Here is a 57,671-nt window from a genome sequence, read left to right on the forward strand (position 1 = left end):
ACCCGCCCGCCGTCGAGGACGACGACGCGGTCGAAGCCCGTCAGCAGGTCCAGGTCGTGGGTGGCGAGCAGGACCTGCTGGCGCAGCCCGGCGAGCCGGTCGGCGAAGGCGCGCTTGTTGCGCAGGTCGAGCAGGGTGGTCGGCTCGTCGCAGACCAGCACGTCCGGATCCAGCACGAGCACGGCGGCCAGCGCGAGCAGCTGCTTCTGCCCGCCCGAGAGCTGGTGCGCGGGGTGCTCGACGTGGTCGCCCAGCCCGAACCCGGCCAGGGTCTCCGCGGCGAGCCGGGCGCGCTCGGCCCGGTCGCGCACGGTCCGGCGCAGCGAGAACGCGACGTCCTCACCCGCGGTCGGCATGACGATCTGGGAGTCCGGGTCGCTGAAGACGAACCCGACCCGGCGGCGGACGGCGGCACCGTCGCGGGCGGGGTCGCGGCCGTCGACGGTCACGGTGCCCTCGGTCGGTGCGACGAGCCCGTTCACGGTCCGGGCCAGCGTGGACTTGCCGGAGCCGTTCGCGCCGACCAGCGCGACCCGGGGCTCGGCGAGGGTGAGGGTGACGCCGTCGAGGACGGTGCGCTCGCCGTAGCGGTGCCCGACCGCCTCGAACTCGATCACCGGACCACCCGCCAGCTCGTCGCGACGCCGAGGCCGCCGCCGGAGGACAGCGCCGCGATCCCGGTCTCGCCGCGGCCCTGTACGACGAGCCGGTGGAACAGCCGCACGACCAGCACCGCGCCGGAGGCGCCCCAGGGGTGGCCGAGCGCGATCGCGCCGCCGTCCGGGCTCACCCGGTGCCCGTCGATCCCGGCCGCGTCGAGGCAGGCCAGCGCCTGTCCGGCGAACGCCTCGGTGAACTCGACGGCGTCCGGGGACCGCGGCCGGTCGCGGAGCGCGGCGAGGGCGGGGACGGCGCCGAGCCCGAGGTCGGCCGGGGGGCAGCCCCGGGTGGCGGCCGAGACCAGCGCGAGGCCGGGCACGCCCAGCTCCCGGCGGCGCCACTCCGGCACCAGCGCGACGGCGGCGGCCCCGTCGTTCACCCCGCAGGAGTTCGCGGCGGTGTGCACGCCGCCGGGGGTGAACGCGGGCCGGAACCGGGCGAGCCGCTCGGGGGTGAAGCGGTCGCGGGGACGCTCGTCGGTGAGCACGGCACCGACCGGGACCAGCTCGTCGTCGAAGCGGCCGGAGCGCTGCGCGTCGACGGCGCGGGCGTGGCTGCGGGCGGCGAACGCGTCGAGCCGCCGGCGGGAGAGGCCCGCCCGGGCGGCGACGTCGTCGGCGGCGGGCCCCATGTCCGGGTCCGGGTCGCCGGTCGGGGCGAACGGCGCGCGGGTGTAGACGGTGCCGTCGGCCCAGGTCCGCGTAGGTGCGGTCGACGGCGACTCGGCGCCCCCGGCGAGGTAGCCGGCGCCGTCCCCGGCGCGGATGCCCGCGGCGGCGGTGAGGATCGCGGCCAGCCCGCTCGCGCACTGCCGGTCCACGGTCATGCCGGGCACGTCGTCGCCGAGCCCGGCGGCGAGCGCCGCGACCCGGGCCGGGTTGCCACCGGGGCCGAAGACGTTGCCGAGCAGCACGTCGTCGACCGGGCCGCCGAGGGTGCCGGCCAGCGCGGCGAGGACGGGCGCGGCGAGCGCGTCGACGGTCACCGCGCGCAGCGCGCCGCCCGCGGTGCCGATCGGGGTGCGCCGCGCGGCGACGACGACCGGGGTGTCGGCCGTGGTGCCGCTGCCGGGGCCGGTCACTCGGGCCCCCCGAGCGGGACGGCGTCGAGGGTCCCGTCGCGCAGTGCGGCGTCGACGGCGGCGCGGGCGGGCTTGCCCGAGCCCAGCCGCGGCAACGCGCGGGTGACCAGCCAGCGGCGCGGGCGCTTCGCCGGAGACAGTCCGGCCCGCGCCGCGGCGCGCAGCGCCCGCCGGTCCGGGACACGGTCGCGGGCCTCGACGACCGCCGTGACCACCATCCCCAGCGACGCGTGCGGGGTCCCGGCGACGACGACGTCCCCGACGCCCGCGACGCCGCGCAGCACCTGCTCGACCTCCTCGGCGGCGACCAGCGTGCCGCCGGAGGAGATGGTGGTGGCGGCGCGGCCGAGGACGGTCAGACCGCCGTCGCCGGTGAGCTCGGCGCGGTCCCCGACGGTCGTCGGACCGGGGCCGGCGGGGACGAATGCGCCACGGGTGAACCGGCCGTGCACCGACTGCGGGCTGTCCACCCACAGCACGTCGTCGCGCACGGTGAGGTGCACGTCCTCGACCGGGCGCAGCGGGCCGTCGTCGCGGCGGGTGGCGATCAGCGAGTGCTCGGCCGAGCCGTAGTACTCGAGCAGCGTGGTGCCGGGCAGCAGCCGCGCGACCCGCTCCCGCATCCCCGGCGCGACGTGCGCGCCACCGCACACCACGACCCGTGGTGCGGGGCCGCCCGGGCGGCGCTCCCGCTCGTCGAGCAGGGCGCTGAGCTGGGCGGGGACGAGGTGGACCGAGCCGCCGTCGGGCAGGTCGGTCGGGTCGAGCCGGCCGCGGGTGACCAGGCCCAGACCGTGGTGCAGCGCGTGCAGCGCCCCGAACAGGTACAGCGTCGAGGACGGCGGCCCCGGCACGAGGACCGGTCCGGGAAGTGCGCCGAGGATGTCGAACCCGATCCGCCAGGAGCGCCGGTCGCGGGCCAGCACGGTGGGGACACCGGTGCTGCCCGAGGTCGTCGGGAGCAGGAACAGCCCGGGCGTCCGCGCTCCGCCGTCGGCGGTCGCGGCCCGGCCGTCGGTGCCGACGACGTGGTGCGGCGCGGCGTCGGCGAGCACCGCGTCGCGTTCGCGGCCGGTCCAGCCGGCGTCGGCCAGCAGCGACGCCGCGCCCAGCCGGTCCGCGGCGAGCAGGTAGGGCAGCACCGCCCAGCGGGCCCGGGTGGGGGTGTCGAGCACGACGCGTTCCCCGGCCCGCACCCCGAGCCGGGCGAGGCGCTCCCCGGCCGCGGCGACGGCGTCGGCGAGACCGCGCGGGAGCCAGGGGGCGGGGACGACGGGCGCGGCCGCGTCGTCGGCGGTCTCGCGTTCCGCCCCGCTCACCGGACCCGGGGCTCGGACGACGCGGAGCGGACCGGCAGCAGGTCCGGCAGGGCCCGGTGCACCAGCGACGCGATGAGCGCGGCCAGCACGATCTTGATCAGGTCACCGGGCACGAAGACCAGGGACTGCACGATCCCGCCGGTGACGTCGCCGATGTAGACGCCCAGCCACGGCATGCCGATCACGTAGTCGGCGAGCAGCCCGGCCAGGCAGGCGAGCAGCAGCACGGGCAGCGACCGCGACCGGAACCGCGCCACGACCAGGCCCGCGACCAGCGCGGACAGCAGCCAGCCGACGAGGAAGCCGCCGCTGGGACCGAAGAACGCGGCGCCGTTGCGGCCACCGGACAGCAGCGGCAGCCCGACCGCGGTGAGGACCAGCAGCAGTGCGACCGAGGCCGTGCCGAGCCGCCACCCGAGGATCACACCGGCCAGGATCGGGCCGACGTTCTGCAGGACGATCGGGACGCCGGCCACCCCGGCGAAGCCGGGGAACAACCCGAGGACGGCGATGAACGCGGCGAACACGACCACGCGGGCGAGGTCGGCCGCGGGGAGCGCGGGACGGGATCCGGACACGCGCGAAGGGTAGGTCACAGCGGCGTGCCGGAGGTGTGCCGTGCGGGTTGCGTCACGGCACCCGAACGGTCACACCACGCGGTGCAGGGTCCGGAAGCCGTCCGCGTCGGGGCCGGCGCCGTCGGCGTAGCCCGCCCGGGCGAACAGCCGGGCCGAGGCGTCGTTCCCGCTGTGCACGACGGCGGTCACCGCGGTCCCGGCGCCGGCCCGGGCCCGCAGCGCGTCCTCCCCGGCCCGCAGCAGCGGCCCGGCCAGCCCCTCGCCGCGGCGCTCCGGGGCGACGGTGATCGAGACCTCCCAGCCGCTGTCGTCGCGGTCCCAGCGGACGGTGCCGACCGGGCCGCGGACGTCGTCGACGACGAGGAGCAGCCGGTCGTCGCGGTCCAGCGAGTCGGTGAGCCAGCGGCGGTGGGTGGCGAGGTCGACCTCGTCGTTGTGGCTGCGCGACCAGCGGCGGGTGTCGGGGTCGTTGCGCCAGGCCAGAAGCAGTTCGGCATCGGCAACGGTGCCGGGGCGTACCTCCAGCCCCGCCAATCTCCGAGAGGCGGGATCACACACGGGGACAGAACTCCAGGGTCGCTCCGCCGGCGACGGACGTGAACGACCGGGAGCAGTCGAACATCGTGGTCAGCTGCCGCCGTAGAGCCGGTTCGAGGCGGTCGAGGTCGGCCCATGCGCGATCCATCACCAGGTATCGCGCCGCTGAGTCCGCCTCGTAGCAGGACAGGTTGTCTGCGTAGCTGCCCAGGCTACGTATCCGAGAGTCGTAGGTGCTGCGGGAAACGAAGACTGGTGACGGGTATCGGCACGGTGTCGGACTGCCGAGCAGGTAGGCCTTCGAACCGTACGCCAGGTACAGGACCGGGGTCTGCGTGCCGATCCTCTGGCGGACTTGGTCGTACTCCGCGTGCGCGTTCCGCTGGGAGTCGAGCAAGCCCGCGTTGGTGTACTGGTCATCGAAACCGTCGAAGGCATATGCCGCGGCGGGTAGCCCGGCCGGGAGCAGGCAGGCCGCGAGCGCCGTCGTCGCTGCTGCAAGAAGGACCGTGCCAGGGGTTCGCCGCGCGGCCCATCTGCGTTCCGCCAGTGCGCCGAAGACGGTGCACAGGCTCAGTACTACGAACGCCGCTACGACTGGTCCGAAGACCTCACGCCGCCATCCGAGGTCCTGTGCCAGCAGCACTGCGCTGAGCAGACCGGCGATGAGCGGAGCGACGATCAGAACGGCGCGGGCACGGGTCGACGCCAGACAGACGGCTCGTGCCCACACACCCGCGGCGAGCACCGGCAGACCGACGAAGTGGTAGGCGTACCACTGGCCCTGGCCGACGCCTGACGCAAGAGACAGTCCCACTGCGAGTACCGAGATCACAGCCCCTGTGGCCCAGCTCCGGTTGTGGAAGACGATCACCACGAACGCGGCGGGAAGTGCGACGAGGACGGGCGAGACGATGACCACGTTGGCGAGGACCCGGGCGAGTTCAGTCGCCTCGTGGGTGCCGAATCCGGTCTGCAGGGGCGAGGTGAAGTTGGCACGGACCGAGTCGCGCAGCCAGAGGATCTCCAGCGGGTCCACCCAAGAGGTACCGACGATCCATGCCAGGGTGGCGGCGCTGGCGACAACCGAGGCGAGGACTGCCCTCCGGAGGGTGAACAGGGCGACCAGTCCGACTGCTAGCACCGCCCACGGTGCCGTGGCGACTTTGACTGCCAGGACGCTCCACAGCAGCAACCCGCCGATCAGCCCGCCGACCCATCCTCGGCGCGGCCCGAGTGCCGCGCCGACGGAGGCGAACGCCAGGGCCGCTCCGACCCAGTCCGCGGTGAGGAAGTGGAAGTTCGGTGCCGCGCACAGGGCGACCGTCGCGGCGACAGTGATCAGTCGGCTGCTGGTCTCGTCCAGGTGCCGTCGTAGCCCCCACCACACCGCGACGCCCCCGGCGATCACGAGCAGGCAGGCGACCAACCGGACGACGAGTTGCGCGGGTAGACCGGAAGGGTCCTCCGTCAGGAGGTCTGCAATCTGCTGGAGGGCCGCCATGAACAGCCGATAGAGCAGTGGCCGGTGCACGAAGATCTCGTGCGCACCGCCGGCGCCGCCTGCCTCGGCGGTGATGAGACCACCGAGGACGTACTGAACGTCGACTCCGAGGCCGACCCAGGCGCCCGCCGCGACGCCGAGCAACGGCGGTATCACTACCGGGAGCCGGACGGTGGACCGATCGCGGTTGTGCCTCGGAGCTGGACCACTTCGAGTCCAGGAGGCAGGATCCAGGGACACCACGGCCGAGTCAGATGAGCCCGCGACCGTGCAGTGTGCTCGCGAAGGTGTCACGGCGGGCGAGCCAGGAGTCCCGGAACTGTGCGATCACGTGGACATCGAGCCACTCGCCGTCGCGGTACCAGTGCCGGCGTAGGCACCCTTCCTCGACGAACCCGAACTTCTGGTGCATCTGAAGGACAGGCTGGTTGAAGGACAGTACTTCGGCAGACAGCTTGTGCAGCCCGAGCTCGACGAAGGCGATGTCGAGGAGCAGGAACTCGGTGGCGCTGCCTACACCACGGCCTCGGGTGCGGGGGTCGGCGAGGTAGAAGGCCCACATCGCACGCGAGTTGTCGGTGTCGATCTCGGTGAGGAAGACGGCGCCCACTCCCGTTCCGTCCATGGAGACCACCCACGCTTTGCGGTCCGGTGCGGTGAGGAGTTTCTGGAACCAGGCCTCGTGCTCCTCCGCTGAGATCTCGTGAGTCGTGTACATGTAGCGGGCGACCTCCGGGTCGTTCCGCCACTGCCGCAGGTCGTCGCGGTGTTCGGGCCCGACAGGTACGAGTGCGATCATCAGGATCTCCTGCCCTCTTCACAGTGTGCTGGCATGACGGCACGATGCTCGGTCTGCTCGACGATGTCGGCGACTCGGGCGCATCCTGCTCCGTCCGTGACCTCGGACGCCCGGCGGGCTCTCTCAACCAGTACTGCCGGGTCCGCCGTCGCAGCGCGAAGCGATGCCGTCAGCTCGCGGGGCTCCACCGGCTGTCCGCCGAGTCGAACCGTGGCGCCGATTCGAGCGAGGCGACCGGTCGCGTCCTGTTGATTGTCGGCAACTACTACTACGCCGAACGGACGCCCCAACGCGCACAGCTCCCAGACAGAGGTGCCCCCTGCGGTGACGACGAAGTCGGCATCGAGCATCTGCTCGGCGATCTCCGGGGTCGGTGCGATCGTGTCGATGTCCTCGTGGCGTCGCAGAGCCTGTACGGCCCGTTCTGCACCCGGTGGTACGACCGCTCTGATGCGTGCGGAGGGAAATGCCTCCAGGCAACTGTGCAAGACCTGGGGCAGCGCGCCGGTCGCGTCACTGCCGCCCATCAGAACGAACACCCTGGACGGGCGGACGGGCTGCTGGTCCAATCTGCCGACGCCTACGCTGCGGAGCTGCGCGAATCGGGGCCGCAACATGGCGTAGCGGGGACCGGCGAGCAGGACCGTGTCCGACTGGGTGCGGTAGACGAAGTCCTCCGCCCCCAGGTTCTGGTTGACGATGACGTCGGCATCGAGAACGCCCCGGTCGTTGAGGTCGTCGATGACGACGGTGCAGCGCTGAGGGGCGCGTAGGGCCTCGACCGTGGCGGCATCGAGTCGATAGGTGTCGACGACGATGACCGCGGGGTTCACGAAGTCCAGGGCGGAACGCAGCGAGTCCGAATCACGTTCGGCGACGACGTGGGCCCACCCCCTGGCGGCGCCTTCCCCGATCGCCCGTGCATCGACATCAGGGGCGTGGACCACAACAACACGCCAACCTCGCCGCGCCATTTCCTCAGCCAACGTCGTGCTACGTACCCAGTGGCCGAATCCGGTGCGGGCACTGGCATCACAGATCAGGGCCAAGGATCGCACTCTCACCAGGCTGTCCAGCCGCCGTCGACCACGACTGAGGAGCCGGTGGTGAATCGAGATCTGGGCGAGGCGAGGTAGAGGACCGCGGTCGCGAGGTCCTCCGGCGTGCCCACCCGTCTCCCCGGGATCTCCCTCCGGAGACTGTCGGACAGGGGGGTGTCCGGCTCCGCCGGAAATGCCCCTGGTACCAGAGCGTTGACCCGGATCCCGTCTGGTGCGAGCTCCACGGCGGAGTATCGGACCAACTGAAGTAGCCCGGCTTTCGCCGCACCATAGAACGGCGGATTCGTCGTACTCGCATCCTCGTACAGGTGGGGCCTGGGGCTGATCATGCCGTACATCGACGACACAGCGATGACGGACGGAGACCCGTCGGCCGAAGCGGCGCGCAGCTCCCCGAGCGTGGTCCTGATCAGGCGTTGTGTCGCGATCAGCGAGAGCTCGATGGCCTCTCGATACTGGTCGGCGGTCGAGGTCGCAAGCGTTCCACCGCGGCCGACATGGGCATTACTTACGAGGACGTCCAAGCGCCCGTGCTCGTCGCGGATCGTCGCGGCTAGTGCCTCGATGTCCTGGTCGTGCGTGACGTCTGCGACATGGGGTGTCGCGATACCTCCGCGCGCTCTGATCCGCTCTGAGAGATCTTCGAGCGGTCCCCCACGCCGACCGACGAGCCAGACCGGGGAACCGGCTGCCGCGAGTGTCTGTGCGATGGTTCTGCCGAGATGTCCAGCGGCCCCTGTCACCAGCGAGGGGCGTCCGGTGAGGTCGAACAGTTGCGAGGGGCTGGTCATGCGTTCCACCTGCTGGGGTTTACGAGGTCCGGCCCAGCTGCGGGGACCCGGCTCATCACCATGAACGCTTCGTCCGCGGAGAGCGGTGGCAACGAAGTCAACGACGCGTTCTCGATCACTTGGGCTGCAGTCTCTGCGCCGATGACCACGGCATCGACCCAGGGCTGAGCAAAGACGAATCGCAGGCACAGGGCGGCTCGACCCGGTGAACCTGTTCTGATCGCGGCATCGTCCAGTGCAGAGAGGATCGGCGCGCCGTCGATGCCTGCGGGCCAACCGTGGTCATTTACCAACAAGCCCTGGAGAAAGACGCTGCGACAGACAACCACCACGTCCGGTCGGTCGGTCAGGGCACCGCACACTTCGGAGGTGAGCCATCGGCGGTCAACGACATTGAAGGGCAGCTGGACGTGGCCGATTTCTGGAAGAGCTAGTATGTCCAGAAGCTCATCGGGGTGTTGGACCGACACCCCAATCCGATCTATCCCCTCAGCGTTGCGTAATGCGCACAAGGAATCCCACGCGCCGGGACGCAGAGCGTCATCGGCGCGGTGAAAGAGCAGGTCGGAGACTGAGCGACTCGCGGCTCCCAGTGCCTCCGCAGACTGTGCCCAGCTGCGCGCGATCTGGTCGTTGGCGTTGCCCGACCGCGACAGTGGGGCGATCTTGGTGATGATCGCCGGGGGCTCCCCGGTCCGCGCGGCCGAACCGAGGTCCGCCTCGGAATCGCCGTATCCGCGGGCCGTGTCGACGTGACTGATGCCGTGCGCCCGCACCGCATCGAGAATTGCGCTGACAGTGCCCCGGTCAGGACGTCCTGCGAGATTCGTCGCCCCGTAGGACTGACCGATCTGCGCTGCACCGAGAACTAGACGTGGGCTGGAAGCCCCCGGACGTGCTGAGCGACTCATGACAAGCCGATCACGAGTTCGCGCCAGCCCGCCATGGCTCGTCCCGCCATCAGTGTCGCCACCGCCTCGTAGTCCCCCGGCAGATCGATCGTGCAACGCAGTCCGTCCGGTGTTCGTGGGGGCAGGGCGGGCCGAAACTGCTTCGCCGGTGCTTCCCGCCTCATCCACCGGGTGACGTGCTCGCGGTCCTGCAGGTCCTGGGATGCGGCAGCCGCGCGGAGCGCGTGAACGCGGAATGCCTCGGCACTCAGGCCGTAGGGCACCGAACTCTGGTCGATGTATCGGTAAGCGTCGTCGCTGCCGGTCAGACTCGCGACGAGGTCGTCGATCAGGTCCCCATCGGGAAGCGGGTTGTCGGCCGTCAGCCGAACCACCACGTCCTGGTCATGGAGGTCGGTTGTGGCGGAGAGGAACCGGTCGAGCACGTCAAGGCGCGACCCACGCACGACCGGAAAGCCGGCGGCACGGACGACCGCGGTCAGCTCGTCGTCGGACGCTTCGTCGCTGGTGGCGAGGACGACGTCGAGGCCGGTACTCGATGCGCGGGTCAAGACCAGTACCGCTAGCGGTATGCCTGCGACCGGCAACAGGCTCTTGCCAGGGAGCCGGGTCGACGTCATGCGTGCCTGCACCACCACACGAACCCGAGTGGCCACGCTCATCACCGCCCTCCTTCGGTCAACCGAACCGGACGCGTGCCATCATGCCGGGCGGAAGAAATTCCGCAGATCTGGAGGCGTGATGTCGGTACTCAAGGGCTCGTCGGTCCTGGTCACGGGCGGGACGGGGTCCTTCGGGAAGGCCTTCGTCCGCACCCTGCTCGACCGCTACGAGCCGCGCCGGCTGGTGATCCTGTCGCGCGACGAGCTCAAGCAGTACGAGTGCCGCTCGCTGTTCGAGAACGACCTGCGGCTGCGCTGGTTCCTCGGTGACGTCCGGGACCAGCCGCGCCTGCGCCGCGCGATGCACGGTGTCGACTACGTCGTGCACGCCGCCGCGCTCAAGCAGGTGGACACCGCCGAGTACAACCCGTTCGAGTTCATCCGGACCAACGTCGAGGGCTCGCAGAACGTCGTCGAGGCCGCGATCGACGCCGGGGTGAAGAAGGTCGTCGCGTTGTCGACGGACAAGGCGTCGAGCCCGATCAACCTCTACGGCGCCACCAAGCTGTGCGCCGACCGGCTGTTCGTGAGCGCGAACCACTACGCGGCCGCCTACGAGACCCGGTTCGCCGTGGTCCGCTACGGCAACGTGCTCGGCAGCCGCGGCTCGGTGGTGCCGCTGTTCAAGCGCCTCGCCGCCGAGGGCCAGTCGCTGCCGATCACCGACAAGCGGATGACCCGGTTCTGGATCACCCTGCCGGACGCGGTGCAGTTCGTCATCGACTCCTTCGACGCGATGCAGGGCGGCGAGCTCTACGTGCCGCGCATCCCGTCGATGCGGATGACCGACCTCGCCGAGGCCATCGCCCCCGGCGCCGCGACCCACGAGATCGGGATCCGGCCGGGGGAGAAGCTGCACGAGGAGATGATCGCCGCCGACGACTCGCGGCGGACCCTCAAGCTGGCCGACCGCTACGTCGTCGAGCCCTACATCGCCGGCTGGGGCTACACCTCCCCGGCCGTCGGCGAGCCGGTCCCGGACGGGCAGGCGTACCGGTCGGACACCAACGACCTGTGGCTCTCGCCCGAGCAGCTGCGCGCGATGGTCGAGGCGCTCGACTGATGCTCCCCTACGGCCGGCAGTCGATCTCGTCGTCCGACGTCGAGGCGGTCACGGCGGTCCTCGGGACCGACTGGTTGACCACCGGCCCGGCCGTGACCCGGTTCGAGGACGACCTCGCCGCGGTCTGCGGGAACCCCGCGGTGGCCGTGACCAGCGGGACCGCGGCGCTGCACGTCGCCTACGCCGCGGCCGGGGTCGGCCCCGGCCAGGACGTCGTGGTCGCCCCGCTGACGTTCGTGGCGACGGCGAGCGCCGCGGCGCTGCTCGGCGCGAACGTCGTGTTCGCCGACGTCAGCCCCGACACCGGCAACCTCGACCCGGACGCGGCGAAGGCCGCGCTCACCCCGGACACCACCGTCGTGGCCGGGGTCGACTACGCGGGCCACCCGATCGACGCCGAGGCGCTGCGCGCGGTCGCGCACGGGGCCGGTGCCCTGCTGCTGGAGGACGCCGCGCACTCCGTGGGCGGCACCTGGCATGGCCGCCCGGTCGGTGACCTGGCCGAGCTGACGACGCTGAGCTTCTTCCCGACCAAGAACCTCACCACCGCGGAGGGCGGCGCGGTCGTGTCCCCGCGGTCCGACCTCGTCGCGGGCGCCCGGTCGTTCCGCAACCACGGCCTCGTCCGTGACCGGGACGCGCAGCGGTTCCCCGACGAGGGGCCGTGGCACCAGGAGGTGCACGCGTTCGGGCTGAACTACCGGCTGCCCGACCTGCTCGCCGCGCTCGGATCGTCGCAGCTCACGCGGCTGGCCGCGTTCACCGCGCGGCGCAGGGAGATCCACGCCCGCTACGACGCCGCGCTCGCCGACGTGCCCGAGGTCCGCACCCCGGTCCGCCGCGACGGCGCCGAGCCCGCCTGGCACCTCTACCCGCTGCGCGTGCTCGACGGCCGCCGCCGCGCGCTGTTCGACCACCTGCGCGAGCGGGGCATCGGGGTGCAGGTCAACTACATCCCCGCCTACTGGCACCCGGTGTTCGCCGACCTCGGCTACCGCCGCGGCCTGTGCCCGAACGCCGAGGAGTACTACTCGCAGCAGCTCTCGCTACCGCTGTTCCCCGATCTCGCCGACACCGACGTGGACCGGGTCTCCGCCCTGGTCCGGGAGTTCTTCGGGCACTCCGCGTGAGGGAGACGTGAGCGTGGACGCCAGCCGGGAGGTACTCGGGCGCGGCTCGCTCTACACCCTGGGCAGCGTCGCCCCGATCCTGGCGAACGTCGTCGTCACGCCGTTCGTCACCCGGCTGCTGGGCGACGCCGAGTACGGCGTCGTCGCGGTCGGGCTGATCCTGGTGCAGGTCGGCGCGATGGTCGTCGGGTTCGGCCTCGCGTCGTCGATCACCCGGCACGGGATCCTGGAGAGCTCCGGCACCGACGGCGCGCGGGCGCTGGTGCTGCAGGGTAGCGCGCTGTCACTGGTCGTGGTCGTGCTCGCGGTGCTGGCCGGGCCGTGGTGGAGCGGACCGGTGCTGTCGGTGCCCTGGCGGGCCGGGCTGGTCTTCGCCGGGCTGGCCGCGGCCGGTTTCGTCGTGGTGCTCAACGCCCAGGCGTTCCTGCGGGTGCAGGACCGGCCGGTGCCGTTCGTGGTCATGTCCGGGGTGGCGACGCTCGGCGGCCCGCTCGCCGGGCTCGCGCTCGTCTCCTGGCGGGCGAGCGACGCCGACGACTACCTGTTCGGGCTGCTGCTCGGCTACCTCGCCGCCGCGGTCATCGGGCTGGCGCTGGCCCTGCGCGGTGGCCGTCCGCGCACCGCGCGGGGTGACTTCGGCCGGGCGCTGCGGATCGGGCTGCCGGCCGTCCCGCACCTGGTCGCGCTGCTGCTGGTGCAGAACGCGCTGGTCCTGATCGTGAACCGGTACTTCGGCGTCGCCGACGGCGGCCGCATGCAGATCGCGCTGCTGCTCGGCTCGGCACCCGCCATGATCGTTTCGGCGCTGAACAACGCCTGGGCACCGGTGATCTACCGGACGCCGCCCGAGGCCCGCGGCGCCGCCCTGGAACGCACCGCCCGTGACGTCGGCGTCGTCACCGCCGCCCTGGCCGGTGGGGTCGGGCTGCTCGCGCCGTTCCTGCTGCGCATCCTCGCCCCGGCCTCGTTCGCCCCCGGACAGCTGGTCCCGGTCACCGCGGTCGCGACGCTCGGCGCCGTGGTCAGCGTCGTCTACCTGGCCAACGTGCACCTGGTGTTCGCGTCCGGCCGCAGCGGCGGGCTGGCCTTCGTGAGCCCGGTCAGCCTGGTGCTCGGCGTGGTCGCGGCGGTGCTGCTCGCCCGGACCGGGTCGCTGACCGCGGTCGCCGCCGGGTTCCCGCTGATCTACCTGGCCCTGGCGGCCGGGACGTCGCTGCTGCGCCGCCGGGTGTCGCCGACCCGCTGGCGGGAGGCCGTGCTGGCCGGGCCGCTGGCCGTCGGCGTCGTCGTGTGCGGGGCCGGCGTGCTGCTGCCCGCCGAGGGCGTGCTGTGGCTGTCGGTGCGGTTCGGGCTGGCCGCGCTGCTCGGGGTGGCGCTGCTGCTGCTGGTGCGCCGGATCTTCCGACCGACCTGACCCGGCGTGGTCAGGCGTCGAGGGGCTCCTCGGTCATGATCGGCGTGGGCAGACCGTGCGGGAGCGGCCTCGGCAGGGCGGCCAGCGGGTGGCGCAGCCACAGCAGCGGGTTCGAGCTGCCTGCCGACAGCGCCTGCGTGCTGGCCTCGGAGCGCTTGGTCAGCCCGAGCACCATCGCGGCCTTCGCCAACGGCGACGCCGCGTAGTACTGCAGACCGGGCCCGACGCCCGGGGTGCGGCCCCAGCCGAGCGCGGTGCGCAGTGCATCGGGGGCGAGCAGGTGCTCGGCGCCGAGCTCGCGGCGGGCGAGCGCGGTCGCGGCGGCGTCCGACTCCGCAGCGCCCACCTCCGGGCGGGCCCCGTCCGCGGGGTCCACCGTGTGGAACTCCGGCCAGGTCGCGCGCAGCTCGTCCACCGCCGATGACGACTGGGCCCCGAACGTCAGCGGATCTCCCCACACCGCGGCGGGGGTACCGACGGCGGCCGCGTACAGCACGGCCGTCGACAGCCGGTTCGACGAGACCCGGCTCGCGTTCCCGACCAGGTGCATGATCCGCAGCAGGAAGTGCGGGTCGTCGCGCCGACCGGCGGTGACCAGCGTGTGCCCGGCGTCGCGCCAGGCCGTGGTGATCTCCGGGGCGGTCATGTCCTCGTGGTGCAGGCACACCGTCGACGGGCCGTCGACCTTCGCGACCTGGCGGGCCAGGTCGGCGTGCGCGCCGGTCACCCGGACCAGCCGGGTGCCGTGGAACGGGACGAACACCGGCCCGAGCCGCTCCGACGGCGTCCACCCCTGCGAGCGCAGCAGCGCCTCCAGGTAGAGCACCGGGGCGCCGACCGGGGTGGTCGTGCGGTCCTCGTCGGCGGGGGACCAGCCGCGGCAGCCGTGCGACCACACCAGCAGACGTCGCTGCCGGGGGTCGGTGCCGACCTTCGGGAAGTCCGCGAAGTGCGCGGCGACGGGCGAGACCGCGGTCCAGCCGTGCTGCAGCAGACCGGCGATGTGCCGGGGCCGGGACAGTCCGGCGTAGGCGGCGAGGACGGCCGAGTGGCCGTAGTAGTGGTTCTGGATGTCCATCGCCGTGCTCCGGGTCGTCGCTGGTGAGGCCGGGTGATCCTAGCCAGGGGGCGCCTCGCTACCGTCGGGTGCGTGCCCGTCGACGTGATGCTCCCCTTCTACGGCGACCCGGAGCTCCTGCGCCGCGCGGTCCGCAGCGTGCAGGACCAGCGCCGTACCGACTGGCGGCTCACCGTCGTCGACGACGGCTACCCCGACGACACGATCGGCCCCTGGTTCGCGGCACTGGGCGACGACCGGATCCGGTACCGCCGCAATCCCGAGCGGCTCGGCGCGCAGCCGAACAATCGGTACTGCATCGAGGCGGTCGAGCTGCCGTACTTCGTGATGATGGGCGCCGACGACCTCATGGAGCCCGACTACCTCGACACCGTCCTCGCGCTGCACGAGCGCTGGCCGGACGCCGCGGTGGTGCAGCCGGGCGTCGCCGTGATGGACGCCGACGACCGCCCGGTCCGCCCGCTCGCCGACCGGGTCAAGGCGCTGCTCGCGCCGTCCGGGTCGGGCCCGCGCCCGGTCGGCGGCGAGGACCTGGTGGTGAGCCTGCTGCGGGGGAACTGGCTGTACAACCCGTCGCTGTGCTGGCGGACCGACGCGGTGGCGCGCGTCGCGATGCCGCAGTCCGCGGATGTGTTCGACCTGGCGCTGCCGGTCGCGGTGATCGCCGACGGCGGCACGATGGTCGTCGACGACCACGTCTGCTTCCGCTACCGGCGCCACCGCTCCAGCGACTCGGGGTCGGGCGCCGTCGCCGGGAACCGCTTCGCCGAGGAGCGCCGCTACTTCGCGGCGGAGGCGGACCGGATGGACGCCCGGGGGCTGCCCCGGGCCGCCCGCGCCGCCCGGGCGCACGTGTCGTCGCGGCTCAACGCCGCCGTCCAGCTGCCCGGCGCGGTCCTGCGTCGCGACGCCGCCGCTCTGCGCGCCCTCGGCGGGCACGTGCTGGGGCGCCTCAGCTGAGCCCGAGGATCCGCTCCAGCCAGCGGGAGTAGCCGGGGTCGAGACGGGCGTCGGTGACCGCGCGGCCCTCGGCGAGGCGCCGGTCCAGCGCCGCCCGGACCTGGGGGGCGACGTCCGGCTTCGCGAACACGAGCTGGAAGTACTCCGGGCGCATCTGCGCGACACCGACGAGCTCGCGGCCGGCGAGCACCCGCGGCAGGTCGCTCCGCCACGACCCCGGCACCGGCGAGGAGCTGGTGACCACCACGACCTGCGGGTCGTCGGCCAGCAGCACGTCGACGGGGTTCGCGCCGTGCGCGATCCGCTCGTCGTTGAGGCCGATGTAGTCGGTGGTCCGCCAGCCGGAGAAGTACGGCATCGCGCCGGCGTCGGTCACCGCGAGGGTCCGCTCGCCTGCGGGGAGATCGGTGTCGGCGAGCGCGAGACCGATCGCGATGTGGGAGCGGCGCAGGTCGTCGCCGTAGTTGACCAGGGTGCGGGCGTCCGGGGCGAGGACGCCCGCCGCCGCCGTCCACCCGACCGCGACCGCGGCGGCGCCGGCCGCGACCCGCCGCACCTCGACGGTGTCGAGCGCCCACGCCGCGGCCAGGCACAGCATCGGGAACCCGTGCCAGGCGAACCGGGACAGGTAGTCCATGGCGGGCGCCGACAACGCCGGGATGATCCACAGCGCGGTGCAGCTCGCCAGCACCAGTGCGGCCGGGGCGGCGGTGCGCGGCCGCAGCAGCGCGGCGACGGCGAGTGCCAGCAGCGGCAGCAGGGTGGCCGCCGTCGTCTGGATCCAGCGGCCGTCGGTGGCCGCCTCCACGCCGACCTTCACGTAGAACGTGTTCGGCAGCAGGTGACCGAAGTACGCCCGGCGTGCGGCCAGGTACACACCACCGAGGACCGCGGCGACCCCGGTCGCGACCCACACCGACCGGTCCGTGCGCCGCACCCACAGGAACACGGCCAGGGCGGGCAGCACACCGAGCACGCCGTCCGGGCGCAGCGTCCCCGCGAGCAGCAGCAGGGCCGGGATCTCCCAGCTCCGTACCGCCGCGTCCCGGTCGCGCAGCAGCCGGGCGGCGAGGACCGTCGCGCGCAGCACCACCAGCGCGAACGGCGCGGTCTCCAGACCGGAGTCGACGTGCCCCCAGGTCGGCAGGAACAGCACGAACGACCCGGCTGCGAGCACCGCACCGGAGCGGGTCCGCGGCTCGGTGACCAGCACCCACACGACCGCCGCCGCACAGGCGGCCGCGGTCAGCTTCGACACCACCGGCAGCGGCACCCCGAGCCACACCCACGGCGCGTGCCACACCATCCAGGTGAAGTTCGTGAACCCCTCCACCGGGTCCTGGCCGGGGTTCCAGGTCGGCCCGGAGCCGTGCGCGAGGTTCGCGCTGTACCGGTAGGTGATGTAGGCGTCGTCGACGGTCACCGACCAGCAGGCCCACACCCCGACCGCGAGCGCGGCGAGCGCGGCGGCGAGCAGCACCGGCCGGTCGGTCGCCCACCGTCGGGTGCGCGTGGCCGGGTCGCGACGGCGCCCCCTCGGCCACCCCTCGTCCGTGGGGTCCGCGGTGTCGCGGTCGTCGGTCGCGGTCGACATGCGCGCGATTCTCGCGCACCGATGAGTTAGCGCCCGCGCCGCGGTCGTACCGGACATGAGCACACCCACACAGCGCCCCACCACTCTGAACAACATCGGCGTCGTCATGTTCACCGTCGCCGACCAGGACACCGCGCTGGACTTCTACACCCGCGTGCTCGGGTTCGAGGTCCGCGGCGACACCCGGTTCGGCGAGAACGGCGAGCACCGCTGGCTGGAGGTCGCGCCGCCCGGCTCGACCGCGCGGCTCGCGCTCAACCCGCCGATGTTCGACGAGCCCGGCGGCAGCGCGATCGGCGTCGAGACCTCCGACCTGGCCGCCGAGCACGCCCGGCTGACCGAGATCGGCGTCGCCGACCTGGAGCCGCTGCCCACCGAGGACACCCCCGGCGTCCCGCGGCTGTTCATGCTGCGCGACCCGGACGGCAACGTGATCACCGTCGTCGAGGCCTGAGGGCGTCAGGGCACCGGGGGGACCCCGGCCCGGACCAGCACCGCGTACGGGCCGACGTCACGTCGCTGCCAGGCCGGGTCGTCGAACAGCTGCGGCGCGAACACCGCGGGCTCGGCGCCCTGGCGCGGGTCGGGGAACCGGTCCTGCGACAGCGGCAGCCGCAGGGTCCCGTCCGCGGCCCGGTCCAGCACGAACACCGACGGTGCCCGTTCCGGGGCCCGGTCCAGCGCGTCGAGCAGCCGGCCCGGGTCGGCCGCGGCCGCCCAGCGGCGGGCCTCGTCGGTGCGGGCCGGGTAGTCCGCGAGCGGGTTCGCGTACTGCGGCTGCGACGCCTGGAACGCGAAGTACGGCACGTAGCTGAGCAGGGTCGCGTTCGCGCTCGCGACGACGACCTCCCGCGGCGGACGGCCGGTCAGACCGTCGATCGTGCTGCGCAGGTCCCCGAGCCAGGCGTTCGCCTCCGCCGGGTCCCGCGAGCCGTCGGGCCGCGTCCCGTCGGGCCGGTAGTCCTGGGCCGTCCCGGCCCACCCGTAGTCCTGCGGGACGGACTGCACCTGCCCGACGACGACCGCCGCGGCCAGCGCCGTCGCCACGGCCGCGCAGGTCCCGGCACGGACGCCCCGGTCGCGCAGGACGCCGGCCAGTGAGGCGACCGCCCAGACCGCACCACAGGCCAGTGCCGCGGTGAGGATCGGCTGGATGCGGAACGCCAGCAGCGTGCTGCCGAACGCCAGCGCCGCCGTCGACAGCAGGTACCAGGCGTAGCCGCAGGCCACGGTGATCCCGAGGCCGCGGGCGACCGGCGAGGAGCGGAACCGCGCCACGATCCAGACCGTGCCCAGCAGGCACAGCGCCCCGACCGGGGTCGCCTCCAGCATCGGCAGCGGCCAGCGCGACCCCGCCTCGGCGAGGAAGTGCTGGCCCGCGCTGTAGGTGGGCTGCCCGGCCGAGGCCAGCAGGTACGGCAGCCAGTGCACCAGGGCCGGCGGCAGCGCCGCGGCGACGACCACGACGATCGTCACCCCGAGCGTCGCGGGCCGGGTCGTCCGCGTCACCAGGCCGTCGATGGCCAGCACCGTGAGCACGAACCCGGCGAACACCAGGATCTGGGTGTGGGTGACCGCGGCCAGCCCGAGGACGAGACCGGTGAGCAGCGCCGTCCGGACCCACGAGCCCCCGTCCCGGCGCACCAGCCGCAGCCCGAGCACGGCCAGCGGCGGGACGAGTGCCGCGGTCAGCCACGAGTACGGCGAGTACGCGGCCAGCGTCACGAACCCGGCGAGGGTGGTCGCCACGGCTGCCCCGACCGCCCGCGGGCGGGACGTCACCAGTGCCCACAGGGCGTAGGTCAGGACGGCGGTGACCGCCAGCGTCGCGATCGAGAACGGCTTGTGGAACGCCCAGGCGTCGACACCCAGCAGCGCCGCGGCCCGCCCGCCGAGCCAGAACCACGCGGCCGGGTAGTACGGCGGCATGTCCGCGTAGGCGAAGTCCGCGAGGCGCGCCGAGTCCGCGAACCGGGTCAGGAACGCGACCCGGAACTGCTGGTCCCCGCCGACCCCGAACAGGTAGTGCGGGGTGTTCGCCAGGAACAGCGTGAGCGGCAGCGCGGGCAGGGCCGCCAGCCCCACCCACGACAGCGGCGCGGCGACGAGCGGCGACCGGCTCCACGCGGCGGCGGCCAGCACCGCGGCGACGAGCGCACCACCGGTCGCAGTGAGGGCCAGCCCGACGTTCGACCCGGCCGGGACCGTGATCCGGTCTGCGAGCAGCAGCCCCGCGGCGACGACCCCGACGGCGACGACCGGGCCGACGACCAGGTCGGCCGCGGCGAGGAGCCGTCGCGCCACGGTCAGGGCTGCTTCTTCACAGCGACGACGAGGAACGCCTTCGAGATCGCCCACAACGCCGGGAAGCGGCGCAGCGCCGAGACGCCCAGCGCGTACAGCCGCGACCCGCCGCCCTCGGCCAGGCTGACGTCGCCGGGCACGGTGAAGCGGGCGTCGAGGTCGGGGCGGCGCGCGAGGAGCCGGCGCATCCGCAGGTAGCTCGGGGCGTAGCTGGCGTCGGTGTAGTCGCTGCCGCGCCCGGACCAGCGCAGGTAGCGGGTCGCGAGCGGCAGCGGCAGCCACGCCAGGAACGGCAGCGCGTAGTGCGCCTCGATCGGCCACCACCGGTTCGGCACCAGGATGTAGGCGACGCCGCCGGGCCGCAGGCAGGACGCGATCCGTTCCAGCGCGTCGGGCTGGTCGTCGAGGTGCTCCAGGACGTTGTCGAGCACGGCGACGTCGAAGGAACCGGCGTCGTCGCCGTGGCCGAACTCGCCGATGCCCTGGACACGGAACGTGAAGTTGTCGGCCCCGCCCTCGGCGGCCAGCCGGGTCGCCTCGGCGGCGAGCGCGCCGTTCGGCTCGATGCCGACGACCTCCCGGCACAGCCCCGCGAGCTCCAGTGCGGTGTAGCCGTAGCCGCAGCCGAGATCGACCACCCGTGCGTCACGGAACGGCAGGTCGAGGAAGGGTTCGGTGGTGATCGCGATCTGCCGGGCGAACCCGGTGGCGAGCGTCCGCCGCTCCACCATGCGCAGGGAGCGTTCGTACTCGGGGAGGTCGGTCACGTGGTCTCCGTCGAGGGCGTCGGGGGGTCACCCACCGTACGGGGACGAGGGCGCACCGTCCGGACCGGGCGGGGCGAACGCCTGCGCCCCGGGGGTCACCGGCGCGCCCGGGGCGCAGGCGGTGAGCCGCCACAGCTCCTGGCCCCCGCCCGTCGCGACGAGCTCGAACCCGGGCACCGGGGCGATGTCGTGCAGCCCCGGGTACCAGCGGGCGCCCCCGTGGTTCGGCCAGAACGTGATCGGCCCCGTCAGGAGCCAGTCGACGCCGAGGTCGGCGGCCGCCGTGCAGATCGTCGGGTCGGTCCCGACGTCGCGGAACCGGGTGGCCAGCAGGATCTGCTCCGGGGTCCAGTTCCCGATCAGGTGCGGGAACAGCACCCGGCGCCCGGTGAGCGGGAACAGCAGGGAGTTGCCGGTGAACGGGTCCGCGGCCACGACGTCGTCGGGGCCGACGATCCGCCCGACCTCGTCGAGGAACTCGCGCTGCCCCGGTTCGAGGATGGCGTCCGACGGCCGCTGGTACGGCCCGGCCAGGACGTCGGCGTGTGTCGCCACCGACATCCCGCCGGTCGTGGCGACGACCACCGCGAGCAGCACCGCCGCGAGCGCGGGCGCGACCACCCGCCGACGGGCCAGGGCCGCGGTGGGCGGGATCCGCAGCAGCACGTGGCGCACGACCGACGCGACGGCGCACAGCCCGACCACGGCCAGCACGGCCCCGGTGACGGGCACCATCGCCGCCAGCCGGTAGGAGTCGTTGTACCAGGCACCGGTGAGGGCGGCGGAGGTCGTGCCGTCGTCGGCCGCGGCCAGCACGTACAGCGCGCCGGAGGCGACGTGCGCGGGCACCAGCCACGACGTCGCGACGTGCCGCAGCGCGGCCACCGCGCCGATCACGACCAGCACCGACAGCACGACGAGGTCGGGACGGCCGTTGGAGGAGTGGAACAGCACCTGACCGATCGCCGTCGGCACGTCGGTGAACGCGGGCCAGTCGAAGCTGCGGACCCCGGCGGTCAGCGGTGAGGCCGTCATGAACCACAGGACGGCGGCGACGATCCCGGCGACGCCGACCACGGCCACCACCGGCTGCCAGAACCGGCGGGTGAGCAGCCGGCGCCGGGCCAGCACGCCGATGCCCCACAGCACCGGGAACAGGCCGAGCACCGCGAGGCTGAACAGCGCGTTCGGGTGGGCGAGACCGAGCGCGGGCAGGGTCAGGACCAGGGTGGTCGCCGCGCCGGCCGCGCCGATGACGCTGCGCTCGGCCACCCCGACGACGGCCAGCAGCAACGTCAGGTACCCGGGCAGCAGTGCCACCCCGAGCAGGTTCGGCCACAGCACCCCGAACGACATGAGCGCCCACGGCAGGGCGGTGAACCCGGTGGCCAGCACCGGCGCGACCAGGGCGGCACCGGGCGACGGGCCCATGACCTGGCGGCTCACCGCCGCCACGGACAGCGGGAACACCACCCCCGCCACGACCCAGGCCGTCAGGTTGGTGGCGACCGGGACCCCGCTGCCGGACAGCATCGCGACCAGCGACACGAGGTCGTGCCAGCCCGCCGGGTACAGTGCCACCGCCGACGACGGGTTCGTCAGCGAGCCCAGCGTCAGCGACGACGCGTCGCCGGACTGCAGGATGTGGGCGACGGCGTTGTAGTGGAAGACACCGTCGTAGGTCGAGGACAGGGCGTCCACCGGGCCGAACCCCAGCACCACCGTCCACCACGCGAGCCCGGCGGCGACGACGACACCGGCCGCGGCGGCCACCCCGGCCCGGCGGCCGTCGGTGCCCGCGCGCTGGGCGGAGGTCCGCCACACCTGGGGCATCGCGGTCGTCATCGGTTCGGGGCGCTTCGCGAACCGGCCCTTCGGGGCGCGGAGGCGGGCCAGCGAGGCCCGGATCCGCCGGCCCGGGGTCCACGACCGCAGCGCCGTCCGCCAGCCCCGGTGCAGCGCGCTGCCGGCCGGGCGGCGGGCGACGAAGGCCCGGAACAGCCCGCCGAGCAGCGCGAGCACGACCGCGGCGCCCAGCGGCACCCACGGCCCCCAGCGCACCCCCACGAGCGGCGCGAGCACGGCCGAGGACGAGACGACCGCGGTCGACACCAGCGGGGACAGGCCCCAGGCGGTGATCCCGCGGACCCCGCACGCCCGCAGCACGAGGAGACCGGGCCCGACCACCCAGAACACCGCGACGAGTGCGGTGGGCAGCGCGGACAGCCAGGTGGGTCCGGCCATCGAGGTCGCGGCTCCTCTCCCGGCGCCGAACCCGGAGCCGTCGACGACCCACCGGACCCGATTCACCGGCGCTGGCCGGTCTCGGAGACTACCGGCGGTCCTACGGCCCCGCCGGTCCCGTGCCCGACCGGGTGATCAGGACCCGACGACCCGGCCCGCGTCGCAGGCGGTGATACGCCACAACGCGTTGTCGCCGTCGCGGGCGAGCAGCTCGAACCCGTCGGCGTCGGCGAGGTCGTCGAGGCCCGGCCACTGCGCGGCCAGCGGGTCGGGCTGCCAGAACGTGGGCGGCGCCGTGATCACGTAGCCGGTGCCGGTCTCGGCGACGGCCGCGCAGACCGCCGGGTCGTTCGAGGCGTCCCGCAGCCGCTCGGCGATGATCCGCTGGTCCGGTGACCACACCCCGGTCAGGTGCGGGAACAGCACCTGCCGGTCGGTGAGCGGCCACAGCATCGCGGTGCCGGCCCACGGGTTCTGCGCCACCACCGCGTCCGACGGCAGCAGGTCGCCCGCCTCGCGCAGGAACCGGGCCTGCTCCGGACCGACCAGCACCTCCTCCGGGGTCTGGTAGATCGCGGCGAGCGAGTCGATGTGCGAGCGCTGGTAGAGCCCGCCCGAGGTGACGACGACGGCGATCACCCCGATCGCGACGAGCACCGCGGCCCGGGGCCGGGGCAGCCCGGCGACGGCGGGCGCGGCCCGGGTGAGGCGGTCGCGGACCAGGCAGGCGAGGGTGCGGGCCAGGGAGCACAGCGCCACCAGGCCGAGCGCGGCCAGCGGGGCCGCGGTCACCGGGACGAGCGCGGCGATCCGGGGCGAGTCGTTGTACCAGACCCCGGTCCACACCGAGGACCACGTGGTGGCGCCGACGACGTAGAGCGTGCAGACGAGCAGGTGCGCCGGGACCAGCCAGGACGTGCGGGCCCGGCGCAGCGCCCACACCGCCCCGGCCACCGTGAGGACCGCGATCGACCACGCCGGGGCGTTGTCCTCGGGGTTGTGCAGCACCGCGTTCCACACGGCGTCGGTGACCGAGACCTCCGGCTCCCAGTAGTAGCCGCGGATGCCGTCGAGGGCGGGAGAGACGAACATGAACCAAGCGACGCCGCCGAGCGCGGCGAGCACGACCGGTACCGCGACGACCGCGCGCACCGTGGGCCACACACCGCCGCGCAGCCCGCGGCGCACCGCGCCCGCGAGGCCCCACAGGATCGGCGGTACCGCGACGACCACGGCGCCGAACAGGGCGTTCGGGTGCGCGAATCCCAGCGCGACGACGGCGGCCCCCGCCGGGAACCAGCGCGCCACCCGTCCCGGGGGGTACGGGCCCGGCCGGGCGGGCGACACCGGGTCCGGCCCGAGACCCGGCCGCGCGGCGAGCGCTGTCGCGGCCAGCGCGGCCGGCACCAGCGAGACGCCCAGCAGGTTCGGCCACAGCGCGCCGTAGGTGACCAGCGTCCACGGGAACGCGACGAACCCGAGCGCGAGCACCGGCGCGGCCAGCGCGGCACCGGCCGAGCGCCCGACCAGGGTGCGGACCAGGAAGAGCACCGACAGCGGCCACACCAGCAGCGTGGTGACCAGCGCGACCACGTTCGACGCGACGACGATCCCGCCCGGCCCGGTGGCCAGCGGCGCCACCAGCGAGACGACGTCGTGCCAGGCCGCGGGGTAGAAACCGGGGGAGTTGACCAGGCCGCCGACGGTGAGCGACGACGCGTCCTGCGTCCCGAGGATCCGGGCGACGGCGTTGTAGTGGAAGTTCGCGTCGAAGGTCTGGGACAGCGCGTCGGGACGGTCCATCCCGCGCAGCACGGCCCGCAGGCCCAGCACCGCGGCGATCGTCAGCCCACCGAGCGCGGCGAGCCCGGTCCAGCGCCGGTCGGGTCCGCCGCGGAGCAGCGTCCGGACCGACTCCCCGGCGGCGGCCCGCACCACGGTGGGCCGCGGCAGCAGCGGGCGGCGCAGCACCAGCCGTCGCACACCCACCACGAGCAGCGCGAACGCGGCCGCCGCGGTGACCGGTGCGGCCCCGCTCCAGGGCACGCCGAGCATGCTCGCGCCGACGGCGGACCCGGCGATCACACCGACCGACAGCATCGGGGCGGCGCCCCAGACGGCGATCCCGCGCAGGCCGGCGGCGAGGCCGACGACCAGCCCCGGGAGCGTGACCCAGGCAGCGGCCAGCAGCACGAGGGGGACGGCGGACAGCCAGCTCACGCCATTTTCTCCTCGGGCCACGACGGTGCCGGATACGTCCGCTTCTCCGACCTGCCTGCGAGGGTACCGAAGCCGCCGGGTGCCCCGGATCACGCCTGCCCTACCCTCGATGGCCGTGAGCGTCGACAGTGCCGACCTGAACGGTTACGACCTGAGCAGCTACGACCTGATCGTCGTCGGGTCCGGGTTCTTCGGACTCACCGTGGCCGAGCGCGTCGCCGACGGCCTCGGGAAGCGCGTCCTGGTCCTGGAGCGCCGGAACCACATCGGCGGCAACGCCTACTCCGAGGCCGAGCCGGAGACCGGGATCGAGATCCACCGGTACGGCGCGCACCTGTTCCACACCTCGAACGAGCGCGTGTGGGCCTACGTCAACCGGTTCACGAGCTTCACGAACTACCAGCACCGCGTCTTCGCCCGGGTCGGCGAGCAGGTCTACGCGTTCCCGATGAACCTCGCGCTGATCAACCAGTTCTTCGGGAAGGCCCACACCCCCGACGAGGCGCGCTCGCTGATCGCCGAGCAGTCCGCGGAGGTCGAGACCGGGCGGGCCGCGAACCTCGAGGAGAAGGCGATCTCGCTGGTCGGGCGCCCGCTCTACGAGGCCTTCGTCAAGGGCTACACCGCCAAGCAGTGGCAGACCGACCCCACCGAGCTGGACGCCTCGATCATCACCCGGCTCCCGGTCCGCTACACCTACGACAACCGCTACTTCAACGACACCCACGAGGGCCTGCCGACCGACGGCTACACCGCCTGGCTGGAGCGGATGGCGGACCACGGGAACATCGACGTCGTGCTCGACACCGACTACTTCGCGGTGCGCGAGCAGCTGCCCTCCGACGTGCCGGTCGTCTACACCGGACCGCTGGACCGCTACTTCGACCACGCCGAGGGCGAGCTGGGCTGGCGCACCCTGGACTTCGAGATGTCGGTCGAGCCGACCGGCGACTTCCAGGGCACCTCGGTGATCAACTACAACGACGCCGAGGTCCCCTTCACCCGGATCCTCGAGTTCCGCCACATGCACCCCGAGCGGGACTACCCGAAGGACAGGACGGTCATCGTGCGGGAGTACTCGCGCTTCGCCGAGTCCGGGGACGAGCCGTACTACCCGATCAACACCCCCGACGACCGGGCGAAGCTGGACCGCTACCGCGAGCTGGCCCGCAAGGAGACCGCGAACCGGGGTGTGCTGTTCGGCGGGCGGCTGGGGACCTACAAGTACCTCGACATGCACATGGCCATCGGGTCGGCGCTGACGATGTACGAGAACCGCCTCGTCCCGCACTTCACCGAGGGGCGCCCGCTGTCGGGCACCGAGGCCGAGGACTGATCACGGGGCGGAACGCCCCGGCGTCCACCCCAGCTCCGCCGACACCGCGGCCGCGGCGGCCGCCGTCGCCCGACCCGTCTCGTCGAACCGGCCGTGCAGCCGGGCGGTCGGCCCCGAGACGTTGAGCGCCGCGACGACCCGGCCGCGGAAGTCGCGCACCGGTGCGGAGACCCCGGCCACGCCGGGCTCGAACTCCTCGTGGGACACCGCCCAGCCGCGTTCGGCGGCCTCCTGGATCGCCTGCCACAGCTGCGGGACCGTCCGGACCCGGGAGTGCGGGTAGTCCGGCACCAGGTCCTCGACCGCGCCGAAGCGCACGAACAGCTCGTCGGGGGTCGCGTCGGAGAGCAGCACCCGGCCCGCCGACGTGCACGGCAGCGGCGCGCGCCTGCCCTCCCAGCCGGTCGTGCGGAACGAGTGCCCGGACACCGTCCGCGCGGTCAGCAGCGCGTCGTCGCGGAGCACGCACAGGTGCACGGTCTCCTCGGTCTCGGCGGCCAGCCGGTGCAGCACCGGCTCGGCGACGGCCGTCAGCCGGCCGCCCGTGCCCCGCGCGGCGAGCGAGAACAGCCGCCACCCCAGGCGGTAGACGAGCGTGTCCTCGTCGCGCTCGACGAGCCCGGCGTCGGCGAGGGCCCGCAGCGCGCGCGAGACCTGGCTCTTCTCCCGCCCGGTCAGCCGTGCGACCGCGGCGACGCCCAGCCCGTCGGTGGGTACGGCCTCGTCCGAAGCGAGCGCCTCCAGCAGCGCGACGTCGCGGCCGAGCCCGTAGCCGTTGTGCACACCGGCGACGCTAGTCCCGGTTGCCCTCAGCGCAACGATGATCTCGATTCCCGGTGGCCCCTGGCCGCGGCCGTGCCGACTTCCTACATTCGGGACCAACCGGCTCGGGGTGCACCGCCCCCGATCGCACCCCGAGCCGGAACCAGCTCCCGACACCACCCCGGACCCGATGAAGATCACCGACATCACGCTGGACCGGGTGCGCCTCCCGCTCGACCCGCCGCTGCGTGCCGCCTGGGACCCCGAGCCCCGCACCGTGTTCGACGCGACGATCGTGCGCGTCCACACCGACGACGGCGTCGTCGGCATCGGCTCCGGCGACACCATGGACGGCTTCGACGCCTACCGGCACCTGTTCGTCGGCACCGATCCGCTCGCGATCGCCCGGCATGTGCGCGTCATCGAGACCTGTGCGCTGCACGGTGGCCACTACTGGCCGCTGGAGGCGGCCCTATGGGACCTCGCCGGCGCGGTCGCCGGGCTGCCCGTCGCGACCTTGTTCGGCGGCACGTTCGACGCGGTGCCCGCCTACGCGTCGTTCTGCGTGCTGCGCCCGCCCGCGGAGCGTGCCGAGGTGGCGCACCGGGTCGCGGAGGAGGGCTTCCGTGCGGTCAAGATCCGGATCGACCGGGACCGGGTCGAGGAGGGGATCGGCGCGGTCGCGGCCGTCCGGGAGGCGCTCGGCGAGGACTTCGCGATCATGGTGGATCTCAACCAGGCGTGGCGGATGGCCGGCGACGTCGCCCCCGCCACCGACCTCGCCGCGACACGGCGCCTCGTCCGGCGACTCGCCGACCTGGGGGTCTTCTGGGTCGAGGAGCCGCTGCCCTACGCCGACGCCGACGGCATGCGCACCCTGCGTGCCGACAACCCCGGGTTGCGGATCGCGGCGGGGGAGATGCAGCGCTCGTTCGGTGAGCTGCTGCGCCTGCTCGACGACGACGTCCTCGACGTCCACCAGCCCGACGTCGTCCTCGCGGCCGGGATGAGCCGGGTCCGCACCCTCGCCGAGCTCGCCCTGTTGCGCCACCGCGCGTTCACCCCGCACAGCTGGACGAACGGCATCGGCGTGCTCGCGAACCTGCACGTCTGTGCCGGCGTCGGCGGCGGCCCGTTCTTCGAGTTCCCCTACGACCCGCCGGACTGGACCCCGGCGCGTCGCGACTTCCCGCTGGCCGAACCCCTGACCGTCGGCGACGACGGCATGCTGGCGGTCCCGAGCGCCCCCGGCCTCGGGTTCACCCTCGACGAGGAGGCGATCGCACGGTGGCGGGTCCGGTGAACGGGTTCACGGTCGAGGCGACCTGCGCCCTCGAGTTCGGTCCCGGCGCGGTCGCCCGGGTCCCCGCGCTGGTCGACGGCCTCGGTGGGCCGGCGGCGTTCGTCGTCACCGACGCCGGGCTGCGCGCCACCGGCATCGTCGACCGGGTCGTCGGCGACCTCACCGCCGCCGGGCTGTGGACCGAGGTGTTCGACGGCATCGGCCCCAACCCGTCGACGACGGTCGTCGAGCACGGCGCGACGGCGCTGCGCGCGTTCGGCTCCTGCGTGGTCGTCGCGATCGGCGGCGGCTCGGTGCTCGACGCGGCCAAGGGCATCGCGCTGCTCGCCACCCACCACGGCGCCCGCGCGACCGACGACCTGTGGTCCTCCCCCGTCGCGGGGCTGCCGCTGATCGCGGTCCCCACCACCGCCGGGACGGGCGCGGAGACCAACGGGTTCGGCGTCGTCGAGGACACCTGCGCCAAGCGGAAGGTCTACCTGGGCCACGCCTCGGTCCGGCCGCGCGTCGCCGTCCTCGACCCGGAGCTGACCGTCGGCCTGCCGCCCGCGGCGACGGCCGCCACCGGCTTCGACGCGCTCGTCCACGGCGTCGAGTCGCTCGCCTCCCGCGGCGCGAACCCGGTCTCCGACGCCGCCGCCGCCCAGGCCGTCGCCCTGGTGGGCCGGTGGCTGCCGGTCGCCGTCGACGACGGCACCGACCTGGAGGCCCGCGCGCAGCTGCTGCTGGGCGCGCACCTGGCGGGCCAGGCGCTGACCGTGTCCGGGCTGGGCCTGGTCCACGGCATCGCGCACGCGGTCACCGCGCACACGGGCACCCCGCACGGTGTCGCGCTCGCGTCGGTCAACGAGCAGGTCATGCACTGGAGCGCCGACGCGGCGGCGGAGGCGTACGCCCGCGTCGGGGCCGCGCTGGGGACCGCCGACGCCGTCGCCGGGATCGCCGCGCTCGTCGAGGGCATCCGCGTCCGGCGCCCGCTGCACGAGCTCGGCGTGGACCGGGGGCTGCTGCCGGTGCTGGCGGCCGCCGCCGTGGCCGACCCGGTGACGGCCAACGCGCCGCGCACTCCCACCGAGGACGACGTGCGGGAGATCCTCGACGCGGCCTGGTAGGGCGCAGAGCCGGGGCGGGAACCGGACGATCCACACCGCTTCCCCGCCGCACCCGCCCGCCTCCCGGCTCCCGCACCGCGCGCGGCTACGCTCGCGCACGACTCCACCCGGACCCGGGCGGACCGGCAGCGCCGCCGCCCGGGACCCCCGCGCCCCCGCGACGACAGAGGCAGCTCCTGCGATGACCACGACGGACCAGCGAGGTCAGGTGTCCTCCACCACCCCGGCCACGACCAGCGGCGAGACGCTGCTGCAGCGGGTGGTCCTGCCCCGGCCCGCCGACCCGACCGCCGTCCGCGCGCTCTACCTCGACGAGCGCCCCGGCACCACGCTCGCCCCGGTCGAGCCGCTGGCCGACGAGGACGCGCGTCCGCTCTCGCTGACCGTGTCGACCATCGGCGGCCGCCGTACCCGCATCCTCGACCGCACCAGCGCCACCGTCCCCGCGGCCACCGAGGTCTCCTTCGGCGCCTACTTCAACGCCTTCGCCGCCGGCTACTGGCGGGCCTGGTCCACGCTGACCAGCATCGAGCTGCGCCTGGACCTGGAGGGCTCGGGCCGCGTCGACGTCTACCGCACCAAAGCCGACGGGTCGCAGATCGTCGTCGCCGGTGAGGTGGTCTCCGGGCGCCGCCGGGTCACCCTGGAACTGGACCTGCGGCCCTTCGAGGACGGCGGCTGGTACTGGTTCGACCTGTCCACCGACGACGCCGATCTCACCCTGCACGGCGGCGGCTGGCACGCCCCGCACGACGCGCCGGGCCGCGCGGCCGTCGTCGTCGGGATGCCGACGTTCAACCGGCCCGCCGACTGCGTCGCCACGCTCACCGCGCTCGGCTCCGACCCGCAGGTCCTCGAGGCGATCACCGCGGTGATCCTCCCCGACCAGGGCACCCGCAAGGTCCGCGACGAGGCCGGCTACGAGCAGGCCGCGGCCGCGCTCGGCGACCGGCTGCGGATCATCGACCAGCCCAACCTGGGCGGCTCCGGCGGCTACGCCCGGATCATGTACGAGGTCCTGCACGGCACCGGCCCGCACGCGGGCGGGATCGACTGCGAGCAGATCCTCTACATGGACGACGACATCCTGCTCGAGCCCGAGTCGGTGCTCCGCGCGATCGCGTTCAGCCGGTTCTCCCGCGAGCCGATGCTCGTCGGCGGGCAGATGCTGTCGCTGCAGGCGCGCTCGCAGCTGTCCACCATGGGCGAGGTCGTCGACCGCAACCAGTTCCTGTGGCGCCCCGCCCCGGACACCGAGGCCCACCACGACCTCGCCGCGCGCACCCTGCGCCAGACCCGCTGGCTGCACCGCCGCGTGGACGTCGACTACAACGCCTGGTGGATGTGCCTGATTCCGCGCCGGGCCGCGGAGCAGCTCGGGCTGCCGCTGCCGCTGTTCATCAAGTGGGACGACGCCGAGTACGGCCTGCGCGCCCGCGCCGCCGGGTTCCGCACCGCGACCGTCCCGGGCGTCGCGATCTGGCACATGTCCTTCATCGAGAAGGACGACTCCTCGGACTGGCAGGCCTACTTCCACTACCGCAACCGGCTCGTCGCCGCGGCCCTGCACGGCCCCGACGACCCGCGCGCGATGCTGAAGGAGACCTTCAAGCGGACCCTGCGCCACCTGATGCTCATGGAGTACTCGGCGGTCGCGCTGCAGATCAAGGGCTTCACCGACTTCCTGGCGGGGCCCGAGGCGCTGTTCCCGAAGCTGCCCGTGGTGCTCGACGAGATCCGGGCCCTGCGGGCGCAGTACGACGACGGCCGCCCGCTCGACTCGGCGACCGAGGTGCCGCTCGCCGACCTCGACGCGCTGGGCGCCCAGCTGTTCCCGAAGCCCCCGGTGGGCCGGGCGAAGGCCGCGGTCGGGCTCGCCCGCGGGGTGCTGCGCAACCTGCGCACCCCGGACCCGGCGCTGCGCGAGCGGCCGCAGCGCAACGTGCCGTGGAAGAACGCCCAGTGGTTCGTGCTGGCCGGCCTGGACTCCGCGACGGTGTCCACCCCGGACGGCCGCGGGGTGACCTTCCGCCGTCGTGACCCGGCGATGTTCAAGGAGATGGTCGCGGAGTCGTTCCGGCTGCACCGCGCCGTCGCGGCGGACTGGGACGGCCTGCGCGCCCGCTACCGGGCGGCGGCGCCCGTGCTGACCGGCAAGGACGGTTGGAAGCAGATCTTCGAGTGAGCCCCGCCCGCCGGGGGCCGCTGCTGCTCCTGCTCGGCGTCGTCACCTGCCTGCTCGGCCTGGCCGCCGCGCTCGCCCCCGTCGACGCCGAGGACCCGGTCGTCACCTGGCCCCGGGCGGGACAGGCACCGGCGAGCACGGTGCTGCCGCTCTCGCCGTACCGGCCGCTGGAGTTCTCCGCGACCGTCCCGTGCGCCGCGGCGGCCGCCCTGGGCGAGGGCGACGTGCTGCGGACGATGCCCGCCGCCGAGGAGAACCCGGTGACCGCGCCGGGCTTCGTCGCGAGCGTGGCCGGCGGGACGCTCACGCTGCGCACCGGCGACCGGGTGCTCGCCACCGCGCCCGCGGGGTCGGGCTGCGTGTTCGAGGTGACCTCCGCGGACGGGGGCACCGTCGTCGCCCGCGACGGTGCGATCCTCGCCGAGCGCCTCGACGTCGCACCGCCGCAGGTCGCCGAACTCGCCACCGACGTCACCGGGCCCGCCGCGGCCGGGCTCGCGGTCACGCTGCACACCGACGCGCGCTACGCGTCGTCGCCGTCGCCGCTGAAGGTCGCGCTGCTCGTCGCGCACCTGCTCGCGCTGGCGGCCACCCTCGCCGTCGCCGTGCGGGCCTGGACCGGCACCCGCCGGGTGTTCGACGCGCCCGTCCGCCCCGGTCCGGCCGACCTCGTGGTGCTGGTCGTGAGCTGTGCCTGGGCGGTGCTCGGGCCGCTCAACATCGACGACTCCTGGTACGCGCTGATGGCCCGCCAGGGCGCGCGGACGGGGACGATCGGCAACGCGATCTACCAGCTCGACGTCACCGAGGCGCCGTTCGCGACCAGCCAGTACCTGCTGCAGTGGTGGGGGAGCCTCGTCGGCTGGGGCCTCGGGCCGCTGCGCGTGGTGCCGGTCGTGCTGGGTCTGCTGACCTGGGTGCTGCTGCGCTACACCCTCGCCGCGCTCGCGGGCCGGGCCGGCGTCCGGCCCGGGGTGGTCGCCGCGCTCGCCGTCGCGCACCTGGCCTGGTTCCTGCCCTACGGCATCGCGCTGCGCCCCGAGCCCGCCGGGACCGCGGCCGCCGCCGGGGCGCTGCTGCTCGTCGCCGCCGCCCGCCGCACCGGGGCGGTCGGGCTGCTCGCGCCGGCCGTCGTCGTCGCGGTGGTGGGGGTGACGACCGCGCCGACCGCGCTGGTCGCCGCGATGCCGCTGCTGCTCGCCCTGCCGCTGGTGTGGTGGCACCTCGCGCACGCGCCGTGGGCCACCCGGCTCGCGACGGCCGCCGTCGCGTTCGCCGCCGCGAGCGTGGTCGTGCCGCTCGGACTGGCCGACCAGACCCTCGCCGACGTGCGCGAGTCCGTCGCCGTGCACCGCTGGTACTACTTCCAGTACCAGTGGTACTCGGAGTACGTCCACTACGCCAACCTCCTCGGCCCCGACGACCAGGGCACCTGGGGACGACGTCTGCCGGTCCTGCTGACCGTCGCCGTCGTCGCGCTGGGCGCGGTGCGGCTCGCGACGCGCCGCGGCACCGGCGGCCCGCTGGGCTCGGCGCTCGGGTTCGCGCTCGCCGCCACCGCCCTCGGCCTCGTCGCCGTCGCCGTCAGCCCGACGAAGTGGGTCAACCACTTCGGCGCCGTCGCCGCCCCCGCGACGCTGCTGCTCGGCATCGCGCTCGCCCGCGGTCCGCTGCCGCGGCGCGCCCCGGCCCGGCTCGTCGCGGTGGGGACGGCCGTGCTCGGCGTCGTCGCCGCGGTGATCTACGCCGGCCCGAACCTGTGGCGACCGTTCTCCGACTGGGGGCAGCCGTTCGGGAACCACTCGGTCGTCGACGCGCCGATCCACCAGCAGGTCCTCGCACCGCACCTCGGACCGCTGTACCTGCGCAGCCCGCTGCTGTGGCTGCTCGTGGTCGCCGCCGCGCTGTGGTGGGCCCGGCGGCGGGGGAGCACGCCCCGGCCGGACCGGGCGGTGCTGCGCGTCGCCACGGCCGGCGGCGTCGCGCTGATGCTCGCCGTGTTCGTCGTCGCCCCGGTGCAACAGGCCCCCGGCACGTCGGTGGCCTCGATGAACCTCGCCATGCTGACCGGCGACGGCTGCGGGCTGGCCGACGCGCTGACCGTCACCGTCCCCGGTGACGCGACGCCCGCGCTCCCGAGTGACCCGCCCCGTCTCACCGGGGTGATGCGGGACGGCCCGCCGCCCGACCGCCCGTCGATCCCCGGCCCCGTCTGGCACACCGAGGACGCCGGCACCGGCACCCTCGACGCCGGCTGGTTCCCCGTCCCGGCCGGGACCACCCGGCTGATCCTGCCCCTCACCGGGGACCTGCGCGGCGACCAGGCCGTGCGGGTCGAGTCCGGCGCCGGCACGGCCACGGTCGACCTGCCGGGGACGAAGGTCGCCGACTGGCGGGACGTGGCGGTGACCCTGCCCGGCCCCGCCGACCGGGTCCGGGTCGTCGTGGACGACCGGATCGACGGGCCGGACACCTGGCTCGCCGTCGGCGCCCCGCGGCCCGCCCGCGACCTGCCCGCCCGCACGGTGCTCGGCGACGCCCCGGTGTTCGCCGACCAGGCCTCGGCGGTGCTGTGGCCCTGCCAGGACCAGATCGCGGTGCGCCACGGCATCGCGCAGGCCCCCCAGTGGCGGCTGCGCACCGGCGACGACCTGGAGGGCGCGACCGAGGCCACCGCGTTCTTCCCGGCGAACGGCGGGACCCTCGCCGGGATCGGTCGCACCGCGACCTTCGACGAGCTGCCCTCGCGGCTCGATCCGCCCGGCGGGCGCGCGATGTTCGCGCCCGCGCACGTCGAGCGGGTGCGCTACGAGCACCCGACCGACGGCTGGGACCTCACCGTCGGGACGCAGCGACGGTGGGGCTGGGAGCGGCTGCCGACCCTGGCCGACCGGGACTACACCGGACGGGACTTCCTGGGCTGACTCCGGGGCCGGCTCCGGGTGACCCCGGAGCCCCCCGGACGCCGGATCCGGTGTGCTCACACCATGTTCTCGACGACGACCTGGCGGCGGACCACCGTCTGGCTGCACGTGCTCACCTCGGTCGGATGGGCGGCGCTGGCCGCCTCGCTCGCCGTCCTGCAGGTTCTCGGCGGCGACCCGGTGGCCCGCCCGGCGGCGCTGCTCGGGGCCCACCACCTCGACGCCGTGCTGCTCGCCCCGCTCGCCGTCGGCTCCGCGCTGACCGGCATGGTCCTCGCCGCCGCGACGCCCTACGGCTTCTTCCACCACCGCTGGGTCGCGGTGAAGTTTGGGATCACCCTGGCCCAGCTCTACCTGGGGATCGGGGTGATCTCGACGCGGCTCGACGCGGCCCACGCCGACCCGGCCGGGCCGCTGCCGCCCGAGCTGCTCCCGCTGACGCTGCTCATGGTCGCGGCGATCGCGTTCCAGGCGTGGCTGTCGGTCGCGAAGCCGTGGGGCCGGACCCGCTGGTCGGCGGGCAGGCCCCGGCCAGTGACCGGCCCGCGATGGATGTTCGCGGCGGCGAGCGCGGCGGTCGTCGTCGACCTGGTGGCCGGGTTCGTGCTCGGGCACCCGGCCCCGGTCGCCTCGGTCGTGGTGCTGGTCGCGGTGCTCGTCGGGCGCCCGCGCGGGCGGGTCAGCCCGCGTCGTAGAGCCGCGCCCACGTCTCCCGCGACGTGAGCCGCGGCTCGGCGGCCCGCCACTCCCGGGCGACCTGCGGTCCCTCGTTCCACAGCCGCCGGACCGTGTGCACCCCGCGGGTGGTGAGCTCGCGCAGCCGCTCCGCGTCGCGGGTCCGGATGCGGACGCCGGTCTCGGCCATGTCGGTGACGATCGCGCGCTCGAACAGCGCCACGTGCCACCAGTGAGCCTCTCCGGCCGGGACCATCCCGGAGCGGAACGGCACCCGCCCGGTGGCCTGCAGCAGGGCGCGCTTCACCCAGGTCCGCACGATCCTCGACGGCTTGCCCCCGGCCAGGTGCACGACCGACTCGCGCACGTCGAGCCCGGCCTGCGCCAGCGGCACGGCCGTCGTCTCGGGGTAGGCGGCGCGGATCCGGCGGATCTCCGCCGCCGCGGAGGCCGAGCCGTCGTCGAGGACCGACGGGCCGCGCAGGAAGTCGTCGACGGCGGTCAGCAGCGTCGCGGCCAGCCCGTACTGCATCGCGACCAGGTACTGGGCCAGTAGCTCTGTCACCGCAGCGCAGATCTTCCTGCGGTTGAAGGGTGTGCGTAGCGCTGCCGTGATCAAGGCATTGCGAAGGTTGAAGTAGCGGTGCCACTCGTCCCAGTCTTTCCAGCCGAAATCGGAATGCCACACACCCGCCCCCGGGAGGGCGACTGTCGCGAAGCCGTGTTCGCGCGCCCGATAGCCGTACTCGACGTCATCCCATTGGAAGAAGATCGGTAGGGGGTAGCCGATCCCGCGGACCACCGCCGCGGGGATCAAACAGGACCACCAGCCGTTGTAGATCGTGTCGGCGCGTCGATCCAGTACATTCGGCAGGAAACGTTCGTCTCGCCCCAGGAGGTAGGCCTCGTGGAGACCGCCTTGAACGGGTTGCCCCGCCTCCAAGCGCTCGGGATCTGCGTATTCTGCAGTGATGTGCACATGGGCCGGGTGGAGGAGGTTCAGCATCTGTCCTCCGACGATGGTCGGGGAAGTGGTACATGCTGCGAACGCCGTCAGGCGCACGATGATCTCGGGGTCCAGGAGTACATCGTCGTCCATGAGGAGGACGTCGTGGTCCTCGGCCGGTGTATCCGCCGTGGCTTCGTAGAGCCCTCGTGTGAATCCACCAGCTCCGCCGAGATTCGGCTGACGCATGTACGCCAGTCGATCACCGAAAGCGTGTGAGATCGCGGGATACTGTTCACTCGACTCGATCGGGTCAGTACCTTGATCCACGACGCGCACGATATCCACCCGGCCGAGAGCCATCTCGTCACCAAGAATGCTCTCAAGGGTCTTGAGGCAGTCGTCGACTCTATTGAAGGTGCAGATTGTAATACTGGTCGGTCTCGCATGCGTGTTCGCTTCTACGGTCCATTGAACCTCGGAGACCGAAAGCTCGGCGGTCTCAGTGGCGAACTCCAGCCAGAGGCCGCCGCCGTCGACGAATCGATCGATCGAGCCTACGAGTTGGACGGTGGTGGGCTTCGCACTGTCCACCGGGAACGTGTCGACAGCCCGAGCCACCTTGTTGGTATCCGAAGCCATGAGCCATACGCGACCGTGTCCATTGGCCCGCAAGCTCACCCTGACCTCGGAAACTGCCGTCCAGCGTTGCCAGTAGGTGGCGTGGAACCGCCCCCAGTAGGAGTTGGTGGAGACGTGCGTGGCAGCCGTCAGATCTATCCGATCGCGCGTGCGGCGAGCGGCGCCTCGAAGGATCTCGGCATAGAGGTCCTCCGGTACGAGCGCGGAGGGGCCTGTGAACAGGCCGCGCTGGGCGATCAAGGTCCGTGGCGCCACACCGTTCTGCGCAGCAAGGTCCTCAGCGGCGTCGTCGGTTCGCGATGGCCGGGCGGAATCAAGCATCTCCAGCAAACACCCTTCGCTGTCAACTGTCCCGTGGAGTCTGCCGTCTCATCAGTCGAGCGACGGCGCCGGGTCCGACGGTGGGGCGCCGGCCTGCCCGACCTGCTGCCAGCCCCACAGAGTCCGGCCACCGTCCTGCACCGGGGCCGGGACGGCCCGCGGGTCGTAGGGCTCGACGAGCCGGACCTGGCCCCAGTCGAAGTCCCAGGCGCCGGGCAGGTAGGTCGGGACGTAGCGCTGGGCGGCGGTCCGGACCAGCCAGCCCTGCGGCCCGCCGAACCGGCTGCGGCCCCACTCGTCGGCGACGGTGCGCTGCTGCGGGTCGGCGAGCATCCGGAACACCGGCACGTCGGCGATGCCCCGGTGCACGCCGAAGCGCTGCACGCAGGGGTGCACGAACGACGTCGCCCAGTCCAGGTACGCGGTGCCGCGGGCGGCGATCGTGGTCAGCGGGGTCAGCCGCGGGACCCGGGGCTGGGCGACGGCGACCCACGACCCGGCCCCGATGCCGCGGTCGGACACGACCACCCGCACCCGGTCGGCGTCGGCGGCCGGGCGGCCCGCCAGGTCGACGCGCAGGTCCCGCCACGCCTGGCCGCCCGATGCGCCGCCGGAGTAGTCCGACGTGCTGCTGACGGCCCCACCGGGCTCGATCTCGTCGACGACCGCGCCGTCGCGGGCGAACTGCAGGGTCACGGTGTTGCCGCCGCCGATCGTCCCGGCGACGCCGAGCACCAGCGGCGCGGAGCCGTCGCGGGCCGCGGCGGGCAGCGCGTGCCACACCGAGCGGTAGTCGCCGACGTTCTCCGGGTCCGGCGACCAGCTGCCCATGACCGGCCCACCCAGCGGGCCGGTACCGGTGACGCCGGGCCGGTCGTCGCCGTCGCCGCTGTTGTCGCGCAGCGACCCCGGTCCGGTCGGGGGCAGGCCGTCGGGCGTGACGCCCTCGGCCAGGGGACCGGGGTCGGGGACACCGGCCGGTTCCGGCGCGACGGGCAGCACGTTCGCGGCCGGGTCGGTCTCGACCTGGATGCGCCCGGCGAGCCCGCAGCGCGACCCGGTCGGGTCGGTCAGGACGTCGGCGCCCAGGGAGTAGGAGCCCGCCTGCTTCTCCATGCCCTTGGCCAGGGAGGCGACCTGGAACAGCACCATGAACGCGCAGATCACCGCGATCGGCGCCGACCCGAGCCGGACGGCCTGGACGGTCCCGATCCGGCCGCGCCGACGCCCGAGGGTCCGCCGGACCGGGCGCGGCACCCCGGAGGTCGAGCGCAGGTGCTCCACCCCGGCGACGACGAGCGACAGGAACGCCAGGACCAACAGCACCGTCGTCGCCTGGATCCCGCTGACCGACACCGGCTTGTCGAACCACGGCACGCCCCAGTTCGAGACGTACCACCAGGTGTTCGGGCCGCGGAACGCCAGACCGGTCACCGCGAGCACCGCGCCGAGGAACAGCGCCTGGTTGCGTCGCGAGCGCAGCACACCGGTGCTCGTCGCCAGCGCGGCCAGCGCCGCGACGCCCGAGGCGAGCGCGGCGAACGCGCCGAAGTGGTGCGTCCACTTCGTGGGGGTCAGGGCCAGCACCGCGAACGACAGCGCGGTGCTGGTGAGCAGTCGCCGGGAGAACCCGAGCGCGGCGCCCGGGATGCGGCCGCGGCGCAGCAGCACGATCGTCGAGACGATCATGCACAGCCACAGCAGGAGGACCGGGAAGCGGCGTTGCAGCGAGCCGTCGCGGCTGTCGCTGAACAGCAGGTCGTAGCGGGCGAGCTCCTGGTACCAGGGCAGGTTCGGGCCGATGTCCTGGCGGACCCGGGTGGCCTCGGCGACGGTGGCGAGGGTCTGGTCGCCGAAGACGGCGGTGAGCACGATCAGACCGGCCGCGAGCAGCGGGCCGAGGGTGGCGGCCCACCCGGTGGTGCGGATCCGCTCGGTGAACAGCCGCAGCAGCGGCCGGGCCGCGGCCAGGAACGGGGCCAGCGCGATGAGACCGGTCGGCGTCGCCGCGACGGCGAACGCCCCCGCGACGAGTGCCCCCGCGACCGGCAGCAGCCGCCGGGTGGCCAGGGCGCGCTCCAGCATCACGAACGACACCAGCGCCGCGATCACGACGACGGTCTCCGGGCGGAGCCCGTTGTTGAACGGCAGCCAGAAGCACAGGAACACCCCGGCTGCGGCCCAGCCCGCGGAGCGGCTGCGCCGGACCCGGGTGCCGAGGCGCGGCAGCAGCGCCCGGCTGATCAGGAACCACGACGCGACGCCCATCGCCAGCGCCGGGACGCGCAGCCACAGCACCGACTCCGAGACCCCGCTCCACAGCGAGTACAGCTGGTAGAACCAGCCGAACGGTGCCTCGGGGACGTCGAACCAGCGGTGGTAGTTGCCGATGTAGCCGGCGGTGTCGTTGCCCCGGGAGATGTCGAGGATGTAGCCGTCGTCGCTGGTCATCGACCCGATGAGGGCCCACACGACCAGCACGCCGACGACGACGGCGTCGCGCAGGTCGTCCTGCCCGCGCAGCCGGCGCGCCAGCCGGCGGCCGTGCACGACGCGGCGGGCGTCGGCGTCGTCGATCCGGCGCAGGAAGAACAGCGAGCCGAACAGCGCGACGATCGCGACACCGCCCGCGACGAGCTTGAGCGTCGAGGCGTCGGTGTCGTAGCGGTTGTCGGTGTCGAACCGGACGCTCGTTCCGCCCATCGGGTCGCGGGCCGCGTCGAGGTCGGAGTGGATCCCGGTGAGCTGCGGACGGCCGTCGCCGGCGAACTCGTAGAGCGTGGCCCCGCCCAGGGTCGCCGTCGTCGCGTCGAAGTCCGAGGTGAACGTGAGCGCGCAGGGCGCGCCCGGCGGGGGCAGCGGTGCGGTGGCGATGCGCTGACCGCGGTTGTCGAGGGTGACCACCCCGTCGGCGACGGCGATGCGCAGCCCGACCGTGCCGCCGTCCGGGGCGCCGGTGGGTGTCGTGGACAGCACGGTCGCGCGGCCGGACCCGCGGTCGTCGAGGCTGCGGATCGCGTCGCAGCCGATCGTCGCGGTCAGGCTCTCCGGCCGGTACGCGACCAGGGGGGCGTTCAGCGGCGCGGTGCCGGTCGTGGCGTTCGGCCAGCTGACGGTCGCCGTGTTCTGCACGACCGGCAGGAACGGGATCGCCAGCGCCAGCACCGCCGAGAGCAGGCCCAGCGCGGCGGCGAGCAGGCGGTCGGTCGGACGCGACCGGCGGTCGGTGGGGCCGGATCCCGGACGGGGATCCGCCTCCGTGTCGGCGGTCAGCACACGACCGAGGCTAGACGCCACCCGGTGATCAACTGTGATCCCCCCGTGACCCCGACCGTCCACCCGTCCGGCGTAGTCCACCCACCCGGGGTCTCAAGGTCGGTCACTCCGGGTTTCGATCACGTTGAGTGATCAGCTGCGACATTCGGGCACTGTTCGGGTGTCACCGGTGACGGTGGTGATCTCGCCTCGTTGGCCCCGGTGTGAGCATCTGCACCGATTCGCGAGCGACGGCCGACGACCCGGCCACCGCCGCGTCCGCCGCCGGCGGAACCACTCCCGGACAGGGGGGTTCGTCCGTCCGATGTGGAGGCAACGGTGGCGGTGAGGTGCTCGCGCTGACGGGGCTGCGTATCGTCGCCGCGCTCTGGGTCGTCGCGTTCCACTTCCACTTCACCCCGATGGCGGGTGTGGAGACAGTGAACGGTTGGCTCGGACCGCTGATCACACAGGGTGCGCTGGGCGTCGACCTGTTCTTCGTCCTCAGCGGCTTCGTCATCGCCTGGACCTACCTCGACCAGCTCGGTCCGCGGCTCCGACTCCGGGACGCGGGCGGGTTCGTGTGGGCCCGCGCGGCGCGGATGTGGCCCGCCTACGCGGTGGTGTTCCACCTCTTCGGCGTGTGGCTGGTGGCGCGGCTGCTGTTCGGGTCGACGACCGACGTCGCCTACCAGGCGGTGCAGCCGTCGATCGGCGTCGGCGCGTGGCTCGAGCAGCTGTTCCTGGTGCAGATGTGGGACGAGCAGTACCTCGACGGCGCGTCCTGGGTCGGCCCGACGTGGTCGATCAGCGCCGAGTGGCTGGCGTACCTGCTGTTCCCGCTGCTGGCGCTCGGATTCTTCCGGCTGCGGAACCTGCCGTTCGCGGTGCTGGCGGCGGGGTCGCTGCTGTGCACCGCGCCGATGGCGGCCGCGTTCCTGGTGGTCGGCTCGCCGTACTACCCGTACAGCTGGCTGGTCCGGATCCTCGGCGGGTTCTCCGCCGGTGTCCTGGCGATGCTGGCCGTGCGGCGGCTGCGCGCCACCGAGCGGGTCCGCTCCGCGGCCTCGGCGACGGCGACGTCCACCGTCGCCGCGGTGCCGTTCGTCCTGCTGGCGGGGTCCGTCGTCGGCGGCGGCCTGCACGGCCTGGCCGTCGTCGCCTTCCCGGTCCTGGTCGGAGCCCTCGCGCTCGCCGACCGCGGACCGGTGCACCACCTGCTGACCCGTGGCCCGATGGTGCACGGAGGGCGGATCTCCTACGCCCTCTACCTGGTCCACATCCCGATGTTCGAGATCTTCTGGTTCCTGAGCGACTCCGGTGTCCTCCCCCGCGGCGGGGAGACGGGGCACCTGATCGCGCTCACCGTCTTCGTGGGGACTCTGCCCGTGGCACACCTGCTGTACTCGCTCGTCGAACGTCCCGCGCGCCGGTGGATGCGGGGCCGGGCCCGGCCCACCCCCGAGGCCGTCGAGGCGGTCGTCGCCCCCGACCCGGTCCCGGCCGCCCGCCGCGTCGTGGCCAACGACGAGGCGCGCCGTGACCCGGAGACCTCCGTGCTGCCGATGATCACCGACGAGCCGGTGACCTCGGTGCTGCCGGTCGTGTCTGCCGCCCCGGCCACCGCCGATCCCGCCGCAGCGGCTGCGGCCGTGTCCGCCCGGCGGGTGGCGCGGCGGTCCGTGCCGTCGCAGCCGTCGGCCCCGGCGCAGCCGTTCGCGCCGGCCCAGCAGGGCGACGTGCCCTCGGTGACGGAGGCGCTTCCGGTGGTCCGCCGCCGCTCGGCGGGCCCCGCCGTCGCCACGACGTCGGGCTGGACCCCCACCACGGCGCCGGAGCAGGCCCCGGCGGACGACGCGCGGACCGCCGCCCTGCCGGTCGTCCCGCCCGTCGCGGCCCCGTCCGCGCCGGTCGCCGAGCCCGAGCCCACCGCCCCGGCGTCCGAGCCGGCCCCTGCCGACCCGATCGTCGTCCCGGCGCCCGCGCTGCCCACCCGGGCACCGCGACGCCCTGAGGCCGATCCCGCCGACGTGCCCGCCGCGGCCGAGATCGACGTCCCGGCCCCGGCCGGTTCGGCCCGCTGGGTGCTCGAGCGCCTGGCCGCGGCCCGCGCCGCCGACTTCGACGGCGCCGGGCACAGCGACCTGTCCGCCGACCTCGTCGCCGTCGCCCGGATGCGCAGCGGCGGCGCCGGCACCGGCGGGGACCTGTTCACCCCGGTCGTCGAGGGCACCGGCACCACCACCGGTGTCGACCGGATGGAGCGGCTGCGGTCGCTGCACATCGCGGCCCGCGGTCTCGCCGACGACCGCGGTGTCGTCCCGGCACCGCGGGCGATGCGCTCCGCGTCGGCGCTGCCCGGCACGCGGACCGGCGCCGAGAACTGCGGGCGGGCCGGCCGTCGTCGCGACGACGCACACGCCAGCGCCGCGACACCGATCGTCGCCGCCTCCGGTGCCGCCGCGGCCCGTCGCCGCCGGAAGAAGCCGGCTCACGGGGCCTGAGACGCCGCTGGGGAGCGGGGAACACCGGGCGTGCCCCCGGACCACCGTCGTGGTCCGGGGGCACGGTCATGTCCGCCGTGCGCACCTCCGCCCGGGTCCGCCGGCTGCGGTGGACCGGTCACGGGCCTCGGCGACCGCGCTGCGATGCCGGTACCCGGGCACGGCGGTGTGCCGCGTCGGCGACAATGGACGTGCCCGCCCGTCGCGCCCCAGGACGGGTCCCGCCCACCGACGCGATGGACCGATGATCCCCACGACCCCGCCCCTCGCCGACCTGCCCGAGCCCACCGGTGCCGCACCGCCGGAGCGGGCCGCGCTGCACTGGTACCTGCGCCTGGCCCGCCACCACCTGGGCCGCGGCCCCTACCTCGACGTCGCGGGTGCCGGCGGGGCCGTGCTCGCCGGGCTGGCCCGGCTCGGCCCGGTCTCGGGGCTGGCCGGCTCGGAGGCCGAGGCCGGGGCGATGCGTGCGGGCGCGCCGGGATGCCCCGTGCACCTGACCCTGGACGCCCTGCCGGGGCCGGTCGCGTCGCTGACCGCGGTGGAAGTGCTCGACCGGCTCCCGGACGCGGCGCTGGCCGGTGACCTCGGCCCGGGCGGCTGGTTCCGGGCGCTCGAGCCGGGCGGGCGCGCACTCGTCGTCGCCGCCGACGCCGAGGGCCGCGGCCGGGAGCTGGCCGGTGCCCGCTGGGTGCCGCCCCGCGTCCCGCGCGGGCACCTGCGGATCCGGGAGATCCTCGTCGACGCCGGGTTCGAGATCGTCCGGGAGGGCTCCGACGGGCTGACCCGCGGCCCCTACGGCGGTGTCCCCACCTGGGCCGACCCGCGTCTGGCCGCGACCCGTGCGCAGCGGTCCGCGGGGCGCCTCACGTGCGAGGTGGGCGCAGGGGAGCGCGCGGTGATCATCGCGAGGAGGCCGAGGCCGGCGGCGCCGTAGCGTGCGGGGCATGAGCGATGTGCTGCCACTCGGGCCCGACGAGCTGCTCACCACCACCCGATCGGTCCGCAAGCGCCTGGACCTGGAGCGTCCGGTGCCGCTGGAGGTGGTCCGGGAGAGCCTCGAGGTCGCGTTGCAGGCCCCGAGCGGCTCCAACCAGCAGGGATGGCACTGGCTGGTGCTCACCGACGCCGAGAAGCGCAAGGCCGTCGGCGAGTACTACCGGAAGGCGTTCACCGCCTACCGGAACTCCTCGCAGTACCCGACGACCCGCTCCCACGGCGACGCCGACCGCGACGCCACCCAGCTCCGCGTCGCGGACAGCGCGCAGTACCTCGCGGACCGGATGGGGGAGGTCCCGGTGCTGGTCATCGGCGCGATGAACGCGAAGGCCGAGCTGCCGGCGTCGAACCAGGCCGGGATGTGGGGGTCGCTCCTCCCGGCCGCGTGGAGCCTGCAGCTCGCGCTGCGTGCGCGCGGCCTGGGCAGCGCCTGGACGACGCTGCACCTGCAGTACGAGAAGGAGATCGCCGAGCTGCTGGGCATCCCGGAGAACGTGCGGCAGGGCGTCCTGCTGCCGGTCGCGTACTACACCGGCGACACGTTCAAGCCCGCGAAGCGCCAGCCGCTCGACACCGTCCTGCACGTCGACGGCTGGTAGGCCGCCCCCGGATCAGATCGGGAGCCTGCGGAAGATCGGCCGGGGCACGTGGCGCAGTGCGCTCATCACGAAGCGCATCGGCGCCGGTGCCCACACCAGCTCCTTGCCCGTCCGCACCGCGTCGACGATGACGTCGGCGACGGCCTGCGGGGTCGTCGCGAGCGGTGCGGCGTCGAGGCCCTCGGTCATCTTCGAGTGCACGAAGCCGGGCCGGACGATCGTCACGGTCACGCCGAACTCGCGCAGCGCCTCGGTCAGCCCGGTGTAGAACGCGTCCATCCCGGCCTTGGTGGAGCCGTAGACGAAGTTCGAGCGGCGGGCCCGCTCCCCGGCGACCGAGGAGATCGCGACGAGCGAGCCGTGGCCCTGCTCGCGGAACCGCTCGGCCAGCGCGACCCCGGTGGAGACGGTCGCGGTGTAGTTGACCTGCGCCAGCTCGACGGCGTGGTCGACGTCGGTCCAGGCCTTCTCGTTGTCGCCGAGCAGCCCGAACGCGACGACGGCGACATCGATGTCCCCGCCCGCGAAGGCCTTCTTCACGACCTCGGGGTGGGTCTCGATGCTTCTGGCGTCGAACTCGATGGTCTCCACGCCGCACCCGAGCGCCTCGAGCTCGGCGCGGGCGGCGTCGAGCCGGGGGCCGGGGCGGGCGGCGAGCACGACCCGCAACGGGCGGTCCGCGGCGAACGCGCGCACGGTGGCCAGGCCGATCTCGGAGGTGCCGCCGAGGAGCAGGATGCTCTGCGGATTGCCGACTGCGTCGATCATGATGGTGCTGGCTCCGGACGTCAGAGGGTCAGTGCGAGGCGGCGGGACATGTCGGAGGCGAAGACGCCGGCCGGATCGACGCCGTCGCGGATCGCCTTCCACTCGGCGAACCGCGGGTAGCCGGCGGCGAAGGCCTCCGGCGACGTGCGCGACTCCTTCGCCAGGTACAGCCGCCCGCCTGCGGCCAGCACCATCTCGTCGAGCTCCGTGCAGAACCGGGACAGCCCGTTCGCGATCGGGAAGTCGACGGTGATCGTCCAGCCCTTGGTCGGGAACGACAGCGGTGCGTCGTTGCCCGCGCCGAAGCGCTTGAACACGTTCAGCCCGGACTTGTGCGGCGACGCCGCGATCTTCTCGAGGATGCGGCGCAGCTCGGTCTCCGCCCCCATCGGGACGACGAACTGGTACTGCAGGAAGCCCTTCGAGCCGTAGACCCGGTTCCAGTCCCCGAACACGTCGAGCACCTGGTAGAAGGCCGTGATGTTCTGCACCGAGCCGCGCTGGCGCTTCGGGGCCTTGCGGAACCACAGCTCGGAGAACGCGGTCAGCGACAGCTTGTTGGCCAGCCCGTTCGGGAAGACGTCGGGGAAGGTCAGCAGCTGCGGCGCGTCGAACTTCAGCGGCTCGGACCGCAGCTTCGCGGGGAGCTGGTCGACGGTCGCGAGCGAGCCGCGGGTCAGCACCGAGCGGCCCATCCGGGCCCCGGTCGCGGTGGTGTCGAACCAGGCGGCCGAGTAGCCGTAGGTGTCGTCGGAGCCGTCGGTGAGCAGCTCCAGCAGGCCGTCGAGGTCGTCGGTGCGATCGGTGTCGACCACGAAGTACGCCGACTCGGTCCGGTGCAGCCGCACCCTGGCCCGCACGATGACGCCGGTCAGGCCCATCCCGCCGACGGTCGCCCAGAACAGCTCCGAGTCCGGCCCGGACGGGGTCAGCTCGCGGACCGAGCCGTCCGCGGTCACCAGCGCCAACCACTCGACGTGGTTGCCGAAGCTGCCCTTGGTGTGGTGGTTCTTGCCGTGCACGTCGGCGCCGATCGCCCCGCCGATCGTGACCTGGCGGGTGCCCGGCAGCACCGGGACCCACAGCCCGAGCGGCAGCGCGGCGCGCATGAGCTGGTCCAGGCTGACGCCCGCGTCCACGTCCGCGACGCCGGTGTCCGGGTCGATGGCGTGGATCCGGCTCAGGCCCGGCATGTCGAGGACGACACCGCCCGCGTTCTGCGCCGGGTCGCCGTAGGACCGGCCGAGCCCGCGGGCGATCACGCCGCGCTCGCCCGCCGTGCGGACGGCCTCGGCCACGTCCTCGGCGTCGCGCGGGGTGAGGAGCTGGGCGACCGTCGGCGCGGTCCGTCCCCAGCCGTGCAGGGAGGCGGTCCGCCGCGCCGGGGCGTCGGTCCTGGTGCTGCTGGGAACGGTCGTGTCCGTCATCGTCGCCAGGGTAGCGAGGGCCACCGACGACGACGGGTGCGACCCTGGGCGGGTGCTCGACGAGCGGCAGGTCCGCCTCCCGCTGCCCCCGGCACGGCGCCGGGGCGCGACCGCGGGGCTGTACGTGCTGCTCGGGCTCGGCTACCTGCTGGTCTCGCTGTGGCTGCAGCGCCGGGTGCTCGCCGCCCCGGGCGGTCTGCTGATCGGGCACGTCACCGCCGACGCCGACATGTTCGCCTGGTGGCTCCACTGGTTCCCGTTCGCCGTGACGCACGGGGAGAACCCGCTGGTCACCGACTGGATGCACTGGCCGTACGGGCTGAACGCGCTGTGGAACACCGCGGTGCCGCTGCTGGCGCTGGCGCTCGCCCCGGTGACCCTGGTCGCGGGCTCGGTGACCGCGTTCAACGTCGGGCTGGTCCTCGGCCCGGTCGTGTCCGGACTGGTCCTGGTCGCCGCGCTCGGCCCGTACGTCGGCGCGGGCACCCGCGGCTGGGTCGCCCGCGGGATCGCCGGCGCGCTGTACGCGTTCTCCCCGTTCCATCTGGCGCACGCGATCGCCGGGCACCTCAACCTCACATGGTCGCTGCTGCCGCCGCTGCTGCTGCTCGTCGCGCACCACCTGTTCGCGCGCGGCCCGCTGCGTCGCCCGTGGCTCGTGGGGGCGCTCACCGGGCTCGCGCTGGTCGGGCAGCTCGTCCTCTACACCCAGACCCTCGCCATCGGCGTGATCTTCCTGGTCGTCACCGCGGTGGTGCTCGCGCTGCGGTTCCCCCGCCGGGTCCGCGCGCACCTGCCGGGGCTGGTCCGGGCCGGCCTGGCCTGCGTCGGGGTGTTCGTGGTGCTCGGCGCCTACCCGCTGTACCTGGTGCTGGCCGGGCCGAACCGCCCGCGCGGCGCGATCCGCAACGTGCACGCCACCGGCGCGGACCTCGCGAACCTGCTCGTCCCGACGCGGCTGACCGCCGTCCGGGCGGTGCCCGACGGCGCGGGCACCGAGCTCGGCGGCCACATCGGCGAACAGGGCGGCTACGTCGGCGTCGCCGTGCTGGCGCTGGTCGTCGTCGCGGTGCTGGTCGTCCGGTCGACGACGCTGCGGGTCGTCGCCGCGGTCGGGTTCCTGTCCTGGGTCGCCTCGCTCGGCACGAGTGTCGTGCTGCTGGGCGACTACACGGGGATCCCGCTGCCCTGGCTCGGGTTCGCCGAGGTCCCGTTGCTGTCGGAGGTCGAGCCGGTCCGGATCCAGGTGGTGACGGCGCTGTGCGTCGCCGTCGTGGTCGCGCTGTGGGTGGACCGGATGCCGCTCGACACCCCGGCGACGGCGGTCGGTGCCGTCGCCCTGGCCGCGCTGGCGGTGGTGTCCTGGCTGCCCGCCGACGCCCAGGAGGTCCGGCCCGCGCCGGTACCCGCCTTCTTCGCGGCCGGGGCGGCGCCGCTGGGCCCGGCCGACGTCGTCGAGATCTACCCGCGGATCACCGCGGCCTGGGACGACGGCGCGCAGGGCCTGCGCTGGCAGGCCGCCTCCGGCCCGTCGTTCCGCATCCGCGGCGGCTACTTCATCGCCTCCGATCCCGAGGACGACGTCGCCATCCAGTCCCGCTGGAACCGGTACCAGATCGGGGCGCAGTGGGTCGCCGACGGCAAGAACGACCCCAGCGACGACTACACCGCCGCCGCCCACCGCGAGCTGCGCGACCTGGGGATCACCGCGGTCGCGTTCGTCCCCGGGTACGCCGGCGGCGACGAGGCCCGTGCGCTGGCCTGGACCCGGCGGGTCACCGGCGACCCCGGCCGGTTCGACGGCGGGGTGTGGCTGTTCCGGCTGCCGGACGCCGCACCCGTCGGATAGGTGTTTACCCTGGTGGGGTGACCGGTGCGCGGCTACCCGGAGATGGTCGGGAGATCAGGATCTCCGACGCCGACCGCGAGCGCGCCGCGACGCGGCTCAACCGTGCGATGGCCGAGGGCCGGATCTCGGTCGAGGAGCTGCAGGAGCGGCTGTCGGTCGTCTACGGCGCCCGGTTCGGCTCCGAGCTGCTCCCCGTGCTGTCCGACCTGCCCGGGGACCCGCTGGACCTGTCCGCGGACGTCCTGGCCACCCCGGTCGGCCCGCCTACGGTGCTGCGCGGCGGCGTCGGCGGGGTCAAGCGCCGCGGCGACTGGGCGGTCCCGGCCCGGCTGCGGGTGCAGACCTCGCTCGGCCCGGTCCTGCTGGACTTCTGCGACGCGCAGCTGCCCATGCCCGTCGTCGAGGTGGAGCTGGAGCTCGGCGCCGGGTCGGCCCGGCTGCTGGTCCCGGAGAACGCCACCGCCGACGTCGACGGCCTCGTCTCCCAGTACGGCTCGGTCCGCTCGAAGATGCCCAGCCGCGCCGTCCACGGCCGCCCGCACTTCCGCGTCTACGGCCGGACGGCCGCCGGTTCGGTCACGGTGCGGACCCGCTACACCTTCGCCGGCCGCCACTTCTGAGTGCCGGCCCGGGGCTCACCGGAAGCGGCGCCCCTCGTCGCGGCGGTACGCCCAGCCCACCAGCAGCGCCAGCCCGACCGTCCACACCGCGAACGCGCCCAGCGCCAGACCGCTCGGGACCGGCCCGCCGAGCGACCAGAGCAGCAGGTCACGGGCCCCGCGGGTGGGCAGCACCTCGGTCGCGCGGGCCAGCCAGCCGGGGAACAGCTCCGGCGGCAGCAGCAGGCCGCCACCGAACGCCATCGGGAAGAACGCCAGCTGGGTCACCGGCAGCGCGGCCTTGGTCGGCAGCGAGTAGCCGATCGCGAGCCCACCGAACAGGAACGGCAGCCCGGCCACCAGGAGCGTCACGAACGCGAACGGCAGCCGCGCCGGTTCCACGTACGCCGGCGTGAGCAGGGCCCCCAGCACGACCACCGGCAACATCCCGAGCAGCGCGAACAGCACCCCGACCGCGAGCCTGCCGACCACCCGCGCCGACGCCGGGGCGGGCAGCGTGCGCAGGTAGGGATCCCACGGCTTCTCGCGGTCGTCGGCGACGCCCACGCCGAAGGTGAACAGGAACCCGCTGAGCACGCCGAACAGTGCGAGCTGGGCGACCGAGCGGGTCACCGCGACCGGGTCGTCCCCCCAGTCGAACGGCAGCACGAAGAAGCACAGGGTCAGGGCCGGGAACAGCGCGGTGGACAGCACCGCGACGGGGATCCTCAGCTGTTCCAGGATCAGGTAGCGGGCGTGCGCTGCGGCGATGCTCACGACGGGCCTCCGGTCAGGGTCAGGAACGCGTCCTCCAGCGACGCCCGGGACACCGACAGGCCGGTGAAGGGCACGTCGTGCCGGACGAGGGTGCGGACCAGCTCGTCGGCGTCGGCGGTGTGCAGGGTGACGTGGTCGCCGTCGCGCTCGGTCCGCTCGACGCCGGGCAGGTCGGGAAGGGTCGCCGCGCGGAAGGACACCCGCCCCACCCGGACGGCTCCGCGGACGGCGTCGACGTCGCCGTCGGCGCGGATCCGCCCGCCCGCCAGGACGACGACGCGCTCGGCCAGCGACTCGATCTCGTCGAGGTAGTGGGTGGTCAGCAGCACCGTCCCGCCGCCGGCGTGGAACGCGCGCACGGTGTCCCACAGGGCGCGGCGGCCCTCGACGTCCAGGCCGGTCGTCGGCTCGTCGAGCAGCACCAGCCGAGGGCGGCCGATGAACGCGAGCGCGAGCGCGAGGCGACGCTTCTGGCCGCCGGACAGCCCGCCCGCCTGGCGTCGTTCCAGCCCGTCGAGGCCGAAGCGCCCCAGCAGCTCACCGGCCCCGACCGGGTCGGGGAAGTGGGCGCCGACGAACCGGACGATCTCCCCGACGCGCAGTGTGTCGGGCAGCCCGGTCTGCTGCGGGGTGGTGCCCAGCGCGACCCGGTTCGCCGCGTCACGCGGGTCCCCGCCGAACAGCCGCACCGTGCCGGTGTCCGGTCGGCGCAGCCCGGACACGAGGTTGACAAGCGTCGACTTGCCCGCCCCGTTCGGTCCGAGCAGGCCGGTCAGGCTGCCGGGCTCCAGGACGAGGTCGACGTCGTCGAGGGCGACGGTGTCGCCGTAGCGGCGGGTCACCCCGTGCAGCTCCACCGGTGCGGTCACGACGGCACCTCCGACGGGTCGGCCGCCGGGTCGAGCAGCGCCCGCAGCGCGGCCGTGTAGTCCTCGAAGGCCCGCCTGCCCGTTCTCGTCAGTTCGACAAAGGTCACCGGGGTGCGCCGCTGGTGGGTCTTGGTGATCGCGACGTAGCCCGCGTCCTCCAGCTTGCGCAGGTGGGTGGACAGGTTGCCCGCGGTCATGCCGAGCAGCTCCTGCAGCCGCGGGAAGGTCATGCGGTCGCCGTCGTCGAGGGCGGCGAGGGTGGCGGTGACCCGCAGCCGGGCCTGGGCGTGGATGACGGGGTCGAGCTCGGTCACCGGACCGCCCGCGCCCGTGTCCACAGCCCGGTGGCGACCAGGGCGCCACCGCCGACGACCGCCAGTGTCAGCGCGTGCCACGGCGCCGGGACGAACGGCAGCGCCGCGCCGAGCACCAGCAGGCCGAGCCCGAGCGCGTAGTCCGGGATGTTGCGCCAGACCGCGGCCCCGACCGCGAACAGGCCGCCGGTGACGAACACGAACAGCGCGGGCATGGCGAACCCGACCGGCGCCCCGAGCCGGCCCAGACCGACCGTCAGCGCGACGACCCCGATCATCGCCACCGGCCACACCCAGCCGTAGAGGGCGCCGTGCAGCTGGCTCGGCCCGGTGACGCCGCGTCCCATCCGGGCGCCGACCAGGCCGCTGGCGATCGACCCCCCGGCGATCGCCAGCCCCGTGAGGACGCCCGCGGTGGCCGCGGTGACCGCGCCGGTCCCGTTCGCGAACCAGGCGAGCCCGATGACCGCCCAGGCCGCGCCCCAGATCAGATAGAAGATCCAGTACGGCGGGATCTGCCGGGCCTGCTCACGCTCGATGATCGCGAGCGCGTCGGCCGGTGAGCGCGGCGGCTGGTCGTCGACGTCGGTGTCCGTCCGGTCCTGCATGGTTCCCCCACTGCCAACTAGTTTGCTCTGTCACTAACTTTGTACGGCAAAGTGCATTGCCTTGTCCACGGTCGAGAACGGATCGGCAGCTCGGAGGGGCACGGCCTGCGCTCCGGTGGGTCGACGCGGTCGTTGCGGCGTGCGCCGCTACCCTCGATGGGTGACCGCCACCGAGCCCACCCGGGCCGAGCCCCCGGCCACCGGTCCGGCCGACGGCCCGGCCCCGCGCCTCGGCCTCGTCCGCCAGCTGGGCAGCTTCGTCGCGATCGGTGTGCTCTCCGCGATCGTCGACTTCGGCGTCTACCACCTGCTCCTGAACGCGGGCCTGTGGGTGCCGTTCGCGAAGGGCATCAGCTTCATCCTCGGTACGACGACGGCGTACCTGCTCAACAAGCGCTTCACCTTCACCGGCGCGAACACCGGCGGCCGCGCGAGGTTCGCCGGCTTCGTGGCCCTCTACGGCACGACCTTCGCCGTGAACGTCGGTGTGAACTCCCTGGTCCTGCACCTGCTGCCGCCGCTGACCTACGACACCAGCCTCGCCTGGCTGGTCGCGCAGGGCACCGCCACCGCGATCAACTTCGTCATGCTGCGCTGGGTCATCTTCAAGAACTGACCTGCTCTCGCACCCCGGCTGCGGTCGCCGCACCGTCCGCGTCGGGTGCGACGACCTCACGCGGGGTGCGGCAGCACGGCGAGGAGGCGACTCAGGCGGGGCACCATGCCGTCCGGGCCCCGGTCGTCGATGTCGGACCAGATCCAGCGCACCATGGTGAGCCCCGTCGACCGGATCCGGTCCTCACGCCGCTTCTCCCGCCACAGGACGTCCTCGAGATCCTCGCCGGGCCGCAGCGTGCGTCCGTACTTGATCCGTCCGTCGAACTCCCCGACGACGCCGTGCCCGGGCCATGCGAAATCGGTCCGGTAGCCGAGCCCCGGCACCTCCCACTGCGTCATCGGCGCGGGCAGCCCGGCGGCGTGCAGGTGGAAGCGGCTACGGGATTCTCCCGGACTCTCCGTCCGCTCGTCGACGAGGTCCATGGCGCGTCGTGCACGCGGCGCCCCGCGTCGACCGGCGAATCGGCCGAGGACGTCGTCGAGCTGCGCGGCGTCGACGGCGCCGGGTGGTGGTGGCACGGTCGGGTCGCGGCGGACGTACCGGTGGAGCGCGGCGTCGAGCGTGACCAGCGCCTGCTCGGTCGTGAGGGTGCGGGCGAGGTCGACCGCGGTCCGGGCGGCCGAGGTGACCCGCAAACCGCCCACGTCCACGACATCCCGGTCGGGCAGCGGTACGGCGTGCACGTGCGTACCCGGCCGGATGCGGCCACCGCCGGGCCGGTCCCGGAAGACGTGCAGCCGACCCAGCGGAACCCGCCACAGCGGCAGACCGAGCAGCACGGCTGCCGTCACACCGCCGTAGACCGCATCGGCGGCGAGCTCCGGAGCAGCGGCCCGAGCCCTGATTCGGTGGAGCTCGGCACGGGTCGGCTCCGCCTCACCGGGGAGCCGGTAGACACCGGGCCGGATGCCGACCAGCCGGCCGGCCCGCACGAACCGGTCGATCTCGTCCCGCCCGAACCCGGCTGCCAGGAGAGTGCCGCGCCACAGCAGGCCACCGGAGTCGAGCGGCACCGAGTCGAGGAGGTCCACATCCCCATTCAAGCCGCCCCGGCGCCGGACGACGCCCGCACCCGCCACCCTGTGGACAACCGGCCTCGTTGTGGACAACCCACATCCGGCGAGCTGTCGCACCCCTGCGGGGGTCGTCGCACCCGTCGCGGAGGGTGCGACGGCCTCACGAGGGGTGCGGTAGGTGACCGACCCGGAGGGGTGTCGGTCAGGGGGCGCGGTGGAACTGCTCGCGGCGGCCCTGGCGGAGCAGGGTCAGCCAGTCGCGGAAGGCGCGCGGGTCGCGTTTCGTCACCAGGAAGTACCAGGCGAACCTCGGCAGCTCCAGGAGGCCGATCCTCCGCATCCCGGGCTGGGACATCAGGTAGCCGCGGTTGCGGTAGGTGTAGTAGCGCTTGACCTCGTCGCCCGGGTCCTGGGCGTGCAGCCGCCCGCCCAGCATCGGCTTGAACTCGTCGGAGCCGTAGGGGTGCAGGTAGGTGGCCTGCAGGGCGGTGCCGAAGGGCAGCCCGGACCGGACCATCCGGCGGTGCATCTCCACCTCGTCGCCGCGGACGAACAGGCGCAGGTCCGGCACCCCGATGACCTCCAGCGTGGAGGCCCGGAAGAGGGCGCCGTTGAAGAACGAGGCGATCCCGGGGAGCAGGTCGTCGGGGCCCAGCGCCGAGCGGGACCGGTGCCAGGTGACGCCGCGGCGCAGCGGGAAGGCGAGGCGGTCCGGGTCGGCCTTGTCGGCGACCACCGGTGACACCGCGGCGAGCCCGTGCCGCGACGCGACGTCGAGCAGCGTGGCGAGGGTGGACTCGTCGGCGGCGTGGCCGTCGTCGTCGGCCAGGAAGATCCACTCCGCGCCCATGGCGAGTGCGTGCAGCATCCCCAGGGCGAAACCGCCCGCGCCGCCGAGGTTGGACCACGAGGGGAGCCACGTCGTCGGCAGCGGACAGGCCTCGACCGCGTCACGCGCGGGCAGGTCAGGCCCGTTGTCGACGACGATCAGGTGCGCCAGCGGGTGGGTCTGCTTCGCCATCGCCGCGAGCGAGTCGACGAGCAGCTCGGCCCGGTGCCGCGTGACGACGACGCCGACGACCGAGCCGGGCGGGAGCGGTCCGGTCACGACGGGGTCCGCCCCTTGTAGTGGTCGAGGACCTCGTGCAGCGGGCCGTACTCCTTGATCGTCCCGTGCTCCATCCACAGCGCGGTGTCGCACAGGTCGGCGAGGAACTCGTCGGAGTGCGAGGCGAAGACCAGGATCCCGGAGCGGTCGACGAGCTCGTGGAGCCGGTTGCGGGCCTTGTTCAGGAACTCCGCGTCGACGGCGCCGATGCCCTCGTCGAGCAGCAGGATCTCGGGGTCGATCGAGGTGACGACGCCGAGGGCGAGCCGCACCCGCATACCCGTCGAGTAGGCCCGCAGCGGCATCTCCAGGTAGTCGCCCAGCTCGGTGAAGGCGGCGATGTCGTCGATCCGCGCCTCCATCTGCTTGCGCGTCATGCCCAGGAACAGGCCGCGGATCAGGATGTTCTCGTAACCGGAGATCTCCGGGTCCATCCCGACGGCGAGGTCGAACACGGGCGCGACCTTGCCGCGGACCAGCGAGCGACCGCGGGTGGGCTCGTAGATGCCGGCCATCAGCCGCAGGAGCGTGGACTTGCCGGCGCCGTTGTGCCCGACGAGCGCGACGCGGGCGCCCTTGTCCAGGCTGACGGTGATGTCGCGCAGCGCCTCGATGATCGGCACCTTGGCGTCGGTGCCGATCCGGCCGCCCGCCTTGCCGAGGACGGCCTTCTTCAGCGACCGCGTCTTGGCGTCGAAGATCGGGAAGTCGACGGCGGCGCGGTCGATCCGGATGCGGGGTTCAGTCACAGAGGTTCACACCCAGTACGCGACGCGGGAGCGGTAGTTGCGCAGGCAGATCAGGGCCGCGGCCCAGCCGACGATCGTGATCACGCCCGTGACCAGCCAGTACCGGCCGACGATCTCCTGGCCGAGCAGCGGCTGGCGCACGATCTCGACGAAGTGGAAGACCGGGTTCAGCTCGACCAGCTGGGCGCGCTCGCGCGCGGCCGGGTTGTCGCTCAGGATGTCGACCGACCAGACGATCGGGGTCAGGTAGAAGACCAGCTGGGTGACGCTGGCGATGATCGGGGGGATGTCCCGGAACCGGGTCGCGAGGATCCCGGCGAGGATCGCGACCCAGGCGCCGTTGACCGCCAGCAGCGCGAACGCCGGGATCGCCAGCAGCGTCGACAGCCCCAGCGGATGCGGGAACACGATCATCAGCACGACCCAGACGACCAGGTTGTGCAGGAAGAACAGCGTCTGCCGCCACACGAGCCGGTAGATGTGCAGGCTCAGCGGGGCGGGCAGGAACTTGATCAGGCCCTCGTTGGCGATGAAGACCTCGCTGCCCTCGAGGATGCAGCCGGACACGAAGTTCCAGATCAGCAGCCCGACGGCGACGTGCGGCAGGAACGTCGCCAGCGAGATCTGGAACAGCGCCGAGTAGAGGATCCCCAGGCCGAGGGCGATGACGCCCATGCTGATCGAGATCCACAGCGGTCCCAGGACGGAGCGGCGGTAGCGCTGCTTGATGTCCTGCCAGCCGAGGTAGCCCCACAGCGGCCGTTGCCGCCAGCCCTGGGCGAGGTCCGCGAAGGCCCGCCGCCAGCTGCGCGGGCTCGACACCTCGGACGGGTCGACGACGTCACCCGGCTCGTCGGTCACGGTCACGGCCACCCGGTGAGGGTACTCAGACGCCGTCCGCGGGCCCGGCAGGGGAGGCCCCGGCCGGGACACCGCGAAACCGCAGGTCGTCGTCGTGCGTCAGAGGTACTGCCCGGTCCCGCGACCCATGCCCTCGGGGACGCCGCCCTGCTCCGGCCCACCGCCGACGCCCGGGGGCAGCCCGCGACGCATCTGCTCCAGCTGCGCCCGCGCGGCCATCTGCTGGGCGAACAACGCGGTCTGGATGCCGTGGAACAGGCCCTCCAGCCAGCCGACCAGCTGGGCCTGGGCGATCCGCAGCTCACCCTCCGACGGGATCGTGTCCGCCGTGAACGGCAGGCTGAGCCGCTGCAGCTCCTCGCGCAGCTCCGGCGCCAGGCCCTCCTCGAGCTCCTTGACCGAGTTCTCGTGGATCTCCTTGAGCCGCTCGCGGGACGCCTCGTCCAGCGGCGCGGCCTTCACCTCCTCGAGCAGCTGCTTGATCATGGTGCCGATCCGCATGACCTTCGCGGGCTGCTCCACCATCGACGCGGGGCTCTGCCCCTCGTCGTCCTGCGGAACCGAGGCCATGCCCACCGGACGCCCGTCGGCGCCGACCACCACGACCCGGTCCCCGGGGGTCTCCTGCTCGTCGCTCATGCCCGCCATTCTGGACCCGTCCGCTCAGGAGTTCACGAGGAGGAGCTTGCCGGTCACCCCACCGGCGTCCAGCCTGCGGTGCGCGTCGGCGGCGTCGGACATCGCGAACCGCTCGAAGATCACCGGCTTCACCCGGCCGTCGGCGAACAGCGGCCACACGTTCTCGCGGACCCCGTCGACGATCTCGGCCTTCGAGTGCGGACCGTCGACCGGGCGGCCGCGCAGGCCCATCGCCGAGACGTGGCCGCGCTTGGCCAGCAGCGCGCCGATGTTCAGCTCGGCCTTCACCCCGCCCTGCATCCCGATGATCATCAGCCGGCCGTCGCGGGCCAGCGCGGACAGGTTGTTCGCCAGGCCCTTGGCGCCCATGTTGTCGAGGATGACGTCGGCGCCGTGGCCGTCGGTGGCCTTCTTCAGCTCCTCGGCGATGTCGTCGTGGTAGTCGATGACGATGTCGGCGCCCAGGTCGCGGCAGAACTGCAGCCGGTCGGCGTGGCCCGCGGTGGCGGCGACGCGCGCGCCGAGCGCCTTCGCGACCTGGATCGCGTGCGTTCCGATACCCGACGAGCCGCCCTGGACCAGGAACGTCTCGCCCTCGGCGAGCCGGCCCTCCAGGAACACGTTCGACCAGACGGTGCAGGCGACCTCGGGGAGGCCGCCCGCCTCCTCCAGGGAGACGCCCGCGGGAACGGGAAGCAGCTGCGGGGCCGGGACGGCGACCTTCGTCGCGTAGCCGCCGCCGGCGAGCAGGGCGCACACCTCGTCGCCGACCGACCAGCCGGTCACGCCGTCACCGAGCGCGGCGATCCGGCCCGCGCACTCCAGGCCGAGGATCTCCGACGCGCCGGGCGGGACCGGGTAGTTCCCCTGGACCTGCAGGAGGTCGGCCCGGTTGACGGCCGAGGAGACGACGTCGAGTACGACCTCGCCCGGGCCGGGCTCGGGGTCGGGCACCTCCGCCCACGTCATCTGCTCGGGTCCGCCGTACTCGGTCAGGGTGATCGCCCACATGGGAGCCGACGGTATTCCGTGGCGCGCCCGTCGGCGATCCGGCACGGTCGACCGATGGACGTGCTCCCCGCGCCGATCGACCCGGTGCCCGACCCGTGGCCGATGTCCGGGCTGACCCTGCGGACCCCGCGCCTGGAGCTGCGCGTCGAGGACGACGCGTCGGTCCGGGAGCTGATCGCGGCCGTGCACGAGAGCGGGATCCACCCGTCGTCGGAGA

50 protein-coding genes (2 of these 50 cut by a window edge) are annotated in these 57,671 nt (G+C 73.8%); 18 read left to right on the forward strand and 32 right to left on the reverse strand.

The window, feature by feature from the left end; all coding sequences use genetic code 11:
- From ZF1_RS00575 to ZF1_RS00625, 11 genes are all read right to left on the reverse strand, one after another.
- Positions 1 to 617, reverse strand: partial view of an energy-coupling factor ABC transporter ATP-binding protein gene (locus ZF1_RS00575; RefSeq protein WP_251783246.1) — the 5' portion only. The gene continues 61 nt to the left of window position 1, outside the view; only the first 617 of its 678 coding nucleotides appear in the window; the start codon lies at positions 615 to 617; the stop codon falls past the left edge of the window.
- A complete protein-coding gene (locus tag ZF1_RS00580; RefSeq protein WP_357459807.1) occupies positions 614 to 1,741 on the reverse strand; it encodes a thiolase family protein in 1,128 nt (375 codons plus the stop codon). The genes ZF1_RS00575 and ZF1_RS00580 overlap by 4 nt, the downstream gene beginning before the upstream one ends.
- Complete coding sequence (locus ZF1_RS00585; RefSeq protein ID WP_482636224.1) at positions 1,738 to 3,060, reverse strand: AMP-binding enzyme; 1,323 nt, start codon at positions 3,058 to 3,060, stop codon at positions 1,738 to 1,740. Before ZF1_RS00585 ends, ZF1_RS00580 begins: the two co-directional genes overlap by 4 nt.
- Positions 3,057 to 3,638 (reverse strand): biotin transporter BioY, encoded by a 582-nt coding sequence (locus tag ZF1_RS00590; protein ID WP_073573787.1) that lies wholly within the window; start codon positions 3,636 to 3,638, stop codon positions 3,057 to 3,059. The genes ZF1_RS00585 and ZF1_RS00590 overlap by 4 nt, the downstream gene beginning before the upstream one ends.
- A 69-nt stretch (positions 3,639 to 3,707) precedes the next feature.
- The gene (locus tag ZF1_RS00595) at positions 3,708 to 4,172 is read right to left on the reverse strand and encodes a GNAT family N-acetyltransferase (RefSeq protein ID WP_482636225.1); all 465 of its coding nucleotides are present in this window, start codon (positions 4,170 to 4,172) and stop codon (positions 3,708 to 3,710) included.
- Between the two features lie 16 nt (positions 4,173 to 4,188).
- Complete coding sequence (locus ZF1_RS00600; protein WP_482636226.1) at positions 4,189 to 5,823, reverse strand: hypothetical protein; 1,635 nt, start codon at positions 5,821 to 5,823, stop codon at positions 4,189 to 4,191.
- 106 nt (positions 5,824 to 5,929) lie between these two features.
- Positions 5,930 to 6,478 (reverse strand): UDP-4-amino-4,6-dideoxy-N-acetyl-beta-L-altrosamine N-acetyltransferase, encoded by a 549-nt coding sequence (gene pseH, locus ZF1_RS00605; RefSeq protein ID WP_482636227.1) that lies wholly within the window; start codon positions 6,476 to 6,478, stop codon positions 5,930 to 5,932.
- Positions 6,478 to 7,527, reverse strand: a complete 1,050-nt coding sequence (locus ZF1_RS00610; RefSeq protein WP_482636228.1) for a PseG/SpsG family protein — start codon at positions 7,525 to 7,527, stop codon at positions 6,478 to 6,480. The genes pseH and ZF1_RS00610 overlap by 1 nt, the downstream gene beginning before the upstream one ends.
- Positions 7,528 to 7,538: 11 nt before the next feature.
- A complete protein-coding gene (locus ZF1_RS00615; RefSeq protein WP_482636229.1) occupies positions 7,539 to 8,330 on the reverse strand; it encodes an SDR family NAD(P)-dependent oxidoreductase in 792 nt (263 codons plus the stop codon).
- Complete coding sequence (locus tag ZF1_RS00620) at positions 8,327 to 9,241, reverse strand: aldo/keto reductase (RefSeq protein WP_482636230.1); 915 nt, start codon at positions 9,239 to 9,241, stop codon at positions 8,327 to 8,329. The genes ZF1_RS00615 and ZF1_RS00620 overlap by 4 nt, the downstream gene beginning before the upstream one ends.
- Positions 9,238 to 9,903 (reverse strand): cytidylyltransferase domain-containing protein, encoded by a 666-nt coding sequence (locus ZF1_RS00625; protein ID WP_482636231.1) that lies wholly within the window; start codon positions 9,901 to 9,903, stop codon positions 9,238 to 9,240. Before ZF1_RS00625 ends, ZF1_RS00620 begins: the two co-directional genes overlap by 4 nt.
- Positions 9,904 to 9,982: 79 nt before the next feature.
- Here ZF1_RS00625 and pseB point away from each other — a divergent pair, with 79 nt between their 5' ends.
- From pseB to ZF1_RS00640, 3 genes are read left to right on the forward strand one after another with little or no spacing between them, the layout of a single operon-like run.
- Positions 9,983 to 10,966 carry a UDP-N-acetylglucosamine 4,6-dehydratase (inverting) gene (gene pseB, locus ZF1_RS00630; RefSeq protein ID WP_482636232.1) on the forward strand — a complete coding sequence of 328 codons (984 nt, stop codon included), beginning with the start codon at positions 9,983 to 9,985 and terminating at the stop codon, positions 10,964 to 10,966.
- Positions 10,966 to 12,096: a DegT/DnrJ/EryC1/StrS family aminotransferase gene (locus tag ZF1_RS00635; RefSeq protein WP_482636233.1), complete on the forward strand. Its 1,131-nt coding sequence runs from the start codon at positions 10,966 to 10,968 to the stop codon at positions 12,094 to 12,096. Before pseB ends, ZF1_RS00635 begins: the two co-directional genes overlap by 1 nt.
- A gap of 13 nt (positions 12,097 to 12,109) precedes the next feature.
- Positions 12,110 to 13,510: a lipopolysaccharide biosynthesis protein gene (locus tag ZF1_RS00640; RefSeq protein ID WP_405420504.1), complete on the forward strand. Its 1,401-nt coding sequence runs from the start codon at positions 12,110 to 12,112 to the stop codon at positions 13,508 to 13,510.
- A 10-nt stretch (positions 13,511 to 13,520) separates the two neighbouring features.
- Here the strand turns inward: ZF1_RS00640 and ZF1_RS00645 are convergent, their stop codons facing one another.
- Positions 13,521 to 14,588 carry a hypothetical protein gene (locus ZF1_RS00645; RefSeq protein WP_405420502.1) on the reverse strand — a complete coding sequence of 356 codons (1,068 nt, stop codon included), beginning with the start codon at positions 14,586 to 14,588 and terminating at the stop codon, positions 13,521 to 13,523.
- 72 nt (positions 14,589 to 14,660) lie between these two features.
- Here ZF1_RS00645 and ZF1_RS00650 point away from each other — a divergent pair, with 72 nt between their 5' ends.
- A complete protein-coding gene (locus ZF1_RS00650; protein ID WP_405420499.1) occupies positions 14,661 to 15,548 on the forward strand; it encodes a glycosyltransferase family 2 protein in 888 nt (295 codons plus the stop codon).
- Here the strand turns inward: ZF1_RS00650 and ZF1_RS00655 are convergent.
- The gene (locus tag ZF1_RS00655) at positions 15,541 to 17,142 is read right to left on the reverse strand and encodes a hypothetical protein (protein WP_476653300.1); all 1,602 of its coding nucleotides are present in this window, start codon (positions 17,140 to 17,142) and stop codon (positions 15,541 to 15,543) included. The two genes, ZF1_RS00650 and ZF1_RS00655, sit on opposite strands and share 8 nt — an antisense overlap.
- Before the next feature lie 55 nt (positions 17,143 to 17,197).
- On the opposite strand from ZF1_RS00655, the gene ZF1_RS00660 reads away from it, so the two are divergent.
- Positions 17,198 to 17,596: a VOC family protein gene (locus tag ZF1_RS00660; RefSeq protein WP_482636234.1), complete on the forward strand. Its 399-nt coding sequence runs from the start codon at positions 17,198 to 17,200 to the stop codon at positions 17,594 to 17,596.
- Between the two features lie 5 nt (positions 17,597 to 17,601).
- On the opposite strand, the gene ZF1_RS00665 is transcribed toward ZF1_RS00660, so the two are convergent.
- The 4 genes from ZF1_RS00665 to ZF1_RS00680 form a co-directional block, all read right to left on the reverse strand.
- Positions 17,602 to 19,446 carry an arabinofuranosyltransferase gene (locus ZF1_RS00665; RefSeq protein ID WP_482636235.1) on the reverse strand — a complete coding sequence of 615 codons (1,845 nt, stop codon included), beginning with the start codon at positions 19,444 to 19,446 and terminating at the stop codon, positions 17,602 to 17,604.
- A gap of 2 nt (positions 19,447 to 19,448) precedes the next feature.
- Complete coding sequence (locus tag ZF1_RS00670) at positions 19,449 to 20,213, reverse strand: class I SAM-dependent methyltransferase (protein WP_405420490.1); 765 nt, start codon at positions 20,211 to 20,213, stop codon at positions 19,449 to 19,451.
- Positions 20,214 to 20,240: 27 nt separating this feature from the next.
- A complete protein-coding gene (locus tag ZF1_RS00675) occupies positions 20,241 to 22,457 on the reverse strand; it encodes a DUF6541 family protein (RefSeq protein ID WP_482636236.1) in 2,217 nt (738 codons plus the stop codon).
- Positions 22,458 to 22,592: 135 nt separating this feature from the next.
- Positions 22,593 to 24,677 carry a DUF6541 family protein gene (locus ZF1_RS00680; RefSeq protein ID WP_482636237.1) on the reverse strand — a complete coding sequence of 695 codons (2,085 nt, stop codon included), beginning with the start codon at positions 24,675 to 24,677 and terminating at the stop codon, positions 22,593 to 22,595.
- Between the two features lie 109 nt (positions 24,678 to 24,786).
- Here ZF1_RS00680 and glf point away from each other — a divergent pair, with 109 nt between their 5' ends.
- On the forward strand, positions 24,787 to 26,013 hold the full coding sequence (gene glf / locus ZF1_RS00685; RefSeq protein WP_251783231.1) for a UDP-galactopyranose mutase: 1,227 nt from the start codon (positions 24,787 to 24,789) through the stop codon (positions 26,011 to 26,013).
- Here glf and ZF1_RS00690 read toward each other — a convergent pair whose 3' ends face one another.
- Positions 26,014 to 26,796: an IclR family transcriptional regulator gene (locus ZF1_RS00690; protein ID WP_482636238.1), complete on the reverse strand. Its 783-nt coding sequence runs from the start codon at positions 26,794 to 26,796 to the stop codon at positions 26,014 to 26,016.
- A gap of 169 nt (positions 26,797 to 26,965) precedes the next feature.
- Here ZF1_RS00690 and ZF1_RS00695 point away from each other — a divergent pair, with 169 nt between their 5' ends.
- The 5 genes from ZF1_RS00695 (at position 26,966) to ZF1_RS00715 (ending at position 35,022) form a co-directional block, all read left to right on the forward strand.
- The gene (locus ZF1_RS00695) at positions 26,966 to 28,078 is read left to right on the forward strand and encodes a mandelate racemase/muconate lactonizing enzyme family protein (protein WP_482636239.1); all 1,113 of its coding nucleotides are present in this window, start codon (positions 26,966 to 26,968) and stop codon (positions 28,076 to 28,078) included.
- Entirely contained in the window at positions 28,075 to 29,190 is a 1,116-nt protein-coding gene (locus tag ZF1_RS00700) for an iron-containing alcohol dehydrogenase family protein (protein ID WP_482636240.1), read from the forward strand. Before ZF1_RS00695 ends, ZF1_RS00700 begins: the two co-directional genes overlap by 4 nt.
- Before the next feature lie 181 nt (positions 29,191 to 29,371).
- Positions 29,372 to 31,375: a glycosyltransferase gene (locus tag ZF1_RS00705; RefSeq protein WP_482636241.1), complete on the forward strand. Its 2,004-nt coding sequence runs from the start codon at positions 29,372 to 29,374 to the stop codon at positions 31,373 to 31,375.
- Complete coding sequence (locus tag ZF1_RS00710; protein WP_482636242.1) at positions 31,372 to 34,299, forward strand: arabinosyltransferase domain-containing protein; 2,928 nt, start codon at positions 31,372 to 31,374, stop codon at positions 34,297 to 34,299. Before ZF1_RS00705 ends, ZF1_RS00710 begins: the two co-directional genes overlap by 4 nt.
- Before the next feature lie 63 nt (positions 34,300 to 34,362).
- Positions 34,363 to 35,022, forward strand: coding sequence for a hypothetical protein (locus ZF1_RS00715; RefSeq protein ID WP_482636243.1), 660 nt, complete (start codon positions 34,363 to 34,365; stop codon positions 35,020 to 35,022).
- Here the strand turns inward: ZF1_RS00715 and ZF1_RS00720 are convergent.
- Together ZF1_RS00720 and ZF1_RS00725 are read right to left on the reverse strand one after the other, a co-directional pair.
- Complete coding sequence (locus ZF1_RS00720; RefSeq protein ID WP_482638659.1) at positions 34,979 to 36,883, reverse strand: glycosyltransferase; 1,905 nt, start codon at positions 36,881 to 36,883, stop codon at positions 34,979 to 34,981. The two genes, ZF1_RS00715 and ZF1_RS00720, sit on opposite strands and share 44 nt — an antisense overlap.
- A 51-nt stretch (positions 36,884 to 36,934) precedes the next feature.
- The gene (locus tag ZF1_RS00725) at positions 36,935 to 40,159 is read right to left on the reverse strand and encodes an arabinosyltransferase domain-containing protein (RefSeq protein ID WP_482636244.1); all 3,225 of its coding nucleotides are present in this window, start codon (positions 40,157 to 40,159) and stop codon (positions 36,935 to 36,937) included.
- Positions 40,160 to 40,488: 329 nt separating this feature from the next.
- Here ZF1_RS00725 and ZF1_RS00730 point away from each other — a divergent pair, with 329 nt between their 5' ends.
- The 3 genes from ZF1_RS00730 (at position 40,489) to ZF1_RS00740 (ending at position 44,240) form a co-directional block, all read left to right on the forward strand.
- Positions 40,489 to 42,642, forward strand: a complete 2,154-nt coding sequence (locus ZF1_RS00730; RefSeq protein ID WP_337825386.1) for an acyltransferase family protein — start codon at positions 40,489 to 40,491, stop codon at positions 42,640 to 42,642.
- A 244-nt stretch (positions 42,643 to 42,886) separates the two neighbouring features.
- A complete protein-coding gene (locus ZF1_RS00735) occupies positions 42,887 to 43,579 on the forward strand; it encodes a hypothetical protein (protein WP_482636245.1) in 693 nt (230 codons plus the stop codon).
- 10 nt (positions 43,580 to 43,589) lie between these two features.
- Positions 43,590 to 44,240 (forward strand): nitroreductase family protein, encoded by a 651-nt coding sequence (locus ZF1_RS00740; RefSeq protein WP_062404007.1) that lies wholly within the window; start codon positions 43,590 to 43,592, stop codon positions 44,238 to 44,240.
- A gap of 12 nt (positions 44,241 to 44,252) precedes the next feature.
- On the opposite strand, the gene dprE2 is transcribed toward ZF1_RS00740, so the two are convergent.
- Together dprE2 and dprE1 are read right to left on the reverse strand one after the other, a co-directional pair.
- Positions 44,253 to 45,008 carry a decaprenylphospho-beta-D-erythro-pentofuranosid-2-ulose 2-reductase gene (gene dprE2, locus ZF1_RS00745; RefSeq protein ID WP_251783221.1) on the reverse strand — a complete coding sequence of 252 codons (756 nt, stop codon included), beginning with the start codon at positions 45,006 to 45,008 and terminating at the stop codon, positions 44,253 to 44,255.
- A 20-nt stretch (positions 45,009 to 45,028) separates the two neighbouring features.
- The gene (gene dprE1 / locus ZF1_RS00750; RefSeq protein WP_482636246.1) at positions 45,029 to 46,435 is read right to left on the reverse strand and encodes a decaprenylphosphoryl-beta-D-ribose oxidase; all 1,407 of its coding nucleotides are present in this window, start codon (positions 46,433 to 46,435) and stop codon (positions 45,029 to 45,031) included.
- 52 nt (positions 46,436 to 46,487) lie between these two features.
- On the opposite strand from dprE1, the gene ZF1_RS00755 reads away from it, so the two are divergent.
- Positions 46,488 to 48,284 (forward strand): hypothetical protein, encoded by a 1,797-nt coding sequence (locus tag ZF1_RS00755; RefSeq protein ID WP_482636247.1) that lies wholly within the window; start codon positions 46,488 to 46,490, stop codon positions 48,282 to 48,284.
- 17 nt (positions 48,285 to 48,301) lie between these two features.
- On the forward strand, positions 48,302 to 48,904 hold the full coding sequence (locus ZF1_RS00760; protein ID WP_482636248.1) for a DUF1707 SHOCT-like domain-containing protein: 603 nt from the start codon (positions 48,302 to 48,304) through the stop codon (positions 48,902 to 48,904).
- A 15-nt stretch (positions 48,905 to 48,919) separates the two neighbouring features.
- On the opposite strand, the gene ZF1_RS00765 is transcribed toward ZF1_RS00760, so the two are convergent.
- The 4 genes from ZF1_RS00765 to ZF1_RS00780 are packed head-to-tail and all read right to left on the reverse strand — an operon-like array spanning position 48,920 to position 51,451.
- Complete coding sequence (locus ZF1_RS00765; protein WP_178376629.1) at positions 48,920 to 49,660, reverse strand: ABC transporter permease; 741 nt, start codon at positions 49,658 to 49,660, stop codon at positions 48,920 to 48,922.
- Positions 49,657 to 50,529 (reverse strand): ABC transporter ATP-binding protein, encoded by an 873-nt coding sequence (locus tag ZF1_RS00770; protein ID WP_100879196.1) that lies wholly within the window; start codon positions 50,527 to 50,529, stop codon positions 49,657 to 49,659. The genes ZF1_RS00765 and ZF1_RS00770 overlap by 4 nt, the downstream gene beginning before the upstream one ends.
- Positions 50,526 to 50,843, reverse strand: a complete 318-nt coding sequence (locus tag ZF1_RS00775; protein ID WP_073573850.1) for a transcriptional regulator — start codon at positions 50,841 to 50,843, stop codon at positions 50,526 to 50,528. The genes ZF1_RS00770 and ZF1_RS00775 overlap by 4 nt, the downstream gene beginning before the upstream one ends.
- The gene (locus tag ZF1_RS00780; protein WP_100879197.1) at positions 50,840 to 51,451 is read right to left on the reverse strand and encodes a hypothetical protein; all 612 of its coding nucleotides are present in this window, start codon (positions 51,449 to 51,451) and stop codon (positions 50,840 to 50,842) included. The genes ZF1_RS00775 and ZF1_RS00780 overlap by 4 nt, the downstream gene beginning before the upstream one ends.
- Before the next feature lie 160 nt (positions 51,452 to 51,611).
- Between ZF1_RS00780 and ZF1_RS00785 the strand changes: the two genes are divergently transcribed.
- On the forward strand, positions 51,612 to 52,067 hold the full coding sequence (locus ZF1_RS00785) for a GtrA family protein (RefSeq protein WP_179761409.1): 456 nt from the start codon (positions 51,612 to 51,614) through the stop codon (positions 52,065 to 52,067).
- Positions 52,068 to 52,123: 56 nt separating this feature from the next.
- On the opposite strand, the gene ZF1_RS00790 is transcribed toward ZF1_RS00785, so the two are convergent.
- The 6 genes from ZF1_RS00790 to ZF1_RS00815 all read right to left on the reverse strand — a co-directional run bounded on the left by ZF1_RS00790 (position 52,124) and on the right by ZF1_RS00815 (position 57,454).
- Positions 52,124 to 53,101 carry a hypothetical protein gene (locus ZF1_RS00790; RefSeq protein ID WP_482636249.1) on the reverse strand — a complete coding sequence of 326 codons (978 nt, stop codon included), beginning with the start codon at positions 53,099 to 53,101 and terminating at the stop codon, positions 52,124 to 52,126.
- Positions 53,102 to 53,288: 187 nt separating this feature from the next.
- Positions 53,289 to 54,194: a galactofuranosyltransferase GlfT1 gene (gene glfT1 / locus ZF1_RS00795; protein ID WP_073573814.1), complete on the reverse strand. Its 906-nt coding sequence runs from the start codon at positions 54,192 to 54,194 to the stop codon at positions 53,289 to 53,291.
- Positions 54,191 to 54,943: a galactan export ABC transporter ATP-binding subunit Wzt/RfbE gene (gene wzt / locus ZF1_RS00800; RefSeq protein ID WP_083657998.1), complete on the reverse strand. Its 753-nt coding sequence runs from the start codon at positions 54,941 to 54,943 to the stop codon at positions 54,191 to 54,193. The genes glfT1 and wzt overlap by 4 nt, the downstream gene beginning before the upstream one ends.
- Positions 54,944 to 54,949: 6 nt before the next feature.
- The gene (gene wzm / locus ZF1_RS00805; RefSeq protein WP_083474460.1) at positions 54,950 to 55,816 is read right to left on the reverse strand and encodes a galactan export ABC transporter permease subunit Wzm/RfbD; all 867 of its coding nucleotides are present in this window, start codon (positions 55,814 to 55,816) and stop codon (positions 54,950 to 54,952) included.
- Positions 55,817 to 55,903: 87 nt separating this feature from the next.
- Positions 55,904 to 56,452, reverse strand: coding sequence for a bacterial proteasome activator family protein (locus tag ZF1_RS00810; protein ID WP_224403916.1), 549 nt, complete (start codon positions 56,450 to 56,452; stop codon positions 55,904 to 55,906).
- 15 nt (positions 56,453 to 56,467) lie between these two features.
- Positions 56,468 to 57,454 carry an NAD(P)H-quinone oxidoreductase gene (locus tag ZF1_RS00815; protein WP_346102419.1) on the reverse strand — a complete coding sequence of 329 codons (987 nt, stop codon included), beginning with the start codon at positions 57,452 to 57,454 and terminating at the stop codon, positions 56,468 to 56,470.
- Positions 57,455 to 57,508: 54 nt separating this feature from the next.
- On the opposite strand from ZF1_RS00815, the gene ZF1_RS00820 reads away from it, so the two are divergent.
- Positions 57,509 to 57,671: the beginning of a GNAT family N-acetyltransferase gene (locus ZF1_RS00820; RefSeq protein ID WP_482636250.1), read on the forward strand. 530 nt of this gene lie beyond the right edge of the window; only the first 163 of its 693 coding nucleotides appear in the window; the start codon lies at positions 57,509 to 57,511; the stop codon falls past the right edge of the window.

The organism is Pseudonocardia sp. ZF1, assembly GCF_056835605.1.

Bases quoted from the DNA above. Each gene is read 5' to 3' on its own strand.
- pseH (WP_482636227.1), bottom strand. From the start codon at position 6,478: ATGATCGCACTCGTACCTGTCGGGCCCGAACACCGCGACGACCTGCGG.
- ZF1_RS00615 (WP_482636229.1), bottom strand. From the start codon at position 8,330: ATGACCAGCCCCTCGCAACTGTTCGACCTCACCGGACGCCCCTCGCTG.
- ZF1_RS00620 (WP_482636230.1), bottom strand. From the start codon at position 9,241: ATGAGTCGCTCAGCACGTCCGGGGGCTTCCAGCCCACGTCTAGTTCTC.
- ZF1_RS00625 (WP_482636231.1), bottom strand. From the start codon at position 9,903: ATGAGCGTGGCCACTCGGGTTCGTGTGGTGGTGCAGGCACGCATGACG.
- pseB (WP_482636232.1), top strand. From the start codon at position 9,983: ATGTCGGTACTCAAGGGCTCGTCGGTCCTGGTCACGGGCGGGACGGGG.
- ZF1_RS00635 (WP_482636233.1), top strand. From the start codon at position 10,966: ATGCTCCCCTACGGCCGGCAGTCGATCTCGTCGTCCGACGTCGAGGCG.
- ZF1_RS00645 (WP_405420502.1), bottom strand. From the start codon at position 14,588: ATGGACATCCAGAACCACTACTACGGCCACTCGGCCGTCCTCGCCGCC.
- ZF1_RS00655 (WP_476653300.1), bottom strand. From the start codon at position 17,142: ATGTCGACCGCGACCGACGACCGCGACACCGCGGACCCCACGGACGAG.
- ZF1_RS00660 (WP_482636234.1), top strand. From the start codon at position 17,198: ATGAGCACACCCACACAGCGCCCCACCACTCTGAACAACATCGGCGTC.
- ZF1_RS00675 (WP_482636236.1), bottom strand. From the start codon at position 22,457: ATGGCCGGACCCACCTGGCTGTCCGCGCTGCCCACCGCACTCGTCGCG.
- glf (WP_251783231.1), top strand. From the start codon at position 24,787: ATGGCCGTGAGCGTCGACAGTGCCGACCTGAACGGTTACGACCTGAGC.
- ZF1_RS00695 (WP_482636239.1), top strand. From the start codon at position 26,966: ATGAAGATCACCGACATCACGCTGGACCGGGTGCGCCTCCCGCTCGAC.
- ZF1_RS00705 (WP_482636241.1), top strand. From the start codon at position 29,372: ATGACCACGACGGACCAGCGAGGTCAGGTGTCCTCCACCACCCCGGCC.
- ZF1_RS00715 (WP_482636243.1), top strand. From the start codon at position 34,363: ATGTTCTCGACGACGACCTGGCGGCGGACCACCGTCTGGCTGCACGTG.
- ZF1_RS00720 (WP_482638659.1), bottom strand. From the start codon at position 36,883: ATGCTTGATTCCGCCCGGCCATCGCGAACCGACGACGCCGCTGAGGAC.
- ZF1_RS00735 (WP_482636245.1), top strand. From the start codon at position 42,887: ATGATCCCCACGACCCCGCCCCTCGCCGACCTGCCCGAGCCCACCGGT.
- ZF1_RS00740 (WP_062404007.1), top strand. From the start codon at position 43,590: ATGAGCGATGTGCTGCCACTCGGGCCCGACGAGCTGCTCACCACCACC.
- dprE2 (WP_251783221.1), bottom strand. From the start codon at position 45,008: ATGATCGACGCAGTCGGCAATCCGCAGAGCATCCTGCTCCTCGGCGGC.
- dprE1 (WP_482636246.1), bottom strand. From the start codon at position 46,435: ATGACGGACACGACCGTTCCCAGCAGCACCAGGACCGACGCCCCGGCG.
- ZF1_RS00780 (WP_100879197.1), bottom strand. From the start codon at position 51,451: ATGCAGGACCGGACGGACACCGACGTCGACGACCAGCCGCCGCGCTCA.
- ZF1_RS00810 (WP_224403916.1), bottom strand. From the start codon at position 56,452: ATGGCGGGCATGAGCGACGAGCAGGAGACCCCCGGGGACCGGGTCGTG.
- ZF1_RS00815 (WP_346102419.1), bottom strand. From the start codon at position 57,454: ATGTGGGCGATCACCCTGACCGAGTACGGCGGACCCGAGCAGATGACG.